General features: G+C 59.3%; 53 protein-coding genes and 1 pseudogene (1 of these 54 cut by a window edge). 20 read left to right on the forward strand and 34 right to left on the reverse strand.

The window, feature by feature from the left end:
• Positions 1 to 3: 3 nt before the first annotated feature.
• Positions 4 to 915 carry an SDR family NAD(P)-dependent oxidoreductase gene (locus B9Z51_RS02060; protein WP_108371356.1) on the reverse strand — a complete coding sequence of 304 codons (912 nt, stop codon included), beginning with the start codon at positions 913 to 915 and terminating at the stop codon, positions 4 to 6.
• A 138-nt stretch (positions 916 to 1,053) separates the two neighbouring features.
• Between B9Z51_RS02060 and B9Z51_RS02065 the strand changes: the two genes are divergently transcribed.
• Both B9Z51_RS02065 and B9Z51_RS02070 read left to right on the forward strand, forming a co-directional pair.
• Positions 1,054 to 1,932, forward strand: coding sequence for an NUDIX hydrolase (locus tag B9Z51_RS02065; RefSeq protein WP_108371358.1), 879 nt, complete (start codon positions 1,054 to 1,056; stop codon positions 1,930 to 1,932).
• A 63-nt stretch (positions 1,933 to 1,995) separates the two neighbouring features.
• Entirely contained in the window at positions 1,996 to 2,352 is a 357-nt protein-coding gene (locus B9Z51_RS02070; protein WP_233254795.1) for an Hpt domain-containing protein, read from the forward strand.
• A gap of 145 nt (positions 2,353 to 2,497) precedes the next feature.
• Here B9Z51_RS02070 and B9Z51_RS02075 read toward each other — a convergent pair whose 3' ends face one another.
• Both B9Z51_RS02075 and B9Z51_RS02080 read right to left on the reverse strand, forming a co-directional pair.
• Complete coding sequence (locus B9Z51_RS02075) at positions 2,498 to 3,502, reverse strand: tRNA-dihydrouridine synthase (protein WP_108371362.1); 1,005 nt, start codon at positions 3,500 to 3,502, stop codon at positions 2,498 to 2,500.
• A 22-nt stretch (positions 3,503 to 3,524) separates the two neighbouring features.
• The gene (locus B9Z51_RS02080) at positions 3,525 to 4,043 is read right to left on the reverse strand and encodes a GNAT family N-acetyltransferase (protein WP_108372643.1); all 519 of its coding nucleotides are present in this window, start codon (positions 4,041 to 4,043) and stop codon (positions 3,525 to 3,527) included.
• A 114-nt stretch (positions 4,044 to 4,157) separates the two neighbouring features.
• On the opposite strand from B9Z51_RS02080, the gene B9Z51_RS02085 reads away from it, so the two are divergent.
• Positions 4,158 to 4,907 (forward strand): cytochrome c, encoded by a 750-nt coding sequence (locus B9Z51_RS02085; protein WP_369958450.1) that lies wholly within the window; start codon positions 4,158 to 4,160, stop codon positions 4,905 to 4,907.
• Entirely contained in the window at positions 4,904 to 6,238 is a 1,335-nt protein-coding gene (locus B9Z51_RS02090) for a cytochrome c (RefSeq protein WP_108371364.1), read from the forward strand. Before B9Z51_RS02085 ends, B9Z51_RS02090 begins: the two co-directional genes overlap by 4 nt.
• An 871-nt stretch (positions 6,239 to 7,109) precedes the next feature.
• On the opposite strand, the gene B9Z51_RS02095 is transcribed toward B9Z51_RS02090, so the two are convergent.
• Entirely contained in the window at positions 7,110 to 8,357 is a 1,248-nt protein-coding gene (locus B9Z51_RS02095; protein WP_108371365.1) for a tetratricopeptide repeat protein, read from the reverse strand.
• 916 nt (positions 8,358 to 9,273) lie between these two features.
• On the opposite strand from B9Z51_RS02095, the gene B9Z51_RS02100 reads away from it, so the two are divergent.
• The 4 genes from B9Z51_RS02100 (at position 9,274) to B9Z51_RS02115 (ending at position 13,473) form a co-directional block, all read left to right on the forward strand.
• A complete protein-coding gene (locus B9Z51_RS02100) occupies positions 9,274 to 10,428 on the forward strand; it encodes an alpha-hydroxy acid oxidase (RefSeq protein ID WP_108371367.1) in 1,155 nt (384 codons plus the stop codon).
• A 115-nt stretch (positions 10,429 to 10,543) separates the two neighbouring features.
• Positions 10,544 to 11,734, forward strand: a complete 1,191-nt coding sequence (dinB, locus tag B9Z51_RS02105; RefSeq protein WP_108371369.1) for a DNA polymerase IV — start codon at positions 10,544 to 10,546, stop codon at positions 11,732 to 11,734.
• 2 nt (positions 11,735 to 11,736) lie between these two features.
• Complete coding sequence (locus tag B9Z51_RS02110) at positions 11,737 to 12,504, forward strand: hypothetical protein (RefSeq protein WP_108371370.1); 768 nt, start codon at positions 11,737 to 11,739, stop codon at positions 12,502 to 12,504.
• 126 nt (positions 12,505 to 12,630) lie between these two features.
• Positions 12,631 to 13,473: an enoyl-CoA hydratase-related protein gene (locus B9Z51_RS02115; protein ID WP_108371372.1), complete on the forward strand. Its 843-nt coding sequence runs from the start codon at positions 12,631 to 12,633 to the stop codon at positions 13,471 to 13,473.
• A gap of 32 nt (positions 13,474 to 13,505) precedes the next feature.
• Here the strand turns inward: B9Z51_RS02115 and B9Z51_RS02120 are convergent, their stop codons facing one another.
• Together B9Z51_RS02120 and B9Z51_RS02125 are read right to left on the reverse strand one after the other, a co-directional pair.
• Entirely contained in the window at positions 13,506 to 13,922 is a 417-nt protein-coding gene (locus B9Z51_RS02120; protein WP_108371373.1) for a type II toxin-antitoxin system VapC family toxin, read from the reverse strand.
• Positions 13,919 to 14,176: a type II toxin-antitoxin system Phd/YefM family antitoxin gene (locus B9Z51_RS02125; RefSeq protein ID WP_108371375.1), complete on the reverse strand. Its 258-nt coding sequence runs from the start codon at positions 14,174 to 14,176 to the stop codon at positions 13,919 to 13,921. Before B9Z51_RS02125 ends, B9Z51_RS02120 begins: the two co-directional genes overlap by 4 nt.
• A gap of 120 nt (positions 14,177 to 14,296) precedes the next feature.
• Between B9Z51_RS02125 and B9Z51_RS02130 the strand changes: the two genes are divergently transcribed.
• Positions 14,297 to 15,349 (forward strand): histone deacetylase family protein, encoded by a 1,053-nt coding sequence (locus B9Z51_RS02130; protein ID WP_108371377.1) that lies wholly within the window; start codon positions 14,297 to 14,299, stop codon positions 15,347 to 15,349.
• Positions 15,350 to 16,193: 844 nt separating this feature from the next.
• Here B9Z51_RS02130 and B9Z51_RS02135 read toward each other — a convergent pair.
• Positions 16,194 to 17,576 (reverse strand): Fic family protein, encoded by a 1,383-nt coding sequence (locus B9Z51_RS02135; RefSeq protein ID WP_369958455.1) that lies wholly within the window; start codon positions 17,574 to 17,576, stop codon positions 16,194 to 16,196.
• Between the two features lie 278 nt (positions 17,577 to 17,854).
• On the opposite strand from B9Z51_RS02135, the gene B9Z51_RS02140 reads away from it, so the two are divergent.
• Entirely contained in the window at positions 17,855 to 18,178 is a 324-nt protein-coding gene (locus B9Z51_RS02140; RefSeq protein ID WP_108371380.1) for a DNA-binding protein, read from the forward strand.
• Here the strand turns inward: B9Z51_RS02140 and B9Z51_RS18345 are convergent.
• Positions 18,175 to 18,393, reverse strand: coding sequence for a hypothetical protein (locus B9Z51_RS18345; protein WP_158272803.1), 219 nt, complete (start codon positions 18,391 to 18,393; stop codon positions 18,175 to 18,177). The genes B9Z51_RS02140 and B9Z51_RS18345 overlap by 4 nt on opposite strands.
• 56 nt (positions 18,394 to 18,449) lie before the next feature.
• On the reverse strand, positions 18,450 to 19,256 hold the full coding sequence (locus B9Z51_RS02150; protein WP_108371382.1) for a molybdate ABC transporter substrate-binding protein: 807 nt from the start codon (positions 19,254 to 19,256) through the stop codon (positions 18,450 to 18,452).
• 245 nt (positions 19,257 to 19,501) lie between these two features.
• On the opposite strand from B9Z51_RS02150, the gene B9Z51_RS02155 reads away from it, so the two are divergent.
• Together B9Z51_RS02155 and B9Z51_RS02160 are read left to right on the forward strand one after the other, a co-directional pair.
• Positions 19,502 to 22,300 carry a DNA methyltransferase gene (locus B9Z51_RS02155; RefSeq protein WP_108371384.1) on the forward strand — a complete coding sequence of 933 codons (2,799 nt, stop codon included), beginning with the start codon at positions 19,502 to 19,504 and terminating at the stop codon, positions 22,298 to 22,300.
• A gap of 355 nt (positions 22,301 to 22,655) precedes the next feature.
• Positions 22,656 to 24,134, forward strand: coding sequence for a TIR domain-containing protein (locus B9Z51_RS02160; protein ID WP_108372647.1), 1,479 nt, complete (start codon positions 22,656 to 22,658; stop codon positions 24,132 to 24,134).
• 355 nt (positions 24,135 to 24,489) lie between these two features.
• Here B9Z51_RS02160 and B9Z51_RS02165 read toward each other — a convergent pair whose 3' ends face one another.
• On the reverse strand, positions 24,490 to 24,792 hold the full coding sequence (locus tag B9Z51_RS02165; RefSeq protein ID WP_108371385.1) for an AAA domain-containing protein: 303 nt from the start codon (positions 24,790 to 24,792) through the stop codon (positions 24,490 to 24,492).
• Positions 24,793 to 25,016: 224 nt separating this feature from the next.
• Here B9Z51_RS02165 and B9Z51_RS02170 point away from each other — a divergent pair, with 224 nt between their 5' ends.
• Positions 25,017 to 26,183 carry a hypothetical protein gene (locus B9Z51_RS02170; protein WP_158272804.1) on the forward strand — a complete coding sequence of 389 codons (1,167 nt, stop codon included), beginning with the start codon at positions 25,017 to 25,019 and terminating at the stop codon, positions 26,181 to 26,183.
• Positions 26,184 to 26,204: 21 nt separating this feature from the next.
• On the opposite strand, the gene B9Z51_RS02175 is transcribed toward B9Z51_RS02170, so the two are convergent.
• Positions 26,205 to 26,519 (reverse strand): hypothetical protein, encoded by a 315-nt coding sequence (locus tag B9Z51_RS02175; protein WP_108371387.1) that lies wholly within the window; start codon positions 26,517 to 26,519, stop codon positions 26,205 to 26,207.
• A 223-nt stretch (positions 26,520 to 26,742) separates the two neighbouring features.
• Here B9Z51_RS02175 and B9Z51_RS02180 point away from each other — a divergent pair, with 223 nt between their 5' ends.
• The gene (locus B9Z51_RS02180) at positions 26,743 to 27,138 is read left to right on the forward strand and encodes a type II toxin-antitoxin system RelE/ParE family toxin (protein WP_233254796.1); all 396 of its coding nucleotides are present in this window, start codon (positions 26,743 to 26,745) and stop codon (positions 27,136 to 27,138) included.
• Positions 27,114 to 27,467: a helix-turn-helix domain-containing protein gene (locus B9Z51_RS02185; protein WP_090142112.1), complete on the forward strand. Its 354-nt coding sequence runs from the start codon at positions 27,114 to 27,116 to the stop codon at positions 27,465 to 27,467. Before B9Z51_RS02180 ends, B9Z51_RS02185 begins: the two co-directional genes overlap by 25 nt.
• A 262-nt stretch (positions 27,468 to 27,729) precedes the next feature.
• Here the strand turns inward: B9Z51_RS02185 and B9Z51_RS02190 are convergent, their stop codons facing one another.
• Positions 27,730 to 28,023, reverse strand: a complete 294-nt coding sequence (locus B9Z51_RS02190) for a C-terminal helicase domain-containing protein (RefSeq protein WP_199227427.1) — start codon at positions 28,021 to 28,023, stop codon at positions 27,730 to 27,732.
• A gap of 43 nt (positions 28,024 to 28,066) precedes the next feature.
• Between B9Z51_RS02190 and B9Z51_RS02195 the strand changes: the two genes are divergently transcribed.
• Both B9Z51_RS02195 and B9Z51_RS02200 read left to right on the forward strand, forming a co-directional pair.
• Complete coding sequence (locus B9Z51_RS02195) at positions 28,067 to 28,357, forward strand: BrnT family toxin (protein WP_108371388.1); 291 nt, start codon at positions 28,067 to 28,069, stop codon at positions 28,355 to 28,357.
• Entirely contained in the window at positions 28,329 to 28,607 is a 279-nt protein-coding gene (locus B9Z51_RS02200; protein WP_108371390.1) for a CopG family transcriptional regulator, read from the forward strand. The genes B9Z51_RS02195 and B9Z51_RS02200 overlap by 29 nt, the downstream gene beginning before the upstream one ends.
• A gap of 26 nt (positions 28,608 to 28,633) precedes the next feature.
• On the opposite strand, the gene B9Z51_RS02205 is transcribed toward B9Z51_RS02200, so the two are convergent.
• The 6 genes from B9Z51_RS02205 to yaaA all read right to left on the reverse strand — a co-directional run bounded on the left by B9Z51_RS02205 (position 28,634) and on the right by yaaA (position 34,384).
• Positions 28,634 to 30,682: an IGHMBP2 family helicase gene (locus B9Z51_RS02205; RefSeq protein ID WP_108371391.1), complete on the reverse strand. Its 2,049-nt coding sequence runs from the start codon at positions 30,680 to 30,682 to the stop codon at positions 28,634 to 28,636.
• Positions 30,679 to 31,884 (reverse strand): Fic family protein, encoded by a 1,206-nt coding sequence (locus tag B9Z51_RS02210; RefSeq protein ID WP_108371393.1) that lies wholly within the window; start codon positions 31,882 to 31,884, stop codon positions 30,679 to 30,681. Before B9Z51_RS02210 ends, B9Z51_RS02205 begins: the two co-directional genes overlap by 4 nt.
• A 60-nt stretch (positions 31,885 to 31,944) precedes the next feature.
• A complete protein-coding gene (locus B9Z51_RS02215; protein WP_108371395.1) occupies positions 31,945 to 32,373 on the reverse strand; it encodes a PACE efflux transporter in 429 nt (142 codons plus the stop codon).
• A 54-nt stretch (positions 32,374 to 32,427) separates the two neighbouring features.
• Positions 32,428 to 32,679, reverse strand: a complete 252-nt coding sequence (locus B9Z51_RS02220) for a toxin-antitoxin system HicB family antitoxin (protein ID WP_108371397.1) — start codon at positions 32,677 to 32,679, stop codon at positions 32,428 to 32,430.
• An 86-nt stretch (positions 32,680 to 32,765) separates the two neighbouring features.
• On the reverse strand, positions 32,766 to 33,611 hold the full coding sequence (gene queF / locus B9Z51_RS02225) for an NADPH-dependent 7-cyano-7-deazaguanine reductase QueF (RefSeq protein ID WP_108371398.1): 846 nt from the start codon (positions 33,609 to 33,611) through the stop codon (positions 32,766 to 32,768).
• The gene (yaaA, locus tag B9Z51_RS02230; protein WP_108372651.1) at positions 33,608 to 34,384 is read right to left on the reverse strand and encodes a peroxide stress protein YaaA; all 777 of its coding nucleotides are present in this window, start codon (positions 34,382 to 34,384) and stop codon (positions 33,608 to 33,610) included. The genes queF and yaaA overlap by 4 nt, the downstream gene beginning before the upstream one ends.
• Here yaaA and B9Z51_RS02235 point away from each other — a divergent pair.
• Entirely contained in the window at positions 34,383 to 35,093 is a 711-nt protein-coding gene (locus tag B9Z51_RS02235; protein WP_108371400.1) for a pseudouridine synthase, read from the forward strand. The genes yaaA and B9Z51_RS02235 overlap by 2 nt on opposite strands.
• Positions 35,094 to 35,349: 256 nt before the next feature.
• Positions 35,350 to 36,471 (forward strand): NADH:flavin oxidoreductase/NADH oxidase, encoded by a 1,122-nt coding sequence (locus tag B9Z51_RS02240; protein ID WP_108371402.1) that lies wholly within the window; start codon positions 35,350 to 35,352, stop codon positions 36,469 to 36,471.
• Between the two features lie 165 nt (positions 36,472 to 36,636).
• Here the strand turns inward: B9Z51_RS02240 and B9Z51_RS02245 are convergent, their stop codons facing one another.
• From B9Z51_RS02245 to xdhC, 11 genes and pseudogenes are all read right to left on the reverse strand, one after another.
• The gene (locus B9Z51_RS02245) at positions 36,637 to 37,503 is read right to left on the reverse strand and encodes an alpha/beta hydrolase (RefSeq protein ID WP_108371404.1); all 867 of its coding nucleotides are present in this window, start codon (positions 37,501 to 37,503) and stop codon (positions 36,637 to 36,639) included.
• A 98-nt stretch (positions 37,504 to 37,601) separates the two neighbouring features.
• Complete coding sequence (locus tag B9Z51_RS02250) at positions 37,602 to 39,803, reverse strand: TonB-dependent siderophore receptor (RefSeq protein ID WP_108371405.1); 2,202 nt, start codon at positions 39,801 to 39,803, stop codon at positions 37,602 to 37,604.
• A gap of 77 nt (positions 39,804 to 39,880) precedes the next feature.
• A complete protein-coding gene (locus B9Z51_RS02255; protein ID WP_108371407.1) occupies positions 39,881 to 41,329 on the reverse strand; it encodes a DEAD/DEAH box helicase in 1,449 nt (482 codons plus the stop codon).
• 54 nt (positions 41,330 to 41,383) lie between these two features.
• The gene (gene dcd, locus B9Z51_RS02260; RefSeq protein ID WP_108371409.1) at positions 41,384 to 41,953 is read right to left on the reverse strand and encodes a dCTP deaminase; all 570 of its coding nucleotides are present in this window, start codon (positions 41,951 to 41,953) and stop codon (positions 41,384 to 41,386) included.
• A gap of 95 nt (positions 41,954 to 42,048) precedes the next feature.
• The gene (locus B9Z51_RS02265) at positions 42,049 to 43,146 is read right to left on the reverse strand and encodes a BMP family ABC transporter substrate-binding protein (RefSeq protein ID WP_108371411.1); all 1,098 of its coding nucleotides are present in this window, start codon (positions 43,144 to 43,146) and stop codon (positions 42,049 to 42,051) included.
• Between the two features lie 144 nt (positions 43,147 to 43,290).
• A complete protein-coding gene (locus B9Z51_RS02270) occupies positions 43,291 to 44,667 on the reverse strand; it encodes a homoserine dehydrogenase (protein ID WP_108371413.1) in 1,377 nt (458 codons plus the stop codon).
• 230 nt (positions 44,668 to 44,897) lie between these two features.
• Positions 44,898 to 45,026 (reverse strand): annotated as a pseudogene (locus tag B9Z51_RS19040) (Fic family protein); the annotation flags it as partial.
• A 46-nt stretch (positions 45,027 to 45,072) separates the two neighbouring features.
• The gene (locus tag B9Z51_RS18350; protein ID WP_158272805.1) at positions 45,073 to 45,231 is read right to left on the reverse strand and encodes a helix-turn-helix domain-containing protein; all 159 of its coding nucleotides are present in this window, start codon (positions 45,229 to 45,231) and stop codon (positions 45,073 to 45,075) included.
• Between the two features lie 25 nt (positions 45,232 to 45,256).
• Positions 45,257 to 46,306 (reverse strand): adenosine deaminase, encoded by a 1,050-nt coding sequence (locus tag B9Z51_RS02275; RefSeq protein ID WP_108371415.1) that lies wholly within the window; start codon positions 46,304 to 46,306, stop codon positions 45,257 to 45,259.
• Between the two features lie 200 nt (positions 46,307 to 46,506).
• Positions 46,507 to 47,718 carry a urate hydroxylase PuuD gene (locus B9Z51_RS02280; RefSeq protein WP_108371417.1) on the reverse strand — a complete coding sequence of 404 codons (1,212 nt, stop codon included), beginning with the start codon at positions 47,716 to 47,718 and terminating at the stop codon, positions 46,507 to 46,509.
• Positions 47,719 to 47,894: 176 nt separating this feature from the next.
• Complete coding sequence (gene xdhC / locus B9Z51_RS02285; RefSeq protein ID WP_108371419.1) at positions 47,895 to 48,692, reverse strand: xanthine dehydrogenase accessory protein XdhC; 798 nt, start codon at positions 48,690 to 48,692, stop codon at positions 47,895 to 47,897.
• A gap of 118 nt (positions 48,693 to 48,810) precedes the next feature.
• Here xdhC and B9Z51_RS02290 point away from each other — a divergent pair, with 118 nt between their 5' ends.
• Positions 48,811 to 49,353, forward strand: coding sequence for a hypothetical protein (locus B9Z51_RS02290; RefSeq protein ID WP_233254797.1), 543 nt, complete (start codon positions 48,811 to 48,813; stop codon positions 49,351 to 49,353).
• A gap of 21 nt (positions 49,354 to 49,374) precedes the next feature.
• On the opposite strand, the gene B9Z51_RS02295 is transcribed toward B9Z51_RS02290, so the two are convergent.
• From B9Z51_RS02295 to xdhA, 5 genes are all read right to left on the reverse strand, one after another.
• Complete coding sequence (locus B9Z51_RS02295; RefSeq protein ID WP_108371421.1) at positions 49,375 to 50,601, reverse strand: MFS transporter; 1,227 nt, start codon at positions 50,599 to 50,601, stop codon at positions 49,375 to 49,377.
• 123 nt (positions 50,602 to 50,724) lie between these two features.
• The gene (locus B9Z51_RS02300; protein ID WP_108371423.1) at positions 50,725 to 51,954 is read right to left on the reverse strand and encodes an MFS transporter; all 1,230 of its coding nucleotides are present in this window, start codon (positions 51,952 to 51,954) and stop codon (positions 50,725 to 50,727) included.
• A gap of 116 nt (positions 51,955 to 52,070) precedes the next feature.
• Positions 52,071 to 52,253 carry a hypothetical protein gene (locus B9Z51_RS02305; protein ID WP_108371425.1) on the reverse strand — a complete coding sequence of 61 codons (183 nt, stop codon included), beginning with the start codon at positions 52,251 to 52,253 and terminating at the stop codon, positions 52,071 to 52,073.
• A 75-nt stretch (positions 52,254 to 52,328) separates the two neighbouring features.
• Complete coding sequence (xdhB, locus tag B9Z51_RS02310) at positions 52,329 to 54,689, reverse strand: xanthine dehydrogenase molybdopterin binding subunit (RefSeq protein ID WP_108371426.1); 2,361 nt, start codon at positions 54,687 to 54,689, stop codon at positions 52,329 to 52,331.
• On the reverse strand, positions 54,690 to 56,050 hold the 3' portion of the coding sequence (xdhA, locus tag B9Z51_RS02315) for a xanthine dehydrogenase small subunit (RefSeq protein WP_108371428.1). 112 nt of this gene lie beyond the right edge of the window; 1,361 of the gene's 1,473 nt are visible here — the last part of the coding sequence; the start codon falls outside the window, past its right edge; it ends in the stop codon at positions 54,690 to 54,692.

Raw genomic sequence — 56,050 nt, forward strand, 5'->3', positions numbered from 1 at the left:
CCATCAAGCCCCGTGCGCCTTGAGCGCTTTGCCCACTTCGAGCACGCCTTGTTCTGAACCCGAGCGGGGCACGATTTCGCCTTGGGTGTCGTGCAGCTGGCTCAGGGCCTGGGCCAGGCGTTCGGGGGTGTCGGGGCCGGTGCCCAGATGCACGCCTTGGGTCAGGGTGATGTGGGCCACCTCGAAGCTGCCCGCGCCTGCGCAAATGATGGTGCGGTTGGGGGCGTCCTCGCTGGCCATGACCAGCATGGCGGGCACTACGGCGCTGGGCTCCAGGGCCTTCAAGACTTGCTCGGGCATCAGGCCTTCGGTCATGCGTGTGGCGGCCGTGGGCGCCAGTGCGTTGACGCGGATGTTGTGCTTCTCACCTTCAATCGACAGGGTCTGCATCAGACCCGCCAGCGCCATCTTGGCCGCGCCGTAATTGGACTGGCCGAAATTGCCGTACAGGCCACTGGACGAGGTGGTCATCACCACGCGGCCATAGTTTTGCGCCTGCATGATGGGCCAAACGGCCTTGGTGCAATGCACCGCGCCCATGACGTGCACGTCCATCACCAGTTTGAAATCGGCCAACTCCATCTTGGCGAAACTCTTGTCGCGCAAGATGCCTGCGTTGTTGACCAGAATGTCCACCCGGCCCCAAGTGTCCATGGCCTGCTGCACCATTTTTTGCACGGCGTCGTCATCGGTGACCGAAGCACCGTTGACGATGGCCTCACCGCCAGCGGCGCGGATTTCATCGACCACGGCTTGCGCTGCAGACACCGAGCCCCCCACGCCATGCACATCTGCGCCCAGGTCGTTGACCACCACCTTGGCCCCACGGGCTGCCAGGGCCAGCGCATGCTGTTTGCCCAAACCGCCTCCTGCGCCAGTGACAATCGCGACGCGGCCTTTGAAATCGATGCTCATGTTTTTCCTTCAGTTTTGGGTGTGAATGGGTGACAGGGCGGCGTGACGCCATCTGCTAATCTGGCAATTCATTGAACAGCCTTGTGCCTTACTTTAAAACAGCCGGTCCGCCTGCTGTGTTACCCGATTGACATCCTCATGGAACTGAACACCGAAACCATCACCACCCCGCCCATGGACTCCGCCTCAGTGATCTTGCTGCGGGATCACGCCGAAGGCATGCAGGTGCTGCTGCTCAGGCGCCATCAGGCGTCCAATGTACTGGGTGGGGCGCATGTGTTTCCCGGTGGCAAACTCGACGCGGCCGACCACAGCCCTTTGATGCTGGCGCGGCTGAGCCAAGATGCCGACACTTTGCAACAGCGCCTGGCTGAACCCGCGCTGCCTGCAGAGCGCGCCGCCGCCTTGTTTGTCGCGGCCATTCGCGAAGCCTTTGAAGAGTGTCGCGTGCTGCTCGGTCAATCTGACAGCGAAACACCCGACCTGCAAGCCCTGCAAAACGCCTTGGCCGAGGGACAAAGCTGGTCCGAAGCCTTTCAGCACCTGTCGCTGCAACTGCGCACCGACGCCTTGGTGCCATGGACGCGCTGGATCACGCCCCGGCAGGCATCAGTGACCAACAAGCGCTTTGACACCCGTTTTTTCATCACCCGCGTGCCCGACGGCCAAACCGCCGCCCACGACAACCACGAAACCACAGAAACCTTGTGGATTACCCCTCGCCAGGCGCTGATCCGTTATTGGGACCGTCAGATTGAGCTGGCGCCGCCCCAAATCATGAGCTTGGTACAGCTGGCCCGGCACGCGCACAGCGACAGCGCTCTGGCCGAAGCCCAGAGCCGTCGCCCCCCCGTGATTGAGCCCGAACCCTTTGATCAGGACGGTATTCGAACCATCTGCTACCCGGGTGATCCGCGCCATTCGGTGACACAAGCGGCCTTTCCTGGCCCCAGCCGATTGATGTTCAAAAACAAGCGGTTTGAGCCAGAATTAGGCCTAGCCGCATTGCTTGACTAAAATACGCCCATCAAACGTTTCAAATTGTTACGTTATTCACTGTACAACCTGCATCCTTCCTGTATGAGCCACCCAGCAGATCCGACCTACCTCTCCATTGAACGGGCCATGGAATTCATTGGCGACATCAATGGGGTTTTGTCTCTGCTGAAGACATTGCAACAAACCCTGAGCGAAGAATTGCCTGCGTTGCAAGAATTGTTGAACAAAGACGACGTCAGCGGCGCCAACCGCATCCTGCACCAACTCAAAGGGTTCACCCCCGTGTTTTGCGTGGACAGCCTGGTCGAATGCGTGGTGTGGGTCGAACAGTTGAGCAAACATGGCGACCCCGCAGAGGTTCGCGCCGCATACAGCCAATTGGCTCCACAACTCGAGCAACTGCGCGCCGAAGTTGCGTCCCACCTGGCCAGCCAGTAAACCGTCTTCCCCCTGCTTCTTGGGTCCCACACGTCGGTATTCCGTGGGTCGGTGGTCAAAGACCCCGACAGATGTTGGCTGACGGGCAAGGCACGCAAGTGCGCCTGCGCCAAACGGGCACATGCCGGACTCTTCGAGTGCCGATCTACGGGGTGCTTGTTGGGTTTTGCATGCTGAGCCAAGTCTCGATTTGGGCGGAATCGTGCACCAAGCGCAACTGGTCAAAGGCCTGCTGTGCTTCGGGGTAGACGCGGCGCATGTAGTTGAGCCATTGCTTGAGGCGACCGGCCCGGTGCCTGGGAGCCACGCGCTGGCTGATGCCCACCCAGAACATCCCCATCAAGCCAACGATCTGTGACCAAGCCACAGATTGACCAGGCGCCCAATTGGCTGAAGCCACTACACCATCCACCACACCGCTCAAGGCCGCATCGTGCCGGGCAATGGCCAAAGCCAGGCCCGGGTCAGCCACCATGCCGCGCCCGATCATCAGGCGCTCACAGCCGGTCACCTCGCGGCAGCGCATGGCATCGGCGACGGTCCAGATTTCGCCATTGGCCACAATGGGCAAGCGCACATGCTGGCGCAAATCGGCGATGCGGTCCCAATACGCCGGGGGGCGGTAACCGTGTGCCTTGGTGCGGGCGTGTACCACCAAATCGCTGGCCCCTGCGGCCTCAATGGCTTGGGCGCAGTCTTCGGCCCGACTGTCGTCATTGAAACCCAGCCGCATCTTGGCCGACACCGGAATGTGGGCGGGCACCGCCCGGCGCACCGCAGCAACGATCTGTCCCACCAGCTCGGGCTCGTCCAGCAAAACGGCACCCCCCCGGTGTTGGTTCACCGTCTTGGCCGGGCAGCCAAAATTCAGGTCTATGCCATTCGGGTTCAGCTCTGCCAAGGCGGCAGCGTTGTCGGCCAGGCAGCTCGGGTCAGACCCCAGCAACTGCACCCGCACCGGCACGCCTGCGGGGGTGCGGCTGTTGTTGAGCAGCTCCGGCGCCACGCGAATGAAAGCTTTGCGCGGCAGCACCGTGTTGGTGACACGGATGAACTCGGACACGCACAAATCCACGCCCCCCAGCCGCGTGAGCATGTCGCGCAGCGTGTGATCCAGCAGGCCCTCCATGGGCGCCAGCAAGAGTTTCATGGACTGGCGGGCCGTCTCAAACTCAGCCCAGCTTGCGTTTGAGGCGCACTTCTTCGACCTTCACGCCGCCCAAAGGCACGGTGCGGGCGGTGTTCATCTCGCGTTTGAAACCGGCCAGGTCATGGAACCGCAAGGTTTTTTCATGCAGCAGCGGCAGCCAGACGGTGACCTCGGTGCAGCCTTCGTCTTCCAGCCCTTCACGGGCGGCATCCCACAAGGCCAGGCCCACGCCTTGGCCGATGCGATCGGGGGCGGCATAAATGGCCCAGATTTCACCCGTGGTGTTTTTCGACTTGGGGTCGCGTGAACGGTCAAAACCCACAAAACCCACAATTTCTTGTCCCGCCAAGGCCACGATGACTTGCGGCTCGCCGTATTCAATGGCCTCTTTCCAGAACGACACGCGTTTGGCCATTGGGGTGGCCTCCCAATGGGTGTCGGGCACCTGACCTGCGTAGGCGGCGCGGCAGGCGCTCACATGCAAGGCGGCAACGGCGGGGGCATCTTTTTGGGTGGCAAATCGGACTTGGATATCGGACATGGCTTGAACTTGAATGAAAAAACAGGGCGCCTTCGGTGCTTGCACATCGGGCGCAAAGCCTGCAATTGTCGCCGCTTCGGTTATCTTCCAAGCATGAGGATGTTTTTTTATCGCATGAAATCGAAGGCCTACCGGGCCATGGTCACCACCTGCTGCGGCCTTGGCCTGGCAGCGGCAGCCCAAACCCCCGCACGTTTTGCAGACAACATGGCCGAACGCACCCGGGCGTGCACCGCCTGCCACGGTGATCAAGGCCGCGCAGGCCCCGATGGTTATTACCCCCGCCTGGCGGGCAAACCTGCGGGCTACCTGCACAACCAGCTGCGCAACTTTGCCCAAGGCAGGCGCCATTACGACCTGATGACACGGCTCATCGACCCTTTGAGTGATGACTACCTGGGCGAGATGGCGCGCTATTTCTCCAGCCTGCAACTGCCCTACCCCCGCCCCACCGCGGCCAACACCATTACGGCCGAACGCCTGGCACGCGGCCAGCTGCTGGTCACCCAAGGCGATGCCGCGCGTGGCCTGCCTGCGTGCATCCAGTGCCACGGTGCGCGCCTGACCGGCGTACAGCCCAACGTGCCGGGCCTGTTGGGCTTGCCGCTCGATTACCTGAATGCCCAACTGGGTGCCTGGCAAACCGGCCAGCGCAAGGCGCATGCGCCCGACTGCATGGCCCGGGTCATCCAGCGTGTGCCCAGCGATGATTTGATTGCCATCTCCAGCTGGCTGGCGCGCCAACCCTTGCCTGCCGACACCCACCCTGCAGCACAAGCACCACAGTCGCCGCCTCTGCCCGAGTCCTTGCGTTGCGGCAGCGCGCCCGAACTGGGCCAGACTTCCGCAGGAGCCAAGCCATGAACCGCCGCCTGATTCAGCGCATCGGTCTGGGCCTGCTGGGCACCGCATTGGCCTTGTCGGCCTGGGTGGTCTGGGACAACTGGGGTGACACCTGGCTGGCAGCACCCTCCGCATCTTCCGCATCCACCACGCCCAGCGCCAGCAGCGCGGTCGACCCAGCCCTTGTCGAACGCGGCCAATACCTGGCCCGCGTCGGCAACTGCATGGCCTGCCACACGGCCCGGGGTGGGGCCAGCATGGCAGGCAGCCGACGCATCGACACGCCTTTTGGCAGCGTCTTCAGCAGCAACCTGACGCCTGACATGGCCACAGGACTGGGCAGCTGGAATGCCGATGACTTCTGGCAAGCCCTGCACCATGGCCGGTCCAAAGGTGGGCGCTTGCTCACCCCGGCTTTCCCGTACAACCACACCAGCGTGATCAGCCGTAACGACAGCGATGCCCTGCTGGCCTGGCTCAAAAGCCTGCCGGCGGTCAAGCAGGCGCCGCCCGCCCACACCCTGGTGTGGCCCGTGGGCACCCAAGCGGCGCTGGCCGTGTGGCGCAGCCTGTTTTTCAAGCCCACGCCTTACAAACCCGACCCCGCACACACCGCCGAATGGAACCGGGGCGCCTATCTGGTGCAAGGCCTGGGCCACTGCGCAGCCTGCCACAGCCCCCGCAACCGCCTGGGCGCCAGCGGCCCGGTGGACGACCTGTCGGGCGGCCTCATGCCCGTGGTCAACTGGTATGCGCCCGACCTGACCCGCGATGCCGAAACCGGCCTGGCCAGCACGCCTTTGGCCGACATCGTGCAGCTGCTGCGCACAGGCCATGCCCCACAAGCTCAGACCAGTGGCCCCATGGCCGAAGTGGTGCAACACGGCACCCAGTACATGAGCCCTGCCGACCTGCATGCCATGGCGGTGTACCTGCAATCGCGCAACGCCCCCGGCTCTGCGTCAGCAGCCACCAGCGTTAAAACTTCTGTCAGCCCCCGCGTGGCCGAGCAAGGGCTCAAGGTCTATGACCGCCACTGCGCCCAGTGCCATGGCGAACAAGGCCGCGGGGCCACGACGGGAGCCGGTCAGGTGGCCTATCCTGCCTTGGCAGGCAACCGGGCGGTGCTGCTGCGCGACCCGACCAATCTGGTGCAAATGGTGTTGTACGGGGGGTTTGGCCCCGCCACTGCAGGTCACCCGCAGCCCTTTGGCATGCCGCCTGCCGTGCTGGAGCTGGACGACCGCGACATCGCCGCCGTCTTGACGCACCTGCGCACCCAATGGGGCAACCAGGCCAGCGAAGTCACGCCGCTGCAAGTCAACCGCATCCGCGCTTCACAAGGTTCATAAAACCCCGGCCATCCCCAGGCCCCCCCGTAGGTCGGCACTCGCAGAGTCCGACGTTTGCGGGCTTGGGCGCTGATCCTGATTCAACTGTTGTGGGCTTCACCTGGCTCATGTCGGGGTCTTCGACCACCGACCTACGGAAACCCACAGGCCTCCCCCTGTAGGTCGGCACTCGCAGAGTCCGACGTTTGCGGGCTTGGGCGCTGATCCTGATTCAACTTTTGTGGGCTTCACCTGGCTCATGTCGGGGTCTTCGACCACCGACCTACGGAATCCACAGGCCCCGCCCCGTAGGTCGGCACTCGCAGAGTCCGACGCTGACGAGCTTGGGCGCTGATCCTGATTCAACTTTTGCGGGCTTCACCTGGCTCATGTCGGGGTCTTCGACCACTGACCTGCGAAAACCCACAGGCCCCGCCCCGTAGGTCGGCACTCGCAGAGTCCGACGCTGACGAGCTTGGGCGCTGATCCTGATTCAACTTTTGTGGGCTTCACCTGGCTCATGTCGGGGTCTTCGACCACCGACCTACGGAATCCACAGGCCCCGCCCCGTAGGTCGGCACTCGCAGAGTCCGACGCTGACGAGCTTGGGCGCTGATCCTGATTCAACTTTTGTGGGCTTCACCTGGCTCATGTCGGGGTCTTCGACCACCGACCTGCGAAAACCCACAGGCCTTGCCCTGTAGGTCGGCACTCGCAGAGTCCGACGTTTGCGGGCTTGGGCGCTGATCCTGATTCAACTTTTGTGGGCTTCACCTGGCTCATGTCGGGGTCTTCGACCAGCGACCTGCGAAAACCCACAGGCCCCCCCGTAGGTCGGCACTCGCAGAGTCCGACGTTTGTTCGCCCGGCACAGGCCGCATGTCGAAGCAGATCAGGCCTGCGTTTCGACGCGCCAAATTCCATCTCGGATTTGACGGGCATAGGGGCCGGGAATGTCGGCGCGCCACTCGCCTTGGCGCACGGGGGTGCTGTATTGGCAGACGGTTTGGCCGGTCTGGTCCAGGATGACCCAGGTGACCCGCTGGCCTTCGGGCAGGCTGCTGGTCGCGCCGACACTGGTGGCCGACAAGTTGCAACCCACATGAAACGGCTGCCCCATGTCTTGGGCTTCGTGCGCAGGAAAGTCTTCGGCGCCCAAAAAGCCAAACACCGGATCATGCGACAACAGGCTTTGCCGCACCGTGGGCCAGATGTGCGTGCGTAAAAAATGCTGATCCACCACCCGAGCCCCCAGGTATTGCCCCTGTGCGATGTACGCCACCATCTGCTGCCGCAGGTTTTTGAAAACACCGCCGCAGCCCCCCCACATGCCTGCCAGCAGCAGCTCGGTGTGGCTGAAGTAGTCGCGCATGAGGTGGAAAAAACGGCCACTCTTCACCCAAGCATGCACCGCCGCCGCCTCGCGCTTGGAGATCAGCGAATCGGCATCCCGGATCAGATAACGGTCCACCCCCGGGTCTTCCAGCACGCTGAAACGCCACATCAGACCGCTGAGTTCTTGCTGGTCCTGCGCACTGACCATCAGCACCTGCGCGCCCATGGCCTGCAAAGATGAACGGACCGCCTCGGGCACGGTCTCATCCACATAAAAGCGGCAGGTCCAGTCCGGCAAGAGTTCATGTGCGGCCGCGACATTGAGCTTGGCCGTCTCGCCATAACGCGGGTTGTCGCCAAACAAGCTGAAAGCGATGATTTGGCGGCTGGCATCGGCCGATGCAGCTGGCACCTGGGCGGGCAAGGCACAGGCAGGCTGCCCCTGCGTGCTTTGGTCCTTGAGCTGCAAACTGCGCACACCGTATTCACGCACTTCGTCCAGCCGACCCAAATGTCCGCAGGTTTCAGTCAGGCCATCCCACAAATTCACGTCCTGGGGCGCCAAGGCACTGGCCTGCAGATACAGCGTGCGCGCTTTGTCGTAATCGAGCAGACGCAAATGGCACAAGGCGGCGTCGCCCAGAATTTGAGGGTGTTTGGGAATGATCTGGCGCGCCAGGGCATTGACCTTGAGCGCTTCGGCAAAGTTGCCCTGGTTCGACAAGGCCACAAAGCGCTGCCCCAACTCGGTCAATCGCTTGTTCAGTTGCGCCGCATTTTGGGGGGATCGTTGGCCAGGTCTCATGGTGTGCAGTTGTGGTGTTCAGAGGGCCTTGGACGCGGCCAGGGCAAAGTGTGAGCATAACCAAAAATGCCCCAATTTCCGGTCCGCATATTCGCCGAGAGGTGGCTCCCGCCCAAGCTGGCGCAATTGGCATTCAGCACGCTAAAGCCTGAAATGTTTGCGCCGTTACCCCGTAGGTCGGTGGTCGAAGACCCCGACATGGGCTAGGTGAAGCCTGCAAAAGTTGAATCAGGATCAGCGCCCAAGCCCGCAAACGTCGGACTCTTCGAGTACCGACCTACAGGGCAAGGCCTGTGGGTTTTGGTAGGTCGGTGGTCGAAGACCCCGACATGGGCTAGGTGAAGCCTGCAAAAGTTAAATCAGGATCAGAGCCCAAGCCCGTAAACGTCGGACTCTTCGAGTACCGACCTACAGGGCAAGGCCTGTGGGTTTTCGCAGGTCAGTGGTCGAAGACCCCGACATGGGCCTGCAGAAGCACGCAAAAGTTGAATCAGGATCAGCGCCCAAGCCCGTCAGCGTCGGACTCTTCGAGTGCCGACCTACAGGGCATGGCCTGTGGGTTTTCGCAGGTCAGTGGTCGAAGACCCCGACATGGGCCTGCAGAAGCACGCAAAAGTTGAATCAGGATCAGCGCCCAAGCCCGTCAGCGTCGGACTCTTCGAGTACCGACCTACAGGGCAAGGCCTGTGGGTTTTCGCAGGTCGGTGGTCGAAGACCCCGACATGGACCTATGCCAGAGCCCGCCACATCAGACCTGTTGCTGCCGACCTACAAATCCTTTGACTCTTGAATACTTCACAGGCCCGGATCAATAAATTTCACGGTGGCTGTCTCAATTTTCACAGCTCAATAGCTTGTCGGCAGCTAGGATGCCCGTTGATTTGGACAACTGACAACCTATTCGGAGACTGACCCCATGCCCGTGATCACCAACATCGAAGACTTGCGCGTTTTGGCTGAAAAGCGCGTGCCGCGCATGTTTTATGACTACGCCGACAGCGGCTCGTGGACCGAGGGCACCTACCGCGCCAACGAAACAGACTTCCACAAAATCAAGCTGCGCCAGCGCGTGGCGGTGAACATGGAAAACCGCACCACCGCCACCAAAATGGTTGGCATCGACACCAAAATGCCCGTGTGCATCGCCCCCGTGGGCCTGACCGGCATGCAGCACGCCGACGGTGAAATGCACGCCGCCATGGCCGCCAAAAAATTCGGCATCCCCTTCACCCTGTCGACCATGAGCATCTGCTCGATCGAAGACATCGCTGCGCACACGCAAGCGCCCTTCTGGTTCCAGCTCTACATGATGCGTGACCGCGACGCCATGGTGCGCATGATCGACCGCTGCAAGGCCGCCAACGTGAGCGCCCTGGTGCTCACGCTCGATTTGCAAGTGATCGGTCAGCGCCACAAAGACCTCAAGAACGGCCTGAGCGCCCCCCCCCGCCCCACGATTGCCAACATCATCAACCTGATGACCAAGCCCCGCTGGTGCCTGGGCATGGCCGGCACCAAACGACACAGCTTTGGCAACCTGGTGGGGCATGTGAAATCGGTCACCAACATGAAGTCGCTGGCTTCGTGGACCAACGAGCAGTTTGACCCGACGCTCAACTGGGACGACATCGCCTGGGTCAAAAAGCAATGGGGCGGCAAGCTGATCTTGAAGGGCATCATGGACGTGGAAGACGCCAAACTGGCCGTGGCCAGCGGTGCCGACGCGATTGTGGTCAGCAACCACGGCGGCCGCCAGCTCGACGGCGCCCCCAGCAGCATCGAAGCCTTGCCAGCCATCGTGGCGGCTGTGGGCGACCAAATCGAAGTCTGGATGGATGGCGGCATCCGCTCCGGCCAGGACGTGCTCAAGGCCTGGGCCTTGGGTGCCAAGGGCACCATGATCGGCCGCGCCATGGTCTATGGCCTGGGCGCCATGGGCGAAGAAGGCGTGAGCAAAGCGCTGCAGATCATCCACAAAGAGCTGGACGTGACCATGGCTTTTTGCGGCCACACCAACATCCAGAACGTCAACACCAACATCTTGTTGCCGGGCACTTTTCCCACGGCATAAAAGCAGCGCTGGGGCCTCTCGCTGTGCGTGAGGGGCCTTGGGCTCAAGCTATGCTCCAAGGGTGACCGAATCCGCCCCTTCCTCCTCCCTGACCCGCCGCATTGCCCACCTCGACATGGACGCGTTTTACGCGTCTTGTGAGTTGCTGCGCTACCCGCAGCTCAAGGGCTTGCCGGTGGTCATTGGCGGTGGCCGCCGCAAAGAAGACGACCTGCTGGGCAAGCTGCAAGCGGCTTACCCGGATGGCGAATGGTCCGAAGAGACCTTTGCCGAGCGGCTGGACCGGATTCCGGTGGATTTCTTTCCGCGCATTGAGGGCTACACCGGGCGCGGCGTGATCACCACCGCCACCTATGCGGCGCGGCAATTCGGCATCGGCTCGGCCATGGGCCTGATGAAAGCCGCCAAGCTGTGTCCGCAGGCCCTCTTGTTGCCGGTGGACTTTGAGCGCTACCGGCACTTTTCTCGCACCTTCAAAAGCATCATCCTCGACATCGCTCCCGTCATGCAGGACCGGGGAGTGGACGAGGTTTACATCGACTTCACCGATGTGCCCGGCGGCCAGCGCGAAGGCGGTCGAGTGCTGGCGCGCTTGATTCAGAAAAGCATTTTTGACGCCACAGGCCTGACTTGCTCGATTGGCGTGGCGCCCAACAAACTCATTGCCAAAATGGCCAGCGAGTTCAACAAGCCCAACGGCATCTCGATCGTGCACGAGGCCGACCTGCAAACCCTGATCTGGCCGTTGGCCTGCCGCAAGATCAACGGCGTGGGGCCCAAGGCCGATGAAAAGCTCAAGGGCTTTGGCATCCACACCATCGGCGACCTGGCCGCACGCGAACAGCACTGGCTGATGCAAAACTTTGGCAAAAGCTACGGCGCTTGGCTGCACGAAGCCTCTTGGGGCCGTGACGACCGCCCGCTGGAAACCGAGAGCGAACCCGTCAGCATGAGCCGCGAAACCACCTTTGAGCGCGACCTGCACGCCGTGCGCGACCGCGCCGAGCTGGGTGCGGTCTTCACCCGGCTGTGCGAACAGGTGGCTGCCGATTTGCAGCGCAAAGGCTACGAAGGCAAAACCATCGGCATCAAGCTGCGGTACGACAACTTTCAAGCGGTGACACGGGACCAGTCTTTGCCCGGTTACACCGCCGATGCCAAACAAATCCGGCAAATCGCGGGGCAGTGCCTCAAACGCGTGGACCTGACACGCCGCATTCGGTTGCTGGGCGTGCGGGTGGGAACATTAATTGAAAAGGCTGATTCACCAACTACCCAACAATATCAAGATCAACTTTTTAGCTGAACATGACCCCCCTTCGCTCACAAATTCGAAATACAAAAATATTTATTGTTGCCTGCAACCTTTTCATCTTGGCCTTTGTGTTTGAAAAGGCCTATCATGAATTTATGCTCCATCAATATGGTTTCACCCCAATAGAGCAATTGCCAATTATTGAAGGGATTGTTAGCAAAGCCGATTGGTGTAAAAAATCCAAATACTACTGGACTGGCCCGGTTGAAATAGAAACCATTGATCACCAAATAATAACCCAAATAACCCCTTGCCTTTCAGATTTCATTCCACGCGAAAAAATCAAAGGCATTTCCATAAAAATAATTAAAGAAGAGTGGAACTTCCCCTCACCCAGAAATGAAAAAACCTTGAAAATCATCGCGAACAATATTACCATTCAAGATTACACAAAAGGTAGATCATTAAAAAATTATTATTCTATTTTCGACCTGATAATTTATATTTTATGGCTCTCATTAGGAGCAGGCTTGCAAGTTTTTTATAGGCAATCCAAAAAACAAATAATTAAACACAACCAAATAGTTAACAAAGAAAAGAACAAATTATTATTTTCCATACAACAAAATAAAGATTTTTCAGGCGCCAAAATACTTGAAATAACAAACAACCATGGCATCACAAGGAATGGTGTTTTTGAATTTGAAATCAATATTTATTTCAAAAAAGACGACGGCACGTACTGGCACTCCTATTCCGATCGTCTACGAAAACGAACGTCACAAATACCAGAATCTGTCGGAAAATTCCGGTGGCCATGAATTTTCAAAGCACCTGCCAGCATTAATTTGGTCGATCCAACGAGTTGTTAACGATCAGCAGGCGGTCAAAGCCGTGACAGCAACGGCATTGGCCAGCCGCTACAGTGCCCCAAAAGGAGACAAACCATGAACAAGCTGAACTGTTTTTCCCTGACGACTGAGGGCCACGTTGCCCACCTGGTGATGAACCGCCCCGAGGCGATGAACACCATGCACCCCACCTTCTGGCGCGAGCTGCACGAGGTGCTGACCGACATCCACAAAGCGGGCACCGCCCGGGCGCTGGTGATTTCCAGCACGGGCAAACACTTCAGCGCGGGTATGGACCTGCAGACTTTTGGCAGCGCCATCCAAATGGACGACACCAGCGCCGAAGGCCGCTCGGCTGTGTACGACCTGCTGACCGACATGCAGCACACCTTCACCCTGCTTGAAGAACTGCGCATCCCGGTGATCGCGGCCATTCACGGCGGCTGCATTGGCGGCGCGGTGGACATGGTCACGGCATGCTGCATGCGTTATGCCTCGGCCGACGCGTTCTTTTGCATCCAGGAAATCAACATCGGCATGGTGGCCGACGTGGGCACCCTGCAGCGCCTGCCCAAGCTGCTGCCCATGGCGCTGGTCAAAGAACTGGCCTACACCGGCCGCCGCCTGAGTGCCGACAAAGCGCTGACCCACGGCCTGGTGAACGAAGTGCTGCCCACCCACGAAGCCACCGTGGCCGCCGCCCTGCAAGCCGCCAAAGAAATCGCCAGCAAACCGCCCGTGGCCATCTGGGGCACCAAGCAAGTGCTGCACTACGCCCGCGACCACAGCACCGAAGACAGCCTGCGCCACATGGGCTGGCTGCAAGGCGCGATCTGGAGCAACGCCAACGTGCGCGAGGCGATCAGCGCGTTTCAGCAAAAACGCGAGGCAAACTTCGCGCCACTGCCTGCGCTCAAGGGGTTTCGGGAATTTGGTTGAAGGCTTAGCCAAGCCCCGTGCAAAGAATTGGATTAAACCGGGGCAAACGGGTTGAAGACCTCAAACCCCAGCGCCTGAAAGTCCGCCACATTCCGAGTGGCAACCGTCAGTCCATGCACTTTCGCGGTGGAGGCAATCATGGCGTCTTCATAGAGCGTGTCTGACTTGCGGTGCATTAATTTCGCCCAAGCCGTGAAGGCTGCCGCGTCCATGGGCAAGACGTTGTAAGCGCTCGCCACCAAGGCCAACCAGTCTTCAATTTGCTGGGCCTTGTCGGGGTCCTGTTCCCGTGTCAGCTCGATGCCCGCTTGAATTTCCCCCAGCGTGACCGCCGACACGTAAAGCTGAGCGTCATCCAGCGACTCCAGCCAAGCCACAACGCCCCCATGCGGACGCGGCTTGCGCAACTCAGACACCACATTGGTGTCCAGCAGATAACGCTGCGTCACAGCATCGGCTCCACAGGTCGACGTTTGGCTTGCCCTCGTGGCGGCACGATCAAATCGGTGCGGGCTTGGTCTGAGAGCAGCAGTTGCTTCAGCGAAGGTCGAGCTGCCGACTGCATACGCCGCCACTCCTGCACGGGCACCAACACGGCAGCTTCAGCGCCACGTCGGGTGACCATTTGCGGCCCCTCGACCAGGCACGCATCCAAAAACTCACTGAACCGCGCTTTCGCGTCTTGTACTGGCCATGTGTGCATTTCCGCCCCCTAAACTAGTCAGTCATCTAGTCTGCTCATAATTTCCAACCCTGTCAAGGCAAACAGCGGTTTGCCTTCTTTGGGCACTGGCACACTGGAGCCCAAACAAGACTCAAGCCCATGAAAATCTTCCATAACACCCACCACGCCCAACACGCAGGCCGCCAGGAAATGTTTCGGGGCCGCTTGGTTGATTGCCATGAAGTGCCCGACCGTTTGCGCTATGTGCTGGATGAACTGCAACGCCGCCCTGTGGGGCAGTTGCTGACCCCCGATGCAGCGGCGGATGTGAACGCCGCCATGGCCCGCGTGCATGCGCCGGACTATTTGGCATTTCTGGCTCGGGCGTGGCGCGACTGGGTGGCGCTGGACCCGGCCAATGCGGCGGTGGACGCCCTGCCCTCGGTCTGGCCGCTGGCCGCCCGGCACGGCTTTCGCACCGATGTGCCGCCGCTCAACTTTGCGGCGCGGCTGGGGCAGTACGCGTTTGACTCGGGCACGCCCTTGATGTCAGGCAGCTGGGCCGCAGCGCGCGGGGGTGCTGCTTGCGCCCTGGCTGCCGCGCAAGCGGTGCTGGGTGGCGAGCGCTTTGCCTTGGCCCTGACCCGCCCGCCGGGCCACCATGCGGGGCCCAACTACATGGGCGGCTATTGCTTCATCAACAACGCCGCCGTGGCCGCGCAAGCCCTGCGCGACGGCGGGTTGCAGCGCGTGGCCGTGCTCGATGTGGACTACCACCACGGCAACGGCACACAAACTATCTTTTACGAGCGCAGCGATGTGTTCACCGCGTCCATCCACGGCGATCCGCGCACCGAATACCCCTTCTTTTTGGGCCATGCCGACGAGCGCGGCGCGGGGGCTGGCGAGGGCTTCAACCTCAACCTGCCGCTGCCACGCGGCACCGGGTTTGAAGTCTGGTGGGCAACGCTGCAAACCGCCATGCAGGCGGCGAGCGACTTTGCGCCGCAGGCGCTGGTGGTGCCGCTGGGGCTGGACACGTTTGAGGGCGACCCGATCTCGGGCTTCAAGTTGCGCAGTGCGGATTACGTTGAGTTGGGCCGCGCCATCGCGCAACTGGGGCTGCCCACGGTGTTGACCTTTGAAGGCGGCTACGCCGTCGAAGAGGTGGGGGTGAACACGGTGAATGTTTTGGAAGGCTTGAACAGTTGACGGGCGGGCGTTTTCGTCTCACCACCGCCATGTCGGACTCTTCGAGTGCCGACCTACAAATACAGCGCATCCGTAGGTCAGCGGTCGAAAACCCCGCCGTTGGTCGCAATGGCCGCGATGGGCAATGGGGAAGCGGTGTTCGTAGGTCGGTGGTCGAATACCCCGACGTTGGTCGCAATGGCCGCGATGGGCAATGGGGAAGCGGTGCTCGTAGGTCGGTGGTCGGAGACCCCGACGTTTGTTTGAAATGGCACGAACGATCGGAGCGGGCTTGGGGGTTGATCGGGTAGCCATGTCGGACTCTTCGAGTGCCGACCTACAAATACAGCGCATCCGTAGGTCAGCGGTCGAAAACCCCGACGTTGGTCGCAATGGCCGCGATGTGCAATGGGGAAGCGGTGTTCGTAGGTCGGTGGTCGGAGACCCCGACATTTGTTTGAAATGGCACGAACGATCGGAGCGGGCTTTGGGGTTGATCAGGCATCCATGTCGGACTCTTCGAGTGCCGGACCTACAAATACAGCGCATCCGCAGGTCAGCGGTCGAAAACCCCGACGTTGGTCGCAATGGGCGCGATGTTCAATGAGGAAGCGGTGTTCGTAGGTCGGTGGTCGGAGACCCCGACGTTTGTTTGAAATGGCACGAACGATCGGAGCGGGCTATGGGGTTGATCGGGCATCTATGTCGGACTCTTCGAGTGCCGACCTACAAATACAACGCATCCGTAGGCCAACGGTCGTAAACCCCGACGTTGGTCGCAATGGCCGCGATGTGCAATGGGGAAGCGGTGTTCGTAGGTCGGCGGTCGCAGACCCCGACAAGCATCACTTCGCGCAGCGACAAATCACCCCTGAATGCTGCGCCAGCGCTCCAGCTCTTGCGGGCGCAAACCATAGCGGGCCAACACGCCTTCGTGCAAACGGCGCAACTCTTGCATGACCAAGGCCCGAACGTTTTCACGATCCGGGCCTGGCGCGGCCAAATCCACTTGGGTGGCCACCAGCGCCAGCGGGTCTTGCTCGGGGTTTTGCACCACGGCTTTGACGATGTGGCGAATGGCGTCGCGGTAAGTCAGGCGCAGCACATCGGGCTCGACCACGCTGGACTTGGCCGTCAAATATTCCTTGGTCGAGCGCTCATAGGCCCACATGAACAAGTCGCGCAGCAGCTCCACGCGCCTCATCTCGTAAACACCCAGCACCGAGGCGGTGTACCAGTCCTGCGACACACCCAAAAACGTCAGCGGGCACAGGTTGGCCCGCAGCAGCGGCCAGTTGGCCAGCAGGCGCGACGTGCGTTTGTTGCAGTCGGCAAAAGGCTGCAAATACGGCAGGTGCACCATGGCAAAAAACGACTGCTCAAACGGGTCTTCGATGGCGTTGAATTTGGCCAGCGCTTCATCCAGCAAGGTGCCGATGAGCGACTGGCCCGACGGCGGCTGATATGGGCTTTGCCCAATCTGCACCGGATGCAGCCGCAAGCGGCCTTCGTCCTCGGGGCTTTCGAGCAGGTTTTCTGACAAAGCACTGTGCAGGTTCATCAGCAAATAACGGCTGAACTGGGGTGCGGCCACGTTGTCCATGAGCAGCTCGATGGCGGCTTTATGGTTCAGGATCATCTGCGTCTCGGTCACGCCGTGGCCTTGGGCCTGCTGGCCGTGCGCGATCAGGGCGCGGGTGTCCAGGCGTGTGTAAGTGTTGCCCTCCAAGTGGCTGGAGGCCCAAGACAAGTCAATCAGCAAACGGTCGAGCACGGCACGGCCATAAGTGCCCGCCGGTTGCGGCCCCGGCCCGGTGCGGCCCATGCGGTGCAACTGCGCCCGCACAGGCTGGGGCAGATAAAACGTGACGTTGGGCTGGTAGACCTGCAAAAACTCAGACTGGTAACCCACCGGTTGGCGCGTGCTCCAGGGCTTGGCCAGATAAGCCCGGATGTCTTTGCTGTCGGGCGACAAGGGCCACTGACCCGTAGAGAGTTCTTCCTCGGCGCGCCAGACGGACGACTCTGACAAACCCACTGAATTGGGCAAAGCGTAAGCCTGAACTTTTGGCGCGATTGATGAATTAGCCACATATCGGGTGGCCCGAGCCTTGCCAATTGGCGCGATTTTGCCATCAGCCACCGCTTGCGCCAAGGCCCTTTGCAAGCTGCGGCGCGGCACATCGGGCCATACAGCACAAGCTTGCGCAAGCGATAAGCCATTTGGCTGAGCCTGAATGGCGGTCAAAAGTTGATGGCTGAAGTCTGACATGATTGGCGCGATTATAAATTATCGCGCCAATTTGGCAAATCATCCATAGGCCATTAGCGGCTTTCTGCTCTGCACGGACTTGAAGACTTCAACGCTTGTCACCACGCCCAACGCTTCCTACACTGACTGAAAAAAAGGGAGGCACAGATGATGACCAAGATAAGTAACATAAGCGTTACCATTTAGACATTTAGCGGCGGCCCAAGTAAAGCCAAAAAGAAAGCTTTGGCTTCGAACAAAAAAGGAAAGTCAACATGACCTTGACGCGTGATTTCAGGCAAACCGTGGTTGAACGCGTGCAGCGTGATCCGGCTTTTGCCAAAGCATTGCTCGACGAAGCGGCCACACTGTTTTTGAGCGGTGAGCCCAATTCAGCGCGGTTGATCCTGCGCGATCTGGTCAACGCCACCGTCGGGTTTGAAGGCTTGGCCGAACTGACCCACAAACCCAGCAAGAGTCTGCACCGCATGCTTTCACCCAAAGGCAACCCCAGTATGGACAACCTGGCCGCCATCTTCGACGCCATCAGAAATTGGCTCAAAGTGACTTTCGATGTTCGCGTTGTCGAGCTGGCTTAGACCCAAAAAAATGAATTATCTTTTTCCAGATAAAAATGGGTAATTGCTTGATCGCATTCCAACGTACAGCCTTGGGCCAGCAGCTGGGTCAGGCATTGCAGGGGCGTTCTTTGATGGGCGATGCCCACAACGGCCTGTTTTTGGCTGCTCCCCCGCGAACCAGCAAAAGTACTTTTTTGAGAGGCGACCTGCCCTTCGACGACGAATGAAACCATTCGGCCTTCAAAAGTCAGCCAAGTCAGTAAGCCACCGACCTCACAAACTCAAAAAATCAAGGGCTGCCGAAGCCAAAGCGTGCAAAGACGGCCTGTGCGCTGGGCGCCAGCAGGGCGTCGGCAAAGGCCTGTGCAGCGGGGTGGGCACCACGGCGCACGGTGAGGCCATAGTCCGCGAAGACCTGCAACTGCGGCGGCACGGCCACGATCTTCAAGCGCGGCACCTCTTGTTGTGCTGCCACCGCATTCGTGCAATAGGTCAGAAAAATGTCGGCTTGCCCCTGGTCCATGACCCAAGCGTAGGCACCGCGACCTGCCGGGGGTTTGGGCGATGTGGGGCCGCCGGTCAACTGCAAAGCCTTGCGGTCCAGCGTGGCGTAAGCGCCTGCGCTCAGCGCATCGGCTTTGCGAAACAGTGCCCAAGCATAGTCACCCGCCGGATCGGCCTTGGGCGTGCTGGTGCCCAAGCGGATGGCTGGATCGAGCAAAGCACCCAGTAAACGCTCAGGCGTCAAATTGAGATGGGATTGGGTGAGCGCACAAAGTTGATTGCGCACAAACACGCGGGGCGGGCTCCAACTGCCAGCGTCAGCCAGCCTCTGAGGATGCCCCATGTCGGCAGACGCAAAAACCTGGGCCGCTTCCCCCTTTTCGATGCGCTCACGAAGCAGGCCAGAGGCGGCAAAAGACAAGCTCAATTTTTGACCGGTATGAGCTTCATGGGCGCTGGCAATGTCGGTCATCGCTTCACGCAAACTGCCAGCCGCGACCACGGCAATGGAGTCAGCACCCAAAGGCGTTTGGGGCATGGCGCAGGCCGTGAGCAAACTTGTTGCCAGCAAAGCAGGGGTTGTGAGTCGCATGGTGATGTTGAAGGCTCGGTCAGTGACAAGGGGAAGAGACAAATGCTAACCAGCCCCAAGGCGCGTGCCATACGTGAAGACACGGTAGGAAATGCTTTGCATAGATCCAAGTGGTGCGCCCCCCCCATTCAGCCGCCATTGACCCGCCCCCCCGCCATAGACCCATAAGTTACACCCCCAGAGCTACTACAAGCAAAAATCCGAATACTTTCAGTTACGATCCCAGCTCACTTTATGAGCACAAAATGGGTCTTAATTGGAACGAAATCAAATCCAGGGCATTGCTTTTCAGCAAAACCTGGGCCGACGCCTGCAACGAGGACAGCCAGGCCAAGCCCTTTTGGATCGATTTCTTTGAAATCTTTGGCATCACCAACAAACGCGTTGCCACCTTTGAGCTGAACGTCAAAAAGCTCGGCGGCGCACAAGGCTTTGTGGACCTGTTTTGGCCCGGCGTGCTGTTGGTGGAGCACAAGTCGCGCGGCAAAAGCCTGGACGACGCGGTGGACCAGGCCATTGGCTACCTGCACAACCTGCCCGAGCGCGACCTGCCCCAGCTGGTGGTGGTGTGCGACTTTGCCCGCTTTCGGGTGCGACGCCTGGCCACGGGCGAAACGGCCGAGTTTGAACTCAAGCACCTGCACAAACACGTCAAGCTCTTTGGCCTGCTGGCGGGCTACAAGGTGCAAGACATCCGTTCGGAAGACCCGGTCAACATCAAGGCCGCCGAACGCATGGGCCGCCTGCACGACGCCCTGAAGGCCAGCGGCTACAGCGGCCACGCGCTCGAGGTGCTGCTGGTGCGCCTGCTGTTTTGTTTGTTTGCCGATGACACGGGCATCTTTCAGCCTGCGCAATCGTTCAGAGACTTTGTGGAAGAACGCACCGCGCCCGACGGCTCAGACCTGGGGCCGCGCCTGGGGCAACTGTTTCAGGTGCTCAACACGCACGAGAGCCAGCGCAGCAAAAACATCGACGAACAGCTGGGCCAGTTTGCCTACATCAACGGCCGCCTGTTTGAAGAAACCCTGCCCATGGCCGACTTCAGCACCGCCATGCGCGAAGCCCTGCTGGACGCCTGTGCGCTCGACTGGTCGGCCATCAGCCCGGCGATTTTTGGCAGCTTGTTCCAAAGCATCATGGACGAGAAGGCCCGCCGCAACCTGGGCGCGCACTACACGTCTGAGGCCAACATCCTCAAGCTGATCAAGCCCCTGTTTCTAGACGAGCTGCACGCCGAGTTTGAGCGTGTGAAAGGCCACCGCAACAAGCTGTTTGAGTTTCACAAAAAACTGCGCCAGCTGACGTTTTTTGACCCGGCCTGTGGGTGCGGCAACTTCTTGGTCATCAGCTACCGCGAACTGCGCGAGCTGGAGCTGAAAGTGCTGCGGGCCGACCACGAACTGAGCGCCCACAAAGGCCAGCTGACGGTGGACGTGCACGGCCTGATCGGCGTGAACGTGGACCAATTCTTTGGCATCGAGATCGAAGAGTTTCCGGCACAAATTGCCCAAGTGGCCCTGTGGCTGGTGGACCACCAAATGAACCTGCGCGTGAGCGTGGAGTTTGGTCTGTACTTTGCCCGCATCCCGCTCAAAAGCTCACCGCAAATACGCCACGCCAACGCGCTGCGGCTGGACTGGCACGAGGTGCTGCCTGCGGAGCGGTGCAGTTATGTGTTGGGCAATCCGCCGTTTGTGGGTGCCAAGTTCATGGACGATGCGCAACGTGAAGACACACGCCTTGTGTTTGAAGGCATCGACAACGCTGGCTTGCTCGACTTTGTGGCGGCTTGGTATGTCAAAGCCGCACGCTACATGAACTGCGCCCCTGCCTGCCGCAGTGCATTTGTATCAACCAACAGCATCACCCAAGGCGAACAAGTTGGCGTGCTGTGGGGCTGGATGTTGAGCCAAGGCATTCGCATTCAATTTGCCCATCGCACATTCAACTGGAGCAATGAAGCCAGAGGCAAAGCAGCCGTGCATTGCGTGATCGTGGGCTTCGGCTTGAAGGATCAGGTCGATAAAACGATCTTCGAATACGAAGACATCAAGGGCACGGCCTTGGCCGTGCCTGCAAAGAACATCAATCCGTATTTGATCGATGGCCCAGACGTTATCGCAAGTGCGACGATGCGCCCCATTTGTTCGGTGACAGAAATCGTCAATGGCAGCATCCCGGCTGATGGTGGAAATCTCATCCTAGAACCAGCAGAAAAAAACGCACTGATAGAAAAAGAGCCTGCAGCAGAAGCATGGTTGCGGCCGTATCTTGGTGGGGTAGGTTTTCTAAGGAATGAGTTGCGCTATTGCCTTTGGTTAAAGGATTGCCCGCCCCATATTCTTAGAGCCATGCCCGAAGTTTTACTCAGGGTACGCGCAGTACAAAAGATGCGGGAAGTGAGCGAAAAATTAGCGACTCGCCAAAAAGCTGCAACACCTACATGGTTCACAGAAGATCGACAGCCGATCGATGGAAATTACCTGGCAATTCCTCGTACCTCATCTGAAAATAGAAGATATTTACCGCTGGGTTATTTACCCTCAACCGTAGTCGCGGCAAACGACCTTCAACTGATTCCAAACGCATCACTTTACGAATTCGGAGTCTTATCAAGCCTCATGCACAGGGCTTGGGTCGATGTGACGGCTGGACGTCTAAAAAGTGATATTCGCTATTCGGTCAAACTGACCTACAACACATTCCCTTGGCCCGGCTTCGCTGGCGAGCCACTCAGCGAAAAACACCGCACCGCCATCGAACAAGCCGCCCAATGCGTGCTCGACGCCCGCGCCCAATTCGCAAGCTCGTCACTGGCCGACCTCTACGACCCACTGACCATGCCCCCGGCCCTGCTCAAAGCCCACCAAAAACTAGACACCGCCGTAGACGCCGCCTACCAACCCAGCGGCGGCAAAAAGTCCTACGCCTCCGACGCCGAACGCGTCGGCTTCCTGTTCGATCTGTACCAACGCATCACCAGCTTGCTGCCTGCGTCAGCCATCAAAAAAACACGAAAAACCAATGCCACACACATTTAAAAATATGACCAGATTGAACCAACGCCGAAAGTCGGCGCATTTAAGCGAGTGGCCTCTTGGCAGCGATTGCTGTCATGCACCTAACCAATAGCCTCGCCGCCGTGCATGAGGGTCATATTCAACAGTCATGAGTTCAATCCAAAATAAATACCATTAATAGTAATTAAACCTCAAGAAATCACGCAATAGCCAGTGAGACAGTCGGATTTAACGACTCATTTCCCCAGTTATTAATTAAAAAAATCCAAATTATTTATTTGTATAAATACACCAAATAAAATATCAAAATTTCACAAATATTTTCATAATAAATTATATGCAACCAAAAACTCACTCACTAGATAAGGAAAGCCAAATGAATCACCTTGTAGAGGAAGTATTCCGCACAGAAGGCGTACCAGAGTTCACATTTGTGAAACCACCGAATTTCGGAGAGTTGCTTGTGGATATCCGAAATCCAGGAAAGCCTGTTATCGTAGAAGGGCAGTCAGGAACTGGGAAGACCACAGCAGTCAAGAAGATTCTTGAAGATGCACTGCCTGGCGCAGGTTTTGAATATCTTTCTGCGCGCAAAAGCAAAGATATGCCAAGAATTATTGAAATTGCAAACAACGCACCCAAAGGACGATTTGTACTCGATGACTTTCATCGATTAGAAAGTGCACTGCAGGCTAAAATTGGGGATATCATAAAAATTTCTGCTGAAGAATACGATGATGACACACACCCTAAAATTATTATTATTGGAATTAATCGTGTTGGCAGCGAGCTTATTCAACTTGTCCACGACATTGCAAAAAGATGCGGAATTCATCGCATAGAACCTGCTTCAATTGAATCAACAACTGAATTAATTAAAAAAGGCGAGGCAAAGCTTTCGATTTCCATTCAAAATCATGAAGGTATTTTCAGAGAAACACGTGGCGATTATTGGCTAACACAGCAAGCTTGCCAGTCCATCTGCTTAAGCAATAACGTTATCCAGACTCAACAAGCATCTCGTCGAGTTGAATGGAAACCAGATGAGTTACGAACGCGCATTGTGCAAAAGCTGGAACATGCTTATCAGGCAGCCGTCAAAGAGTTCTGCAGAGGTAAACGCTTCAGAGCTACAAATGACCCATACCTTAAGCTACTGAAATGTGTAGGCGAACAAAATAGCTCAATAGTCGACATAACTGAGCTTGCAAACGCAAATGAAGAAGTTCGAGGGAGTATAAACAATATCAAAGAGAAGCGACTTTCAAATCTAATCGAATCAAAACCTCTCTGCGATCAATATTTTTACTATAATCCAGAAACAAAAATATTCGCAATCGAGGACCCTGCCCTTTTTTACTACATCAAGCATCTAAAGTGGGATGATATTCGCGGAGAATGCGGCTTTCGGGCTGGTCAAAAGGAATATGACTTTGATTTTGCAATTTCTTTTGCCGGCGAAAATAGAGTTTTAGCTGAAATTATCGCGACACAACTTCAATCATTAGACTGTGCAGTTTTCTATGATGAGTGGTTCGAGGCAAATTTCTTAGGTAAAGCATGGCAAAAAAGTTTTGCAAGCATTTTTGGTGAGAAATCTAGGTTTGTTGTTTGCCTACTCGACAAATATCATGCAGAAAAAATATGGCCATCCTTTGAGAGAGAATGCTTTTCTCCGCGTGTCGCCGAGGCTGCAATCATTCCCATATACCTTGATAACACGCCAATTGTTGGAATCCCTAATGACATCGTTGGAATTTCATTCAAGAAATACCAAGATTTTGGAGATGATTTACCAAACAAAGTGACAGATGAAATCATATTTAAACTATTTGAACGCCTAGAAGGCGTATAAATGAGTAGCAATATTAATGTTTACATTGGTTATTGAATGACGCCAACCACCCTCAAGACGACAGTCATAGGCGAGTTGAGTCAAGCAAATCCAGCTGAGCAAACCCATTCCTAAATGGCATGGGCATCAAATTGACAACCTATCCCCTCAAAGTGCCCCCTACACGCCTTCCTACGCTGCCCTTATGCCACGCACACCCGCTTAGCTTTGGGGGTCAGCGGCATAGCGAGTGGGTACAACGAGGTGCTGCTGAAATGCAAGCCCTCACCGATACTGGCCTTTTCGTCCAAGGGGGCGCTAGGGGTGTGAATGCTCTTAGGCTTTTCCAACTTGGCATCGTTCTCAAACCATCCTTTCATCTACGAGTGAATCCATGTCGGGCGTCAGGCTCAGTAACGGGTGAACAGACCATGCCCTTTAAGAAAAACTCGCGTGCCGTCTTCTGCACTATAGCGATCACCGATTCAATTCTGATTGCCCGCCTGACGCGCCGTGCGCGGGTCATGCCCACGTTCATGCGGCGGATGTCAGACAGGAAGCCAATCTCGCCTTGGGGGTTGCTGCGTGTCAAGGTGATGGCAATGATGTCGCGCTCTTGGCCCTGAAACGAATCGACGGTGCCCACGCTGAGCCTGCGTTGCAGCAGCTGTTCACGCAGCCGTTAAAGACTCCATGCACACCACGGCACGCGCCCCCACAGCACAGGCACAGCGCTAGACCGTTCGCTGAAGTACAGACTGTGCAGGGCTGACAACACAGACTGCATGCAAACCTTGGCTTGAGCCCAGGCCCCGGGCGCCGCGCTCTGCGGCGCTGTCAGCGCACTGCCCATGGGGCCAGGTCTCGCCGTCATGGTGTCAACGCCAACAAAAAGGGATTTGCATGCAAGCTCGTCACACCCCACTCAACGTGACCAGCGCCAGCCTAGAGGAACTTGCTGGGTTGCACGCCCGGCCCTGCCTGTCTCTGTACATGGGCACCCACCGCAGTCACCCCGATAACCAGCAAGACCCGGTCCGTTTTCGCCATCTGGTTGGCGCACTGAAGACATCCCTGCACCACCAAGCGCCCGATGCCCTACGCGCCCTCATCGCGCCATTTGAGGCCTTGGAAAACGACCACGCGTTTTGGGAGCACACGCTCGACGGGCTGGTGGTGATGGGGGCGACTGATTTTTTCCGCATCTACGTTTTGCCCAGACCGGTGGCCGACTTGGCGGTGGTGGCCGACAGCTTTCACACCCAACCTTTGCGGCAATTTTTGCAATCGAATGAGCGTTACCAAGTGTTGGCTTTGAGCTTGAACAAGGTGCAACTGTTCGAGGGCAACCGCGACAGCCTGGAGGCTTTGAGCTTGGCGTCAGAGGTTCCGCGCTCTTCAAGCGACACGAGCAGCGACCGCCAACAAACGGCGCACAGCTCGGTGTCATCGTATGGTGGCGTGGGCACTGGCCATTCGGCCATGCACCACGGGCAAGGCGGCAAGAAAGACGGCATGGACAGCGAGGTGGAGCGCTTTTTCCGGGCGGTGGATCGGGCAGTGCAGGCGCACCACTCCGACGTCTCGGGCTTGCCCCTCATGCTGGCCGCGTTGCCTGAACACCACCACCTGTTTCAGGCCATCAGCCACAATCCGCGGCTGATGAAGCAGGGCCTGCTCATCAACCCCGAGAACATGAGCCCCACCGAGTTGCAGCAACGCGCCTGGGCAGTGGCCGCCCCGGCACAACAGGCCCAACAAAGCGCTTGGTGCGACGATTACGCCGCAGCCAAAGCGAAGGGGCTGGGCAGCGACAACCTGGCCGATGTGGCGCATGCGGCCACAGCCGGGCGCGTAGGCACCTTGTTGATCGAAGCCGGTCGCCTGGTCGCCGGGCGCATCGACGGCACAACAGGCCGCATCGACTATTCCGAACTCGGCTACCCCAGGGTCGACGATGTGTTGGACGACCTGGGTACGTTGGTTGAGAAATTAGGCGGCCAAGTGCATGTTCTGGCGGCCGAACGCATGCCCACAACCACGGGTGTTGCGGCGAGTTATCGCCACTGAAGACACCCAGCCTCATCCCCGTCATCCTTGGATGGGTTTTCCAATCAGTTCACGGGCCAGCTCAAACTCGGGTGCTTGTGCGTCATAGGCTTGGCGAACGGCGGGGTTAGCCAGCCGTTCGGCTTTCACGTCTTTCAGGTTTTTCACGCCGATTCCTCCTTTGTCTGGCGAATCCATCGCATGGTGTTTGCCCTCATAAGCCTCAATCAAGCTTGAGAGCACATCCAGGCGTTCACCTTCGGGTGAGTCAGACGATGGGTCTTGGTCCACCAGCGATGACACCACGCGCAATGCTGCGCGGTGATCTTTTTCTGTGCGAATGGGGGTGATTTCCAAGATGCTTTCCTTGACGTTCAGGGCGGCATGTTAGTCCTGAATTGGGGCTGGCTGGTAACGTTCGGTGGTTCTACCTTTGACGTTTTGTCACGGGTTGACACTGACGGCCCGGCGGATTTCAGACAAGAAGCCGATCTCGCCTTGGGTGTTGCTGCGCGTCAAAGTTCTGTTTGTCGCTCAAGATGGATTTGACTCAATATGTCTTTAAGTCCATAATTTTGCAATGACTTGGACTGTTCTGTTTCACGATGCCTTCGACGCTGAGTTCGAAGCTTTGGTCGAGGAGCTTCAAGACGAACTCTTGGCACATGCCAAGTTGCTGGCGACGTTTGGACCTGATTTGGGGCGACCTACCGTCGATACCCTGAAGGGTTCACGACACAGTAACATGAAGGAACTTCGGTTTTCCTGGAATGGTCAGGTTTGGCGAGTGGCCTTTGCCTTCGATCCCCGCCGACAAGCCATCTTGCTTGTGGGTGGAGATAAAGGTGGGGGCAGATCAACGCAGGTTTTACAAGCGCTTACTCACGGTGGCCGATGCGCGTTACGACGATCATCTGGGCACTTTGAGTCAATCAACCAAGGAGTCCAAAAATGGCAAGAAAACTCGATGACGTGATGGCTGCGCTGCCCAAAGATCGGAAAAAACGGGTGGAGGATCGGGCCATGGAATTGGCGACACTCAAAGACCTTCGCCATGCAGCTCAGCAAACACAAGAGCAAATGGCTGCCGCCTTGGGGGTGCGTCAGGACACCATTTCTCGCTTGGAAAAGCGCAGCGACATGCTGCTTTCAACGATGCGCCACTATGTGGAAAGCATGGGCGGCAAGCTGGAACTGGTGGCCAAGTTTCCTGATCGCCCGTCAGTGGTGATCGACCACTTGGGAGGTGAAGTCACCCTCAACAAGCGCGCAGGTGCTGCCCGCCGATCACGGGCAGCGGCCTAGTTGCCAACTGGGGTACAACTTGCACCCCCCTTGCGCTGCAAGCCCCTGACGGCAAACAGCGCTCAAGCAGGCACCAATTTATAGATTCGGCCCGATGAAGTCTGAACCGTGTGTTGCCAGTTGGGAGGATTTTGTGGGAGCTTGCCCTGCAAGCGAAAAGTCTGTGATCCACAAGCATCCAATCGCCAGCAGGGCTGGCTCCTACAAGATGCGAGATTGAAGTCGACCTGCAAACTTCATCGGGCCAGATCAATAGGCCACCTCACGCGCCGAACGGTAGCCCCCCACCCCCCTTCACATAAGCCAGTAACTCCACAAAAAACGGATGCCTGCAAAGCGTAGACGAATCACCCACCAGCAGCAGCTTGCGCCGTACACGGGTCATGCCCACGTTCATGCGGCGGATGTCGGACAAGAAGCCGATCTCGCCTTGAGGGTTGCTGCGCGTCAAGGTGATGGCCATGATGTCGCGCTCTTGGCCCTGAAACGATTCGACGGTGCCCACGCTAAGTCGGCGTTGCAGGGGCAAACTCAGCAGCAGTCGAATATTAGCCATACAAACGTATGGATATTTTTATGGCTTAATGCTACGATGAACCATGACCGCAGCTCAATTCGAATGGGATGACAACAAGGATGCTGAAAACCAGGCCAAGCATCAGGTGTCATTCCGGGACGCGCAAGCCGCATTCACTGATCCGCACCGCGTGATCGCCAAAGACTTGGCGCACAGTGAATCCGAAGAGCGTTTTTACTGTATCGGCAAAGCAGGTGGAGGCATCTTGACCGTGCGCTTCACCTACAGGCGCAAAGTCATTCGAATCATTGGGGCAGGCTATTGGCGTAAAGGAAAGGCAATTTATGAAAAAGAAGATCGTTTACACGGATGAGCCCATGGGCGATGTTGAGGTGGTCGCGGATTTTCTGCCGTCACCTGCCGAGTTGGCATTCAAGGAAGATGGCGTGAAAGTCACGCTGGCCCTGAGCAAGAGCAGCGTGGAGTTTTTCAAGTCTGAGGCGTCCAAGCACCACACCCAGTACCAGCGCATGATCCGCCGCTTGCTGGATTCATACGTTGAAACTCAAAGCACCGTTAACACCAAGGCGAAACCCACCGTGCGCAAGCGCGCAGCGATTTAGGTCTAAGGCATCGCAGCACGACTGTTTCAGCCCTGTTTAACCATCTCAAGCGCCGTTCGATAGCCCCCCACCCCCTTCACATAAGCCAACAATTCCCCAAAAAACGGATGCATGCAAAGCGTGGACGAATCACCCACCAGCAGCAGCTTGCGCCGTGCGCGGGTCATGCCCACGTTCATGCGGCGGATGTCAGACAGGAAGCCGATCTCGCCTTGGGGGTTGCTGCGCGTCAAGGTGATGGCAATGATGTCGCGCTCTTGGCCCTGAAACGAATCGACGGTGCCCACGCTGAGCCTGCGTTGCAGCAGCAAACAATTGAGCACTTCGCTGTCTTCGATGGCGTCTTTTAAATAGTTGATTTGGGCGCGGTACGGTGCAATGACGCCGATGCTCAGCGGGGTGTGTTGGCGTTCGTCGTGTTCAGCGGCGTCGTAGGGCGCCAGCAGCTGCGCCAAGCGCTCCAGCAGCAAGTGGGCTTCTTCGGGGTTGGCGGTTGAACGGCTCTCAGGTATGGCCACTTCTTGATAACCACAGCCCGCCGTGTCGATGAATTCCACCGGCAGGTCGGGTGCAAAGCGCAGGTCATAAGCCTCCAGGCCCGCGTAGCGCACGCTGGGGTGCGGCACCAGTTGGCCACCATAGAACTTCTCAGAGCTGAAGCCCATGATCTGCTCGTGCATGCGGTATTGCGTGGTGAGCATGCGGGCCGTGTTGGGTTGGCGCTGGATGCACTTTTCAAACAGGGTTTCGCGCAGGCCTTCGCGGGCGGCTTGTTCGCTTTTCACGGTGGGCGGCAGCTGGTGGTGGTCGCCCGCCAACACAATGCGCTGGCCCTTTGCAATGGGTATCCAGCAACCCGGCTCCAGGGCCTGGGCGGCTTCGTCAATGAAGACGGTCTCAAAGCTCAGGTGGCGCATGTGGCGGTGGCTGGCGCCCACCAGCGTGCAGGTGATGACCTGCACCGATTCGAGCACGTCCTCGGTCATGAAGCGCTCCAAATCGTCGGCGGCTTGGCGCAGCGTGCGCGCTTCTTCACGCAGCTGTTGGCGGTGCTGTCGCCCCTCAAAACCAAAGTTGCGAACGCCTTCTTTGGCCAGTTCACTGGCGGTGTCTCGGTGCTGCTCAGCGGTTTGGCGCATCGCGTGCATCTTGGCGTAACTGGGGTGGGCCATCACACCGGCGTCGAGCGTGTGCTTGAGCAGCAGGTCCGACACGCGGCTGGGGTTGCCCATGCGGATCACGTTCACACCGCGCTCGGCCAGCTTTTCGGTCAGCAGGTCCACGGCGGTGTTGGAGGGGGCGCACACCAGCACGCGCCGTTCGCGCCGGATGGTTTCCAAAATGGCTTGCACCAGCGTGGTGGTTTTGCCCGTGCCGGGCGGGCCATGGATGATGGCCACGTCTTGCGCCGTGACCACATGGCGCACCGCCGCCAGCTGCGAGTCGTTGAGCGCACTGGGGTAATACAGGTCGTCGGCTTGGGGCTCGCGAAAAGTTGCCTGCCGGGCGCCCAGCAACACGTCGCGCAGTTCGGCCAAGCGGTTGCCGTGTGCGGCCATGACCGCGCTCAGGGCCTGGTTCATCTCGCGGTAGCTGACCTCGTCAAAGGTCAGGTCAATGCCCAGCGTGCTGCCGTTTGGGGTGCTTCCGTTGAGGCTGCTGCCGTCCAGCACCCAGTCGGGCAGCGCTTCTTTGGTGGTGGCCAACAGCAGCTTGTTGCGCCGCACGCGGGTGACCACGCCGCTCACCACGGGCCTGTCTGGCCCCGAGTAGCCGGGCGCATTGCTGAACAGCGCCGCAGCCGCCCCCACCTGGAACAAATGCAGGTCTTGCCGATGCGCCGGGCGCTCCAGCTCCAGCACCACCTTGCCCCCAAAACCGATGTCTTCTTGGGTGATGGTGACGGGGTACCAAGTCAGGCCACGCCGACGGCGCTCTTTGATGCTGGCACTGGCGTTTTTGAGTTTGAACTGCGCATGGTCTTCCTGTTGCTCCAGCTGCATGAGCGCACACACATGGCGCAACTCACGTTCAACAGAAAGATGTGCGATGGGGGTTGGGTCTTGATTGTTCAATCAGCCGCACCATCAGCTTTCCCGCTGGCTTTGCCCAACTTGGCTTCGTCCTCGGCCCAGCCTTCAATGGATGGGTAATAACGTGTTGAGCGACCGTCACCGTACCGGGTGAGCAGCCCAAGCCGTTCCAGCTCAATCAGGTCACGGGCTGCCGTGGGTGTGGAGGTTTGTGCGATGCGTTCGTGTTTGCGCGTTGTCATGCCGCCTTCGTAACCTTTGGGGCCAGCGTCCAGCAGCTTCTTCATGGTTTTTTGCTGACGCTCATTGAGCGATACCGATGCCATTTGGACCTGAAACCGAATGCGCTGAATGGCCGAATCGATGGTGCGGTTGGCGAACTCACTGGCCAGCGTGACTTGTTCCAGCATCCATTCGACCCATGCCGTCACGTCCATGCTTTTGGAACGCTGCGCTCGCTCCAGCTCGCTGTAATACCGGTCTTTGCAGGACTCGATTTGCCGCGAAAGCGTCACGATGCGCCCAGGCTGCCCCATGTCTTGGCCCATTGCCAGTTGCAAGATGGCCCGACCTAGGCGCCCATTGCCATCGTCAAACGGGTGCAGCGTCTCGAACCACAGATGCGAGACAGCGGCACGCACCAGGCCGTCCATGGGCTGCGGCCCCACCTTAGGCTGGGTTTGGTTGAACCAAGTCAAAAAAGCGTCCACTTGGCTAGCCAGGCCTTCAGCAGGGGGCGCGGCGTAATGCACCTTGCTGTGGTCCACGGCCCCGCTGACGATCTCCATGGGCACAGAACGCATTGCACCCACATCAATGCGCTGCATGCCCGAAAACCCAGTCGGGAAAAGCGCCGCGTGCCAGCTGCACAGCCGCTCCAGCGTCAAGGGTGCGTCGGTGTTGAGGGTGGCGTCTTGCAGCACATCGATCAGTCCCTCGATGTTGCGCCTGCCTTCGCGCACGGGGGCACCAGACGTGTCCAGCCCCAAGCGCCGGGCCACGGAGGAGCGAACGCTTTCAGGGTCCAGCTTTTCGCCTTCAATGGCAGAGGTGGTCAATGCCTCTTGCGTCAGCGAGTCGCGGATGTGGGGCTGCAGCCCTTCCAAGCCGATCGCCTCGGCTTTGCCCAAAAGAACCCCTTGGGCGTTTCTTGCCACAGCCAAGAGGCCCTGGACCCTTTGAGCGTCAAACGCCAGTGCTGGCCACTCAGGCAACTGCCAAATCCAGCGCTGATATGATTTCATGGATTAATCATATCAATTTATGATATGAATAGAAGGAAAATCGGATCATCAGCCCCGGTTTTAATCGCCCGCCTGCGCAGATGCGGGCAAGCCAAAGACCCGGTCGAAGCACCAGGTGAAGGCGATGGCATAAAAGAAAAAGAACGCCAGCAGACCCAGGTTGGCGACCAGGGCAGCGGTGAGCGTAATGTCCAGCCACAGCGACATGACGGGCAAAAGAATGATCACCAAGCCACCTTCAAAACCGGCCCCGTGGGCCAGCCGCCTGACCAAGGAACGGCCGCGCACGGATTGGCGCGACTCCCAGCGCTCAAAGAGCCAGTTGAAGGCGTAATTCCACGTCAGTGCAATGCTCGACAACACAACCGCCAGGCCGAATGTGGAGGCAGGCGACTTGTCAAAGGCCAGACTCAACACCGGCCCGACCACGGCGATGGCAATGGCCTCGTACAAAAGGGCCTGAAGCACGCGGCGGGTGGTGGGGGACATGTTGGGGAACGGGGTGATGAGTGCGGTGAGGTGGGCGGCTAGGCGTTGCAGGCCTCAAGAAGACAACACGTCCTGCTCTTCAGGCGCTTGCCCGCCTTGACGGCTTAAGAATGCCAGTGCGGCATTCACATCGCCACGTTGGGCACGTTGAGCAAAGTAGTCGGCCGTTTTCATGGCCGATAGCTTTTCTGCCACGGCACTCACAATGAATTGGTTCAAGGTTGTGCCGTCTTCACGGGCTACTTGTTCTGCCCCTGCCTTCAGTGACAGCGGCAAACGCAGTGCGTAATTGCTTTGAGTTCCCATATCAGGCTCCTTGAAAAAATTGCCGTGGTGTCATGACACCGATGCCAAACTTGCTCAAATGCTGTCCCGTGACCATGAGTCCCAATTCACTGCCGCGCCGTGCGCACATTGGGTGGCAACTTGCCCGGCGCGCTGGTGCGCCACGGGTTGATGTCCAGCCCGCCGCGGCGGGTGTAGCGAGCGTACACCGTGAGCTGAGTGGGTTGGCAGCGGGTCCAGATGTCCATGAAGATGCGTTCGACACATTGCTCATGGAACTCGTTGTGGTTGCGAAAGCTCACGATGTATTGCAGCAAGCCCGCTTGCTCGATCTGCGGGCCGCTGTAGGTGATTTGCACGCTGCCCCAGTCGGGCTGGCCGGTGACCAGGCAATTGCTTTTGAGCAAGTGGCTGACCAGGGTTTCGGTCACGGGCAGTTCTTCGGCGTTGGCGCTCAGCAGGTCCGGCGCGGGCTCGTAACGCGTGCACTCAATGTCCATGCGGTCCAGGTTCAAGCCGTCGAGTTCGTGCACAGGTTCGGCGTCAAACTGTTCCTGCAGCAGCAGCTTCACGCCCACGCTGGCTTGCACCGCGCCGCCGTGCCAGATGGCGGCGCTGATGTCGCGGCGAATCATGTCGCGCACTGCGTCAGCGCTTTCCAAGCGGGTGTTGTTGAAGCTGTTGAGGTAGAGCTTGAAGGATTTGCTTTCCACAATGTGTGTGCTCTCGGCGGGCACGGTGATGTGCGCCAGCGCCACTTGCGGCTTACCCTTGGTATTGAGCCATGACAGCTCAAACGCGGTCCACAAGTCGGCCCCAAAAAACACGGGCTGACCGGTGACACCGATCTCTGCACGCTTGGTGGCACGGGGAATGGGGAACAGCAAACCCGCGTCATACTGGTCCACATAGGCGCTGGATTTGCCCAACTGCGATTGTTCTGGCGAATTCATGCTTGCACCTTGCGACGGAAAACGAGTCGGTCCGGCTCGGACACCTGGGGGTCGTAGGCGTAGCCTTCCAGATCAAAACCCAGCAGGCCTTCGGGGTGGGTGATCTTGTTTTGGATGGCATAGCGCGCCATCAAGCCCCGCGCACGCTTGGCGTTGAAGCTGATGATCTTGTATTTGCCACCCTTGAAGTCTTCAAACACGCATTCAATCACCCGTGCCTTGAGGGTTTTGCGGTCCACCGACTTGAAGTACTCCTGCGATGCCAGGTTAACGATGACCGGGGTTTTGTCTTTGGCCAGCTGGGCGTTCAGGTACTCGGCAATTTGCGGCCCCCAGAACTTGTAGAGGTTGCTGCCCTTGTCGGTTTGCAGCGTGGTGCCCATTTCCAGGCGGTAGGGCTGCATCCAGTCCAGCGGGCGCAGCACGCCGTACAAGCCACTCAAAATGCCCACATGGGTTTGCGCCCACTCCAGGTCTTGCGCTGACAAGGTCTTGGCGTCCAGGCCTTCATACACATCGCCATTGAAGGCCAGCACGGCTTGCTTGGCGTTCTTGGCGGTGAACTTGGGCGTCCAGGCTTCGTAGCGGGCCACGTTCAGGGCCGACAGCGCGTCGGACAAGTCCATCAGCTCGGCGATTTGCTGGGGCGACTTCTGGCGCAGCACCTCGATCAGGGCCTGCGATTGCGGCACGAACTGGGGCAGCGTGTGGGGCACGCCTGCGGCGGGGGTTTCGTAATCCAGAGATTTGGCGGGTGACAATAAGAACAACATGCTCGACATCCTTTACCTGGACGATTATCTCGCCATCGTCAACAAACCCGCCGGCTGGTTGGTGCATCGCACGCCGCTCGACAAGGGTGAAACCCGCTTTGTGCTGCAAACCCTGCGCGACCAAATCGGGCAACACGTCTGGCCCGTGCACCGCTTGGACAAAGGCACCAGTGGCGTGCTGGTGTTTGCCCTGAGTGCCGAGGTGGCCCGCACGCTGGGGCAGGCTTTTGAAACCGGCGATGGCCTGCACAAGGAGTACCGCGCCATCGTGCGCGGCTGGCCCTTGGACGAAGGCCTGATTGACCACCCCTTGAAGCGCATGCCCGACGACATGCGCACCGAGCGCGAAGAAATCCAGCCCGCCCAAACGCGCTACACCACGCTGCGCCGGGGCGAGCTGCCCATTGCACAGGGCGACTTTGCCAGCCTGCGCTGGGCCGAAGTGCAGCTCCAACCCCTGACGGGCCGTCGCCACCAGCTGCGCCGCCACATGAAGCACATCGCCCACCCCATCATTGGCGACGCGACGCACGGCAAGGGGCCGCTCAACCGGGCGGTGGCTGAGTTACTTGGGCTGCAGCGGCTCTGGCTACACGCTGAAAGCTTGGAATTGCCGCACCCGGTCAGCGGGCAGCAGTTGCGTTTGGCAGCGCCGCTGCCCAGCGAATGGGCGGTTTGGGATGCTTTTGCCATGCGGGCATACGGCTGAATTCTGAAAACCTTCGCGACGGGGGCGTCGCTCCCACATGGGTACTGCGCCCCATTTTTGTGGGAGCCCCGCCCTCGGGGCGATGGGTGGTGGTGCGCAAGGCTTTTCGCGACGTGGGCGTCGCTCCCACAAGGGTAAATCCCCACAGCGGGGGCGGTTGTCACCCAACGGATAACGTTCGGCTCGGTTTTCCATAAGATGCCGAACTCGGACGATATCGTGCGCCAAGCTTCTACAAACCGCGACGACCCATTTCATGAGCCTGCTTTTCACGCCTTTCACCTTCGAAGCACCAGCTGGCCCGCTCACCTTGCCCAACCGCATAGTGATCGCGCCCATGTGCCAGTACTCAGCGATTGACGGCCAAGCCAACGACTGGCACCTGACGCACTGGACCAACCTGCTCAACAGCGGCGCGGGCATGCTGACCCTGGAGGCCACGGCCATCTCGCCCGAAGGCCGCATCAGCCCTGGCTGCCTGGGCCTGTGGGACGACGCCACGGCGCAAGCCTTGAGCGACAAGCTCCAACGCGCCCGGCGGCTGGCGCCTCAGATGCCTGTGTGCATCCAGGTCAGCCATGCAGGGCGCAAAGCGTCGAGCGCCGAGCCTTGGAACGGCGGCATGCTGATCAAGCCGCAAAACGGCGGTTGGCAGCCGCTGGCCCCCAGCGCCCTGCCCCATTTGCCGCAAGAAGCTCCGCCAACCGCCATGTCGCTGGCCGATTTGGAGAAGGTCAAAAAGGATTTCATCTACACCGCCAAGCAAGCGCAAGCCATGGGCATCGAGGCGCTGGAGCTGCACGCTGCGCACGGCTACCTGCTGCACCAGTTCCTGTCACCCCTGTCCAACCAGCGCACCGACGCCTACGGCGGCAGCTTTGAGAACCGCATCCGCTTTGTGATGGAGGTGTTCTATGACGTGCGCCAAGCCTTCAGCGGCACGCTGGGCATCCGCATCTCGGGCACCGACTGGGTCGAGGGCGGCTGGACGATTGACGAAACATGCGAACTGGCCGCCCAGATCAAGCAGGCCGGTGCGCAATTTGTGCACATTTCGTCCGGCGGGGTGTCGCCCCTGCAAAAAATCCCGGTCGGCCCCGAATACCAAGTGCACCTGGCCAAAGCCGTCAAGGAACGCTCGGGGCTGACCACCTTTGCCGTAGGCATGATCACCGAGCCAGCACAGGCCGAAGCCGTGTTGCAGCGCGGTGATGCCGACCTGGTGGCCTTGGCCAGGGCCTTCCTGTACAAGCCCCGCTGGGGCTGGGAAGCCGCCGCCGCACTGGGCGGCCAGGTGAAGGCCCAGTCAGCCTATTGGCGCTGCCTGCCCCGCGAGGCCGCTGGCATTTTTGGCGATGTCAAGATCGGCATGCGTTGACGACAAACGTCGGACTTGAAGGTACCGACCTCCAAGGCGATACCCGTAGGTCGGCGGCTTCAGCCCCGACATGGGCCTGCGCCAAAGCCAAAAACGTCGGAGCTGAAGGTGCCGACCTACAAGACTGTCCAGTTAGTCGGTAGCTTCAGCCAGGGCGTGATTTTTTCAAAGACGGATCAATTCACCCGCCAAGGTGTTCAATCGGCTGCCAGGTTTGGTCAATTCGGTGACCACGCTGAAGTGGTTCTGGCCCGGCAAGTCTTCACACACCGGAACCGTCTTCGGCCCCCAGGCTTGATGAATCAAGCGGTTGTGCCGCAAAAATTCCGGGCTCTCGTCAGCACCCACCACCGTGTAAAGAACGCCTTTGCGAGGGCGCTGCCATCTGGCAGGGCTGGCCATGCGCACATGGGCGGGGGTGATGCGCAAATCCGCCTGTACAAAAGGCGTTTTGCGCACCGGTTCCAAATCAAACAGGCCGGAGATTGACAGGGCCTTGCGCACCAGGCCTGCTGGCAAATCTCGGCCCACGGCCTTCCAGTTGCACGCCAGCAACATGACCGCCAAATGGCCGCCTGCCGAATGCCCGATGACAGTGATGTTGTCGCGATCACCGCCGTATTGCGCAATGTGCCGCCAGACCCAAGCCGTGGCTTTGGCCATCTGCAAGGCGATGTCGGGCACGGTGACGGGCTGCTCTTCAGTGCCTGGGCAAAGTGCGTAATTGACAACCACCGTGCAAGCACCCATGTCATGCAATGCGGGGGCCACAAAAGAATGGTCTGCTTTGTCCAGGCTGCGCCAGTAGCCGCCGTGAATGAATATCACCACAGGCGCGTCTTTTTTCTTTGCAGGGAAGATGTCCAGCGTTTCCTTCGGCCCGTCCCCGTAAGGCACGTCGAGTGTGCACTCAAGGGCTTCACGGGCCTGGGCCGAGGCGTTCATCCAATGCGCAAAGTGGTCCGCAAAATCCGGCACCAGTGCACGGTTGTTGTACATGCGGTCATGCCAGGCGGCGTCTTTGAGGGCCATGAAAAGTCTCCTGAAAAGTCGGTCCGCCATCTTGTCACATCGCCTGCAGCCTGCCTGCCCAATGCGAGACAGTCACAAAGACACTGCCCGCAGCGCTGTCAAATTTTCATTTCCAGGCGCAGCTGGACCATGCGCCAATTGGGCGTGGTGGTGCGGGCCACCTCGGACACACTGTGTCCGATATAGCTCGTGCCGGTGATGTAGTCACGCGGCGTGAGGTTACTCACCGTCAGGCGCAGACCTGTCGCGGCAGACACTTTCCACAAGGCATACACATCCAGCACTTGCTTGGTGCCCTGATAGGCCCATTGCTGATCACTGCGGCGGGTGTCGTAATCGGGGTTCCAATTGAAGTTGCCCCCCAGCGTCAAGGGCAAGCTGCGCAAGCGGTAATCGCCGCCGAAGTTGGCGGTCATGCTCGGTTGCTGATCGAGCCGGTTATTGGGGCCTGGCACCTGCAACACTTTGGAATGGAAAAAACTCACATTGCTGCGAATGTCGATTGGCAAGGCGTCCGTCCAGGCCTGGTCGAGGCGGAACTTGGCCTCCAACTCCAGGCCTTGCGTCACGGCATCGCCCACATTCATGGGCGTGGAGACCCATTTGTTGGTGCTGGTGTTCAGCGCCGTGGTGTAACGGATCAAATCGCTGATGTTGCGGCGAAACACATTGGCACTCAAAACACCGCCGCTGGCCAGATAACGCTCAAAAGCCACATCCACGCCCGTAGCCAACTCTGGACGCAAATCGGGGTTACCCACGCGATCGGGTCGGGTCGGGCTGTTGGGCTCACGCGAAGGCACATAGCGCGCCACCAGGTTGTAGAGCGTGGGCGTTTTGTAGCTGCGCGTCAGGCTCATGCGCACCTGGTCGCGCTTGTCGGCATCGGGCTTCCAGACTGCATGCAGCAAGGGCGTCAAAACCGCACTGTGGTTGGACTTGAAGCCCTGCTCGTTGGTGCCCTCGGTCAAGATCGACTCGTAGCGCAAGCCACCATGGGCTGACCAATTGGGGTTGATTTTGAATTCGTCCTGCGTGTAGCCAGCCCAGCGGAAGGTGCGCGCCTGCAAATCGCCGCCGTCCTCCGATACTGCGGCATTGGCCGCCTCCACACGTCGCACGCCTTCCAGCTCCAGCCCGCTGACGACCTGGTGGCCGTTTTCCATGGCGCGGGTCCATTTGCCGTTCAGGCTGTAGGACTTGTCCACAAAATTTTGTGTCTCAAAGGTATTGAGCAACAAAGGCGTGGTCGCACCGGTCTGGTCGAAACGGTAATCGTATTTGGACTGCCCCACCCCGAAACGCACTTCCAGACGGTCATCGGCCGAGAGGCGCTGCGCCCACTGACCATTCAAACGCCCCATGGAAAATATGCTGCGGTTTCTGGTGTTGGCACTGTCAGACAGCAGCACCGAAGGCCCCGACAACTGCCGCGACTGGATCTGCCCCAGCGCCTCGTACTCCGAATAGATCAGAAAAGGCGTGAGCGTCAGGGTTTTGCCCTGCTCGCCGCGCCATTGCAAACGGGCATTGGCGTGAATCGCCTTTCGATGCCCGACAGCCTTGACATCTTTTTGACGCTCATCGCCTGTATCGGTCTCGGTCAGCGTGTGGCTCTCGTCGGGGCGGTACTGGTCCATGGCCGACAAAGTGAAGGTGCCCCCCAGGGGCTCGGTCTTGAGGTTGTGCACCCAATTGACTTGAGACGAGCCCTCGCCATGCTCCTGGGTGCGTGTGATCTTCAAATCATCGGGGTTGGCCTTTTGCCCCTCACGCAAAACGATGTTGATGGTGCCTGCAATCGCACGGGCTCCCGTTTCGGCTGTGGGTGCCCGCATGATTTCGATCTTCTCGACCTGCTCAGGCGTGAGCGAATCAATGGAAAAGCCCGGCGGCACACGCTCGCCGTCCATCAGGATCTGGGTATAACCGCCGCCCAGGCCACGCATGCGGATCGCCCCACCCCGCCCAGGTGCCCCACCAAGGGTCACGCCAGGCAGACGCTTGAGCACCTCACCCAGGGTGGCATCGCCTTGTTTTTCGATTTCTTCACGACCAATCACGATCTTGGCAGCGGTGGACTCACGGCGAACTTCCGTGTCGTTGTCGCGGTTGCCGCGGATTTCAATCCGGCCCAGATCGGTGGCGGGGGTACTTGGTTGAGCCGTTTGTGCCTGCGCCCAGCTCGGAAAAAACGTGGCCCCGCAACTGGCGGCCAACAACAAACGAGATACGGGCGTCAAAGTCCAGGAGGCAGGCCGAACGACGCGGGGAATGGTGGGCAAAATTTGAGAGCGCATGTGCCGATTTTGACAGCGCCTCAAGTCAGTTTCTTGAAGCCCGGGTAAAGACCATGCCCCGGAGCTCCGCCAAAAGATCAATCGCCCGATTTGAACAAGGCTGCCACCTTGCGCTTGGGCTTGATGTTGGCCGAAATTGACGAGCGCACGGGCTTGGGGCCGCTGGGCTCCCAGCTGGGCGCCACATCGGTTTGCGGGGCCTCGTAGGGTTTTTCAAAAAACGGATCACGGCTGACCGGCGCGGGCCGGAAGCCCCCACGACGCGGAGATTCGAGTGCATCACGCGGATCAAACTCTTCGCGGCGACGGCCTTCGTAGGGGCGCGCACGGGGCCTGTCTTCGGGGCGCTCGCCCCATTTTCCTGCGGAAGGGGCTGCGGGCCGTGTGTCCAGTTGCAGGGTTTCGACCTCCAGCTTTTTCTTGATCAGCTTTTCAATGTCACCCACCAAACGCGTGTCGGAAGGACTGACCAAAGTCACGGCCAAGCCGGAAGCCCCGGCGCGGCCGGTGCGGCCAATGCGGTGCACGTAGTCTTCGGCGTTGAAAGGCACATCGAAGTTGAACACCGCAGGCACATCCTTGATGTCCAGACCGCGTGCGGCCACATCGGTACACACCAGTAAATCGACCTCGCCTTGTTTGAAGGCTTCAAGCGCTTTCAGGCGCTCGTCCTGGCTCTTGTCGCCGTGCAAAGCGGCAGTGCGCAGGCCTTCACGCTCCAGCGAACGGGCCAAGCGGCCGCAGCCGAGCTTGCTGTTCACAAAGATGAACGCCTGCTTGATGCCCCGGTCGTCCAGCACTTTGCGGATCACGCGGCGCTTGTCGTCGTCTTGCGCGGCGTAAAAACGCTGCTCCACCGTGGAGGCGGTCTCGTTGGGACGGGCTACTTCGATGGTGATGGGGTTTTGCAGGTAGCTGCCAGCCAGTCGCTTGATTTCAGGCGAGAAAGTGGCAGAGAACAGCAGCGTGGTGCGTTGCTTGGGCAGATAGCTCAAGATGCGCTGCAAGTCGGGCAAAAAGCCGATGTCCAGCATGCGGTCGGCTTCGTCCAGCACCACATATTCGACTTGGTTGAGCACCGCGTTTTTGGCTTCGATATGGTCCAACAAACGGCCTGGCGTGGCCACCAGCACCTCAACGCCTTTTTTCAGCTCCAGCGTCTGGGGCTTCATGTCCATGCCGCCAAACACCACCGCGCTGCGCAGCTGGGTGTACTTGGCGTACATCTTGATTTGTTGGGCCACTTGGTCGGCCAGCTCACGCGTGGGAAGCAGCACCAAAGCGCGCACCGGATGGCGGGCGGGCGAGGTAGAGGGGTTTTCATGCTTGAGCAGGCGCTGCAGCAAAGGCAACGAAAACGCCGCCGTCTTGCCTGTGCCTGTTTGGGCTGCGCCCATGACATCCTGGCCTGTCAACACCACCGGAATGGCTTGGGCCTGGATAGGGGTCATGGATTCGTAGCCCATTTCGGCTACGGCTCGTGCCAGCGTGGGCGCCAGCGATAAATTGGAAAAAGAGTCGGTCATTAACCCGCTATTGTCGCATTTTGGGCTGACAGGCCAAAAAACGGGTTTTGGACCTCAGGTTTTGGGCAGCGTGACACCGACCTGGCCCTGATACTTGCCGCCCCGGTCTTTGTAGCTGGTTTCGCACACTTCGTCGCTCTCCAGGAACAACACTTGGGCACAACCCTCGCCTGCATAAATCTTGGCGGGGAGGGGCGTGGTGTTGCTGAATTCAAGGGTCACGTAGCCCTCCCACTCGGGCTCAAAAGGTGTCACGTTGACGATGATGCCGCAACGGGCGTAGGTGCTTTTGCCCAGGCAAATGGTCAGCACATTGCGCGGAATGCGGAAATATTCGACCGTGCGCGCCAGTGCGAAACTGTTGGGCGGGATGATGCAGACATCGCCTTCGATGTCCACAAAGCTGCGCTCATCGAAGTTTTTTGGGTCCACCACCGTGCTGTAGATGTTGGTGAACACCTTGAACTCGGGCGCGCAGCGGATGTCGTAGCCGTAACTGCTGGTGCCGTAGCTCACGATTTTCTGACCGGCCGCGTTTTGACGGATCTGGCCGGGCTCAAAGGGCTCGATCATCCCGTGCTCTTCGGCCATGCGGCGGATCCATTTGTCGCTCTTGATGCTCATGGTGTGCCTTTAAGTCAAATCTTCTTATTTTAGGGTCTCCGCCAACCCCTGGCTGGAGACGACCAGCACCACCCGTCAGGCGCCAAGCCGTGTGATCAGCGGCTGATGCGCCCCACCACGCCCTGCACCAAGTAGTTCATGTTCAGGATCTGGGCATCGCTCAGGCTTTGGCCTGCGGGCAAAACCAGTTTGCCTTCGTTGTCCGAGATCGGGCCAGCGAACGGCCGCAATTGGCCCGATCCGACAGCCTTTTGCTTGGCTGCAATTTCATCCTGAACCTTCTTGGGCACCTTGGAGCCAAAGTCGCCCACGCGGATCATGCCTTCCTTGACACCGCCCCACACGCTGCCTGAAGTCCAGGTGCCATTCATGGCCGCCTTGACGCGTGCGGTGTAGTAATCGCCCCACTGGTGGGTCACGGCGATGATTTGGGCATCCGGCCCGATCTTGCGCATGTCCGAGTGGTAAGCCACGGCCATCTTGCCGCGCTCTTGCGCCGCCGCCATCACCGCGGTGGAGCCGGTGTGGAACGCGATCACATCCACATCCTGGTTGAACAATGCCATGGCCGCTTCGCGCTCTTTCGGTGGGTCAAACCAGGCGTTGAGCCAGACCACTTTGACAGTGGCTTTTGGGTTGACCGAGCGCATCCCAAGCGTGAAGGCATTGATGCCTTGCAGCACCTCGGGGATCGGGAAACCCGCCACATAACCGGCCACGTTGGACTTCGTCATGCGCCCAGCGGCGATGCCTGCCAAATAGCGGCCTTCGTAATAGCGGGCGTTGGACGCGGCCACGTTGGGGGCCGTTTTGAAACCGGTGACCGACTCGAACTTCACATTTGGAAACTCTTTGGCCACCTTGAGCGTGGGCTCCATGTAACCAAAGCTGGGCGTGAAGATGATCTGGTTGCCCTGTTGGGCCAGATCGCGGATCACGCGCTCCGCGTCAGCGCCCTCCGCCACATCGGCCACAAAGGTGGTCTTGACCTGATCGCCCAAAGCCCGCTCAACCGCCTTGCGGCCCTCGTCGTGCTGCTTGGTCCAGCCCGCCTCGGTGATGGGCGAGACATAAACAAAACCTGCCTTGATAGGCTCGGGGGATGGTTTGGGTGTTTGTGCTGAGATTTGGCCCTGTGCGGCCGAAAGAAAAAAGCAGGCGGCCACGAGCGTGGCAGCGAGGTTTTTATACATGGTAGTCCTCTACATGGCCCCGGGATTGAAAAAACGAAGCCCGCCGGGGCAGCGGGCTTCGGGGTGGGATTCTAACTGGAGCATAAAGGCCTTGTTCAGCCCTTTCATTGGGCCTCATGCCGATCCATCACCCACAAGAACAGCTCAAGCCAAATCTTCCACCCGATAAATTGCAGCGACTGCGGGGCCGCCTGTCCCCTGAGACAGCAAGGCCAAAGCGCGGGTCAAATCGTCACCCCGCACGCTTGACGTCAAGGCCACCCAAGCCTTGCGGTGCGGTTGATCCGTGTGTGGCACTTGCAACATGTCTTGCACCTCTACGCCATGCGCCTGCAGCCACCTAGGCCATTCAGCTTGAAGCGCTGGGTCATCCACCCACTCAAACCGCAGGTAATGCCTGGAGGCCACCTGGCCAATGGGTTGGACGGGCCAGCGGCGAACCGCACTCGCTTTCACAGAACGGTGCGGCACTCGCAACGCCGCCCGCCCGGCGTCACCCGCAGCACCGCAACGGGCCACATCCATCAAGTCAGCCACCACAGCAGACGCCGTGGTCTGCGAACCCGCACCGGCACCGTAATGAAAGGTCGGCCCTGCCGCATCGGTGTTCACCCAGATGCCGTTCATTGAACCCTGCACCTGGGCCAGCCAATGCGACTGCGGCACTAGGGTCGGGTGCACCCGCACCTCGATGGCATCCGCCACTTGCCGGGCAATGCCCATCAATTTGATGCGGTAGCCCAGCGCTTGGGCACACACCATGTCATAAGGGTCCAAAGCCGTGATGCCCTGCGCGTGCACCTGACCAAACGGCACATCGGCCCCAAAAGCATTGGCCGCCAGCAAGGCGGTTTTGTGGGCGGCATCGATGCCCTCCACATCGAAAGACGGATCGGCCTCGGCATAACCCAGCGCAGTGGCCAGGCTCAAAGCCGCAGCAAAATCCAAGCCTTCGTCCTGCATTTTGGACAGGATGAAATTGCTCGTGCCGTTCACAACACCCACCACCTCGTGGATGCGGTTGGCCGCCAAACCCTCGCGCAAAGCCTTGATGATGGGGATGCTTACCGCCACAGCAGCTTCATAGGCCACCACCACGCCACAGGCATCTGCGGCGGCAAAAATTTCGGCCCCATGCTCGGCCAGCAAGGCCTTGTTGGCCGTGACCACATGCTTGCCTTGGGCGATGGCTTCCAGCACCAAGTCTTTGGCCAGACCCACACCGCCCATGACCTCCACCACCACATCGATGTCCGGGTGCCTCACCAAAACCCAGGGGTCACGCACCAAGGCCACATCGGGCCCGACCACCTGCGCGGCCTTGTGCAAGTTGCGCGCTGCGGCCATGACCAAGCGGATGCGCCGCCCGGCACGCTGGGCAATCAATTCGGCATTGCGTTCAAGCACTTGGCAAGTGCCAGAGCCGACCACACCGGTGCCAATCAAACCCACACGCAAAGCGCCAAGGCCTGAGGAATCCCAAGCGTGAGGCAAGACAGAGGGACAAGAATTTTGAAACATGCAAATCTCCAAACAGTAGAAACCAGCTGCCGGGGCTGGTTTGTTTGGAAATCCACCAGGGGGCAGCCAGGAAGGCCACCCGCGCGAACTCAGGTGGCCGCGTTGGTTGTGGTGGTAATCATGTTGAACCACTTACGCAAACAAACCCATGAAGACATGCCACGCGCTGATTGAGCGCAGAACATGCTCACAAGATTAATAGCTACAAAAGTATTCAACATGTTTGGAGTTTATCCCAGACCACGGTCAAGCCAGCGTCGACCTGCTTGAGTCAGTCTGTATTTTTGAAGACGACTCTGGGGTTTATCGGGCACCGACATCTCCAGCACGCTCAAGGTCAAAGCCGTTTGCTGGTAGTGGAGGTGGAAGTGTTTTTAGTCTTTCAGACCCAAATCGATCATCAATTCAACGCGGCTCATCTCGCCATTGACCAGTTTGACCTTTGTCATTCACCCTCAGCAGCAAACGCTCGCCTTGCGCATTGGCAAAGCCACACACCCAGCGCAGGTAGTCACCGCGCCAGATTTCTTTCCATTCGGTGTGCTGGGATTCTTGCTTGAGCATCGTGCAATTTTGACAGGCACAGCCCTCAATCCTGCTCCACAAACCCCTGAAAACACCGCTTGAGTTCATGAATCCAGCGATGCTTGTCTTCCTCAGGTGCAAAGCTCGACTCAATGCTATTGGCGGCCAGTTTGTAGGCCTGTTGTGCATTCAGGTGCAGGGCCGCAAAGGTTTGCAGGTAGTTGTCGTTCAGGTAGCCGCCAAAGTAGGCTGGATCATCCGAGTTGATCGTCACACACAGACCCGCATCGAGCATCTGGCCTAGGTTGTGATCGGCCAGATTTTTGAACACACAAAGCTTGAGGTTGGACAGGGGGCACACCGTCAGCGGCACCTGGCTGTCTGCCAAGCGCTTCATCAATGCCGCATCGTGGATAGCCTGCACGCCATGGTCGATGCGTTCGACATGCAGCGTATCAAGCGCGCTCCAGATGTAAGCAGGCGGCCCTTCTTCGCCGGCATGGGCCACCACATGCAAGCCCTGCTCACGGGCCCGCGCAAACACGCGGGCAAATTTTTCAGGCGGATGACCCACTTCGCTGGAGTCCAAGCCCACACCGATGAAATGATCACGCCAAGGCATGGCCTCTTCCAATGTGGTCAGCGCATCGTCCTCAGACAAATGGCGCAAGAAACACAAAATCAAATCCGCGCTGATGCCCCATTTGGCCTGCGCATCCACGCAGGCACGGTGCAGGCCCTCGATCACCGCGCCCATGGCTACGCCCCGGGAGGTGTGGGTTTGTGGGTCAAAAAACAACTCGGCCCGAACCACATGGTCGGCGGCGGCTTTCTCAAAATAAGCCCAGGCCATGTCGTAAAAATCCTGCTCATGCAGCAACACGCTGGCCCCGGCGTAATACAAGTCCAAAAAGCTTTGCAAGTTGGTAAATGCATAGGCGCTGCGCAAAGCGGCCACATCGGCATAGGGCAGCTGCACACCATTGCGCTGAGCCAGTGCAAAGATCAGCTCGGGCTCCAGCGAGCCCTCGATGTGGATATGCAATTCGGCTTTGGGCATGACCCGAAGCAATTCGGGCAATCGTTGAGGGGCAATGGCATGGACTTTGAACATATTCAGCCTTCGAAATGACAACAGGCATTCATGTTAATCCGAGAGCCCCAACCCTGACGACCCCTTGCGGCAAGAATTCACACGGATTGTGGACGGCGACACGCTGGCGCCATCCGCAAAGCGCGTGTGCCAATCGACATCTCAAACCGCCCGAGCTTGCCCGCACATGGGGCCAGCAAGCCGCAACAGCTCAGGAACGGTCAATCCACCTTGGCACCCGCCTGGAACCAACGGCCGATCAAGGCGCGTTCGTCATCGGTGATGCCGGTGGCGTTGTTCATGGGCATTTGTTTGGTCACCACCATTTGCTGGTAGACGTTTTGGGCGTTTTGTTTGACCAACTCCGGGTTGTCCAAACGGATGTTTTTCATTTGCACTTGCTCGCCATGGCACATGTAGCAGCGTTGGGCCAAAACGGTTTTGACTTCAGCAAAAGCCACAGGCGCAGTCGGCGCGGCTGACACAACAGGCGCGGCGGGCTTCAATGCCACGATGACCGCCAGCAAGAGCGCCACACCCACAGCCGCAAACGGCCAGGGGTTGGCAGCGCGGCCCAGGTGGTAGCCGTGGCGCTGCACAAAGAACTGGCGGATCAAGGCGCCGGCAAACATCATCACAAACAACAGCACCCAACGGTGCTCGTGCGTGTACAAGAAGCTGTAGTGGTTGCTCAGCATCGCAAAGATGACGGGCAGCGTGAAATAGGTGTTGTGCACGCTGCGCTGTTTGCCGCGCTTGCCGTGGATGGCCAGGGCATTGGCGTCATAGGCCGCGCCGCTGGTCATGGCCGCCACGACTTTGCGCTGGCCAGGGATGATCCAGAAAAACACGTTGGCGCTCATGCTGGTGGCGATCATTGCGCCCACAAGCAAAAATGCAGCCCGGCCAGCAAACAGGTGGTTGGCCAACCAAGAGGCAAAAGCGATGACCACGATCATCAGGCCCGCCACGATCAACTCGCCATTTTTGCGAAAACCGAACACGCGGCAGACGACGTCGTAGACGATCCAGAAAGCGGCCAAAAAGCCCACTGCCGCCGCACCCGCGACCGCCGGAGACCAGTCCATCAGTGATTTGTCGATCAGGAAGGTGCCCGCATTCCAGAGGTAGAGCACCGTGAACAGCGCAAAACCGCTGAGCCAGGTGGAATAGCTTTCCCAATAAAACCAGTGCAGTTTGGTGTGGATGATTTTGGGGGCCACCATGTACTTTTGGGGGTTGTAAAAACCACCGCCATGCACGGCCCACATCGCACCGCCAACGCCTTTTTCGAGCAAGTCGGGCGAGTTGGGTTTTTGCAGGTTGTTGTCGAGAAAGACGAAATAAAACGAGGAGCCAATCCAGGCGATGGCGGTGATGACATGCACCCATCGCAACAAGAGATTGGCCCAGTCCAGCAGATAAGTTTCCATGAAGGATCTCCAACCAGCTCACCACCGCGGGCCCTGTGAGCGGTCATTCGGTCGCGAACATGAACCTCAAGGGTTCTTGCGCCGCTGCGACCAGTGCACCGAAGTGTATACAGTTTTAACCCATGAATCCAGCACATCCCGCCCTGATGGACTCAGGGAAAACCAGAGCGCGTGGCTCAGAGTGTTTGCAAGAGTTGTGCCGCCACTGCGACAGCAATGACTTCGGGCTCTTTGCCCGTGATGCCCGCCACCCCGATGGGGCAAGTGATGTGCGCGATCTCTTCGGCGCTGAAGCCCCGGTCTTCGAGGCGATGGCGGAATGTGGCCCATTTGGTGGCGCTGCCAATCAGGCCAACGAAGGGCAAATCGGCCTGCTCACGCAGGCGTTTGAGGCAGGCCATGACGACGTCCAGGTCTTCTGCGTGGCTAAAGCTCATGATGAGCACGCGGCTACCGGGGGCCAGATCAGCCACGGCGGCTTGCACCGGGTTGGAGTGCTCGCAGTCCACGCCATCAGGCACGTCAGTGGGGAAAATTTCATCCCGGCTGTCGATCCAGCGCACGGCAAAAGGCAAGGGGGCCAGGGCATTGACCAAGGCTTTGCCGACATGCCCGCCGCCAAACAGCGCCAGCGGGATGCGAACCGGGTTCAGTTGCTCACGCAGGCGGGCCGCGTCACTGGCGCTGACCCGCTCAAAGTGCAAATCGAGCGCACCCCCACAGCACTGCCCCAAACTGGGGCCCAGCACCTGGCGCAGCCGCGCTTGGGTGGTCTGACCACTCAGCCACAAGCGGGCATGGGCCAGCGCTTGAAACTCCAGATGCCCACCCCCAATGGTGCCCGCTTCGCCTTGGGCAAAAACAACCATGCGGGTGCCCGGACCTCGGGGAACGGAGCCCTGTGTGGCCATCACGGTCACCACCACGGCGATTTCTGCGTTCAACCGCTGGAGCGCTTGTTCAATCCAATTCACTGTTGTTCCGTTCAAGGGTCTTACGACTGCGTGGTGTGCCCCAAGTTGGGCAAGTCAATGCCACAATGGCGGCCAACTTCAGAGTATGCCAACGAAAATGGTGAACCGTCTGCCCGCCATGAATCAAGTTTTGAAAACACTGCAACGCAAAACGTCAGCGCCAGGACGCGCAGCTGGACTGGCCATGTGGGCCGCGCTCTTGTCTTTGCTGCACGCCTGCACGGCCCCCCCTACGGCAACTGCACCTGAAACCCAAAGCACCGCCCAGACCCACACAGGCGGGACTTTGCGGGAGACGCTGAACTCTGGCGCGGCAGCATCATCAATCGCCCACAGTGCCAAAGAGTACCGCGTGGACGCTGCCAGCCATTTGTACGGCCTGAACAAACAACGCATTTACAAAGGTCGCCTGCCCCCCATGCTGATGGCTGTGGGAGTTCTCGACGTGGACATTGACCACCAGGGCAAGGTCAAGGCCTTGAAATGGAAACGTGCACCGAACCATGCCCCCCAGGTGATGGCCGAGATCGAACGCCTGGTCAAAGCCGCTGCACCCTACCCCACCCCCAGAAACCTCAGTCAAGTGACCTACACCGACGTGTGGCTGTGGCACCAAAGCGGCCAATTCCAGCTCGACACCCTCACAGAAGGCCAGGACTGAAGCCCTGAGCTACTACCCGCTTCAACCGACAGGCGCTTGCTCGTGCGCGGCCCCAGGCAGCAAAGTCAAAATCAAGGTCGTGGCCACCGAAAAGCCTGCCAACAGCAAGAGCGAGCTGCCAAAGCCCATGGCCTTGACCACCGGCCCCAAGGCCCAGACCGACAAGGAGCTGACCGCAAACGACACGCCCAGGCGCATGCCCGACACGCGCGAGCGCAGGCGGTCGTCTACATAGCGGGCGATCATGAAATCGGTGAAAGGAATCGCCCCGAAGATGAACACCATCACCCCAATCAGCGCCGCAAACAGCCACCAGCCCTGCGCCTGAGAGGCCAGCACCAGCATGGGAATCTGCGCCATCACCATGAACATGAAAAAGCGCTTGAGCGGAAAACGGTTGATCAGGTGCCCCACCACCACCTGGGCCACCGATGCCACGGCGTAGACCAGCGCCAACAACAAGCCCAAAGCGGCAGGGTCTTCCATCACGCCTTTGAAGCGCTCGGTGATCAAAGGTCCATTGCCATTGGTGGTGAAGTTGAACAACACGCTGCTGGTGATGGCCGCTGCCGTCATGACCACCAAGGCCCGTGCCAGCATGGGCGCGGGCAGGCTGACCTTGGCACCGCCCTTGCGCTTGGCGGGCGACGACAGCTCTTGCGGACAAGCGCGGGCAAACACCCAGCCGCAGACCAAGGCCAACACACCCGGCACCACAAAGGCCGCACGCCAACCCTGCCACTGGATCAAAAAGCCCGTGAGCAAAGCCGCCACCGCCACACCCAGGTTGCCCGCCAGGCCATTGAAGCCAATGGTGGCCCCCGGGTTGGAAGATCGCTCCAGCAGCATGGGAATGCCCACCGGGTGGTAGATCGAGGCGAAAAAGCCGATCAGCGTCAGGCTGGCTGCCAGTTGCCAAGGCGTTTGTGTGAACGCCGTGAGGATGGACGCCGCGCCAATGCCCAAAAAGAAGATCAGCATCATGCTGCGGCGACCCCACAGATCACCCAGCCGCCCAGCAGGCAAGGAGCCCAGTCCGAACATGAAAAACGCCCCCGCGCCATAGGGCATGAGGTCTTGCCATTGGGCCAGTCCCATATCGGCCGCGATGGTGCTGACTGCCGCCGCAAAAATCAGCAAAAACAAATGATCCAGCGCGTGCGCGATGTTGAGCAAACCCCTCACCACACGGGGGTGGTCAGCGTCGGGATGAGCAGCTGGGGCAGATGAAGAAGTTGAGGTCGTCATGGTCGGTTTTCGCTGGCAGGCCAGACAGTGATTCACTGGGCCAAGGTGCCCCAATAATGTGCGCCCAAGCGCAATTTGGCGCTGTCGCTTGCGTCACAGGGGGCCACGAGCCAAACAGCCCTGTTAAAGGGGCGCGTTGGCCGGAGCTTTGCGGTCCCAAATGTGCGCACGCCAGTGCACCGCCATGGCCCCGGTCAAGATCAGCCCCAAAGCCGAATACATGCCAGCTGTGGCGGCATAGCCCCAGCGGTCAATCAGCGGGCCCGACAAGAGCAAGCCCAATGGCAAACCCCAGATGGCCAGCATGCGCATGCCCATCACTCGGCCCCGGTAGGCGGGCTCTGTGGCGCGCAGCATCACAGCGGCCAGCGGCGTCATGCTCAGGCTTTGCGCCAGGCCCGCCACCCACAGAAAGGCCATGCCCACGCCCAAACGTGTGCTGAAGGCGAACAGCACATCCACCGCAAACCACACCGCCCCGGCCAGCACCATGGTTTGCGCAGCGCGAAACGCAAAGCGGTGCGAACTGAGCACCACCGAGCCCACCAGGCCCCCAAAGGCAAAGCTGGCGCCCAGCCAGCCCAGGCCCGTCTGGTCGGTCAGGTAAATGTTTTTGGCCACATAGGGCAGCAAGCCCAAAGAGAAGGGAAAGGCCAGCAGGTTGACCAAAAACGCCAGCGCCATGGCCGCCATCAGCACCGGGCGCGTCCACACATAGCCAAAAGCCAGCTGCAAATCGCGCACGGGCGAAAGGCGCACCGTGTCATGGGCTGGGGCGGGCACGTCCGACACCCCGCGAGAGAGCACAAAGCTGAGCGTGTAAAGCGCCGTGATCAGGGCATAGGCCCAGGTCATGCCCAGCCAGGCGACCACACCCGTACCAGCCAAGGCCCCCGCGATGCGGGCCGAATCCGAGGTGATGCGCGAAATGCCCAAGGTGCCCAGCAAATGCCGGGGCGGCAAGGTCTGTGCAATCAAGGCGTTGCGCATCATCATGTCCGAGGGGCGCACCAGGCCCGCCAAGGCCGCCATGAACAACACGATCATGGGCGTGAGGGCTTGCAAGCAGGCCAGCAGCATGAAGGTGGCGGCCAGCGCCGCATAGAGGGCGCGCGACAGGACCAGCATGCGCCGATAACCGAGCCTGTCACCCACCACGCCAAACATGGGCGAGACCAATGAGCCCAGGTACTGCAAGGAGCCAAACACCACCAGCATCATCACCGAGCCCGACTCGACCAAGATGAACCAGCCCAGCACGATGGACTCCATCTCGAAAGCCCAGGACGTGGCCAGGTCGGCAGGCCACTGGAAGCGAAAACTCCGGACCCGGAAAGGGTCTCGCCAGTGCATGGCGGGTGGGGATGGTGCAGGGGCGACTGAAGAGGTCAACGTGGCGGCCTTGTGCCCTGCTTCAAACTTTGCAAGACCTCACGCGGGCAGGTTCTGTGGGCCATGCCTGAGCTGAGTCAGTCTTGCGCAGCGCGAGAGATCTGCGTGTTGGGCTGGGCGTTTTGAGGGCTCGTTTGCGCTGCCGCAGGCTCGGGCATGAAACACATCTTCTCGCCGTCCCAACGCTGGCCGCACCAGCACAGGCCTTCGGCGTTGATGATGCAAGTGCCAGTGCCGCAGCACCGTGGATCGTCTGACATGGGCCTGCTCCTGTGGGCTGGATGGATCAAAGTGACAAGATGCCTGAAACCGCTTCAGGCATCCGGCTCAAGCCATCACAGCCCTGCAGTGGCCTTGGCTTTTTCACACGCCATCAAGATGCGCTCGGGCGTAGCCGGGGCGTCCATGTAGACCACGGCTTTGTGGTCGGCGCTGGCCGCCACCGCATCGCGCAGTGCGAAGAAGGCCGAAAGACCCAACATCAAAGGCGGCTCGCCGGTGGCCTTGCTGTTGAAAGGCGTGGGTTTGAGGTTGGCGTTGTCGAACAAGCTCACCTTGAAGTGCTCAGGAATGTCGCCTGCCACTGGAATTTTGTAGGTGCTGGGGCCGTGCGTGAGCAGCTTGCCCTTTTTGTCCCAAATGCACTCTTCCATGGTGAGCCAGCCCATGCCTTGCACATACGCGCCTTCGATTTGGCCTTTGTCCAAAGCGGGGTTGATGCTGCGGCCCACATCGTGCACGATGTCCACGGCCTTGAGCCACCACTCGCCGGTGCGGGTGTCGATTTCCACTTCGCTCACGGCAGCGCCGTAGCAGTAGTAATAGAAAGCACGGCCGTTCAGGGTGGTGAAGTCGTATTTGATTTCGGGCGTCATGTAGAAACCCGTGACCGACAAGCCCACACGCTCCATGTACGCTTGCTTGGTCAAGTCGGCCCACTTGACGGACTTGCCGCCGCCGTGGACTTCGTTGTTCGCGAAAGTCACATCGCCTTCAGCGCAAGCCAATATGCGCGCCGCCACGGGCTTCAAGCGCTCGCGCATTTGCGCGGTCGCGTTCATGATGGCCGCGCCGTTGATGTCGGCACCGCTCGAAGCCGAAGTGGCCGAAGCGTTGGGCACTTTTTGCGAATCGGTGGCGGTGATGCGCACATGGTCCACGCTGATGCCCAGGCCATCGGCACACACCTGCGCCATCTTGGTGTTCAGGCCCTGGCCCATCTCTGTGCCGCCGTGGTTGCAACTCACCGAGCCGTCCATGTACACCGCCAGCAGCGCGCCGCCCTGGTTCAGGTGCGTGGCCGTAAAGCTGATGCCAAACTTCAAAGGCACCAGCGCCATGCCGCGCTTGCGGGTTTTGCTCTTGGCGTTGAAGGCTTGCACTGCGGCGCGGCGCTCGGCGTATTTGGATTCTTGTTCGACCTGATCGATCACTTTGTCGCCCACCCAGTCTTCGATGAGCTGGTTGTATTGGGTGGTCATGGTGTCGGGCGTGCCACTGATGGCCGGGTCTTTGTAGAGGTTGAGCTTGCGCACTTGCAGTGGGTCTTTGCCCAAAGTCATGGCAATCTCGTCCATCACCGTCTCGATGCCGAACATGCCTTGTGGGCCGCCGAAGCCACGGAATGCGGTGGCGCTTTGCGTGTTGGTTTTGCAGCGGTGGCTCACCAGCTTGAGCGCAGGCAGGTGGTAGGTGTTGTCGATGTGCAAGCAAGCACGGTCGTTCACGGGGCCCGAGTAGTCGGTGCTGTAACCACAGCGCGACATGAGGGTGATGTCAGCGCCCAAGACGCGGCCGCTGTCGTCAAAGCCCACTTCGTAGTCGATGCGGAAATCGTGGCGCTTGCCGGTGATGGTCATGTCGTCGTCGCGGTTCACGCGCAGCTTGACGGGCTTGCCCAGTTTGTGCGCGGCCAAGGCGGCGCTTTGGCTGAAGATGCTGGCGTTGCCTTCTTTGCCACCAAAGCCACCACCCATGCGGCGGCAAATCACCTCCACGTCGTTGGTGTGCAGGTTCAGGGCGTGCGCGGCTTCGCGCTGGTTGCCGTCGGGGTGCTGGGTCGACACGTACAGCGTGAGCTGCCCGTCTTCCTTGGGCACCGCGTAGGTGATCTGGCCTTCCAAGTAGAACTGTTCTTGCTGGCCGGTGTTGGTGCTGCCTTTGATCTTGTGGGGCGCGTTGGCAATGGCCGCTGCGGCGTCACCGCGCGTGATGCCCTTGGGCGGCATGATGAAACTGTTGGCGGCCATCGCGTCTTCGATCGTCAACACTGGCGTGAGCTCTTTCACCAGCACCTTGGCTTTTTTGGCGGCTTCGCGGGCGTAGAGCATCTCGCGCGCCACCACCACCGCCACGGCTTGGCCGATGAACTCGACCTTGCCAGCGGCCAAGAACGGGTCGTCATGGATGATGGGGCCGCAGTTGTTTTCGCCAGGAATGTCTTTGGCTGTGTAGACCGCGACGACGCCGTGCTCTTTCATAATCGCTGCGCGGTCGATTCCGTCGCCAATCAACTCGCCATGCGCCACGGGCGACAAGATGAGTGCGGCATACAAAGTGCCTGCGTGCTCAGGGATGTCGTCGATGTAGGTGGCAGAGCCGGTCACGTGCAAGTGCGCGGACTCGTGAACGATGTCGGTGCCTTGCTGGACGCCCGAAACAGGCAGCAGGTTTTTGAGTGCGGTAGGAGCGTTCATTCAAGCCACCTCTTTCTGTTCTTCGATGAATTCCAAAGCCAAGTTACGAGCCACCAATGCGCGATACCCCCAAGTGGCGCGCAGGCCGTCGCGAGCGGTGAAGCTGGCGGCAATCGCCGCGTCCAGGTCAGCCGCTTTCACGTCCGAAGGCGACTTGCCCTCGAGCACGGCTTCCAGCTTGGGGGCACGGCAAGGCGATGGGGCCAAGCCGTTGTAGGCGAGCTTCACGCCGCTCAACTTGCCGTCTTTCAGCGTGTAGCTGATGGCGGCGCAGGTGGCCGAAATGTCTTGCTCAAAACGCTTGCTCACCTTGTGGGCGCGGAACACCTGACCCGCCACGGGCTTGGGCAGCTCGACCGCTTCGATGAACTCGCCGGGCTCCATCACGTTTTTCTTCATGCCGGTGTAGAAGTTGTCCAGCAGCACCTTGCGGGTCTTGTCGCCACGGCGCAGCACCAGGTTGGCGCCCAGCGCCATCAGGCAAGGCATGGTGTCGCCAATGGGTGAACCGTTGGCGATGTTGCCCGCCAAGGTGGCGGTGGAACGGATGGGGGGTGAGCCAAAGCGGCGCAGAACTTCGGCAAAGTCGGGATAAGCCTTGGCCACCAGCGCTTCGACTTGCGTGAGCGACACGGCCGCACCAATGCGCCAGGCGCTGGACGTTTCTATCACCTGACGCAACTCGGCCACATTGCCCAAATACATGATGTGCTCGGGGCGGCTGAACTGCTTGTTCACCTGCAGACCGATTTCGGTGCTGCCTGCCAGCAGTGTTGTGGTGGGGTTCTTGACCAGATAGTCGGCCACCTCGGCGATGGTGGCGGGCGACACGAACTCGTTGCCCTTCTTGGTGCGCACGACGGGCTGGACGATGATGTCGCCGTCCAGGCTCAGCGTGGGCACGCTGGAACGCTTGATTTCTTTCAGCAAGGGCACATCGGCGCTGTCGTCCAGTTTCAAGGCCTCAGGCTTGGCGCAGGCTTTGGTGGCCGACTCGATGATCGGCTTGTAGCCGGTGCAACGGCACAGGTTGCCGCTGAGCGAATCGGTGATCTGCTGGCGATTGGGCATGGGCAAGACCTGCACCAGGTTCACCAGACTCATCACGATGCCGGGCGTGCAAAAACCGCACTGCGAGCCGTGGCACTTGACCATTTCGGCCTGCACCGGGTGCAGCGTGCCATCGGCTTTTTTCAGGCTCTCGACGGTTTTGACCGATTTGCCGTCCAGCGAAGGCAGCAACTGGATGCAGGCGTTGGTCGCCACGTAGTCCACGCCCGTGCCTGCAGCGTTGAGCTCACCCACCATGACCACACAAGCGCCGCAATCGCCTTCGGCGCAGCCCTCTTTGGTGCCGGTGC

Origin of the sequence: Limnohabitans sp. T6-5 (assembly GCF_003063315.1) — a bacterium.
Taxonomy (GTDB): Bacteria; Pseudomonadota; Gammaproteobacteria; order Burkholderiales; family Burkholderiaceae_C; genus Limnohabitans_A.

Bases quoted from the DNA above. Each gene is read 5' to 3' on its own strand.
- B9Z51_RS02200 (WP_108371390.1), top strand. From the start codon at position 28,329: ATGAAAAAGAAGATCGTTTACACGGATGAGCCCATGGGCGATGTTGAG.
- B9Z51_RS18345 (WP_158272803.1), bottom strand. From the start codon at position 18,393: ATGGTTTCATTCGTCGTCGAAGGGCAGGTCGCCTCTCAAAAAAGTACT.
- xdhB (WP_108371426.1), bottom strand. From the start codon at position 54,689: ATGAACGCTCCTACCGCACTCAAAAACCTGCTGCCTGTTTCGGGCGTC.
- B9Z51_RS18350 (WP_158272805.1), bottom strand. From the start codon at position 45,231: ATGCTCAAGCAAGAATCCCAGCACACCGAATGGAAAGAAATCTGGCGC.
- B9Z51_RS02190 (WP_199227427.1), bottom strand. From the start codon at position 28,023: ATGGCTAATATTCGACTGCTGCTGAGTTTGCCCCTGCAACGCCGACTT.
- B9Z51_RS02110 (WP_108371370.1), top strand. From the start codon at position 11,737: ATGACCCCCCTTCGCTCACAAATTCGAAATACAAAAATATTTATTGTT.
- B9Z51_RS02240 (WP_108371402.1), top strand. From the start codon at position 35,350: ATGAGCCTGCTTTTCACGCCTTTCACCTTCGAAGCACCAGCTGGCCCG.
- B9Z51_RS02170 (WP_158272804.1), top strand. From the start codon at position 25,017: ATGCAAGCTCGTCACACCCCACTCAACGTGACCAGCGCCAGCCTAGAG.
- B9Z51_RS02125 (WP_108371375.1), bottom strand. From the start codon at position 14,176: ATGCACACATGGCCAGTACAAGACGCGAAAGCGCGGTTCAGTGAGTTT.
- queF (WP_108371398.1), bottom strand. From the start codon at position 33,611: ATGAATTCGCCAGAACAATCGCAGTTGGGCAAATCCAGCGCCTATGTG.
- B9Z51_RS02130 (WP_108371377.1), top strand. From the start codon at position 14,297: ATGAAAATCTTCCATAACACCCACCACGCCCAACACGCAGGCCGCCAG.
- B9Z51_RS02295 (WP_108371421.1), bottom strand. From the start codon at position 50,601: ATGACGACCTCAACTTCTTCATCTGCCCCAGCTGCTCATCCCGACGCT.
- B9Z51_RS02270 (WP_108371413.1), bottom strand. From the start codon at position 44,667: ATGTTTCAAAATTCTTGTCCCTCTGTCTTGCCTCACGCTTGGGATTCC.
- B9Z51_RS02100 (WP_108371367.1), top strand. From the start codon at position 9,274: ATGCCCGTGATCACCAACATCGAAGACTTGCGCGTTTTGGCTGAAAAG.
- B9Z51_RS02255 (WP_108371407.1), bottom strand. From the start codon at position 41,329: ATGACCGACTCTTTTTCCAATTTATCGCTGGCGCCCACGCTGGCACGA.
- B9Z51_RS02300 (WP_108371423.1), bottom strand. From the start codon at position 51,954: ATGCACTGGCGAGACCCTTTCCGGGTCCGGAGTTTTCGCTTCCAGTGG.
- B9Z51_RS02185 (WP_090142112.1), top strand. From the start codon at position 27,114: ATGGCAAGAAAACTCGATGACGTGATGGCTGCGCTGCCCAAAGATCGG.
- B9Z51_RS02150 (WP_108371382.1), bottom strand. From the start codon at position 19,256: ATGCGACTCACAACCCCTGCTTTGCTGGCAACAAGTTTGCTCACGGCC.
- B9Z51_RS02180 (WP_233254796.1), top strand. From the start codon at position 26,743: ATGACTTGGACTGTTCTGTTTCACGATGCCTTCGACGCTGAGTTCGAA.
- B9Z51_RS02250 (WP_108371405.1), bottom strand. From the start codon at position 39,803: ATGCGCTCTCAAATTTTGCCCACCATTCCCCGCGTCGTTCGGCCTGCC.
- B9Z51_RS02160 (WP_108372647.1), top strand. From the start codon at position 22,656: ATGAATCACCTTGTAGAGGAAGTATTCCGCACAGAAGGCGTACCAGAG.
- B9Z51_RS02235 (WP_108371400.1), top strand. From the start codon at position 34,383: ATGCTCGACATCCTTTACCTGGACGATTATCTCGCCATCGTCAACAAA.
- B9Z51_RS02195 (WP_108371388.1), top strand. From the start codon at position 28,067: ATGACCGCAGCTCAATTCGAATGGGATGACAACAAGGATGCTGAAAAC.
- B9Z51_RS02115 (WP_108371372.1), top strand. From the start codon at position 12,631: ATGAACAAGCTGAACTGTTTTTCCCTGACGACTGAGGGCCACGTTGCC.
- B9Z51_RS02220 (WP_108371397.1), bottom strand. From the start codon at position 32,679: ATGGGAACTCAAAGCAATTACGCACTGCGTTTGCCGCTGTCACTGAAG.
- B9Z51_RS02060 (WP_108371356.1), bottom strand. From the start codon at position 915: ATGAGCATCGATTTCAAAGGCCGCGTCGCGATTGTCACTGGCGCAGGA.
- B9Z51_RS02245 (WP_108371404.1), bottom strand. From the start codon at position 37,503: ATGGCCCTCAAAGACGCCGCCTGGCATGACCGCATGTACAACAACCGT.
- B9Z51_RS02275 (WP_108371415.1), bottom strand. From the start codon at position 46,306: ATGTTCAAAGTCCATGCCATTGCCCCTCAACGATTGCCCGAATTGCTT.
- B9Z51_RS02155 (WP_108371384.1), top strand. From the start codon at position 19,502: ATGGGTCTTAATTGGAACGAAATCAAATCCAGGGCATTGCTTTTCAGC.
- B9Z51_RS02210 (WP_108371393.1), bottom strand. From the start codon at position 31,884: ATGAAATCATATCAGCGCTGGATTTGGCAGTTGCCTGAGTGGCCAGCA.
- B9Z51_RS02095 (WP_108371365.1), bottom strand. From the start codon at position 8,357: ATGAGACCTGGCCAACGATCCCCCCAAAATGCGGCGCAACTGAACAAG.
- B9Z51_RS02070 (WP_233254795.1), top strand. From the start codon at position 1,996: ATGAGCCACCCAGCAGATCCGACCTACCTCTCCATTGAACGGGCCATG.
- B9Z51_RS02215 (WP_108371395.1), bottom strand. From the start codon at position 32,373: ATGTCCCCCACCACCCGCCGCGTGCTTCAGGCCCTTTTGTACGAGGCC.
- B9Z51_RS02305 (WP_108371425.1), bottom strand. From the start codon at position 52,253: ATGTCAGACGATCCACGGTGCTGCGGCACTGGCACTTGCATCATCAAC.
- dcd (WP_108371409.1), bottom strand. From the start codon at position 41,953: ATGAGCATCAAGAGCGACAAATGGATCCGCCGCATGGCCGAAGAGCAC.
- B9Z51_RS02290 (WP_233254797.1), top strand. From the start codon at position 48,811: ATGAATCAAGTTTTGAAAACACTGCAACGCAAAACGTCAGCGCCAGGA.
- B9Z51_RS02140 (WP_108371380.1), top strand. From the start codon at position 17,855: ATGACCTTGACGCGTGATTTCAGGCAAACCGTGGTTGAACGCGTGCAG.
- B9Z51_RS02090 (WP_108371364.1), top strand. From the start codon at position 4,904: ATGAACCGCCGCCTGATTCAGCGCATCGGTCTGGGCCTGCTGGGCACC.
- B9Z51_RS02080 (WP_108372643.1), bottom strand. From the start codon at position 4,043: ATGTCCGATATCCAAGTCCGATTTGCCACCCAAAAAGATGCCCCCGCC.
- B9Z51_RS02280 (WP_108371417.1), bottom strand. From the start codon at position 47,718: ATGGAAACTTATCTGCTGGACTGGGCCAATCTCTTGTTGCGATGGGTG.
- B9Z51_RS02085 (WP_369958450.1), top strand. From the start codon at position 4,158: ATGAAATCGAAGGCCTACCGGGCCATGGTCACCACCTGCTGCGGCCTT.
- yaaA (WP_108372651.1), bottom strand. From the start codon at position 34,384: ATGTTGTTCTTATTGTCACCCGCCAAATCTCTGGATTACGAAACCCCC.
- dinB (WP_108371369.1), top strand. From the start codon at position 10,544: ATGGACGCGTTTTACGCGTCTTGTGAGTTGCTGCGCTACCCGCAGCTC.
- B9Z51_RS02065 (WP_108371358.1), top strand. From the start codon at position 1,054: ATGGAACTGAACACCGAAACCATCACCACCCCGCCCATGGACTCCGCC.
- B9Z51_RS02265 (WP_108371411.1), bottom strand. From the start codon at position 43,146: ATGTATAAAAACCTCGCTGCCACGCTCGTGGCCGCCTGCTTTTTTCTT.
- B9Z51_RS02075 (WP_108371362.1), bottom strand. From the start codon at position 3,502: ATGAAACTCTTGCTGGCGCCCATGGAGGGCCTGCTGGATCACACGCTG.